This is a genomic window from Bacillus cereus group sp. BfR-BA-01330 (assembly GCF_022663885.1).
GTDB classification, from domain to species: domain Bacteria; phylum Bacillota; class Bacilli; order Bacillales; family Bacillaceae_G; genus Bacillus_A; species Bacillus_A cereus.
In genome coordinates this window covers 807,001-864,671 of sequence record NZ_JAKUGK010000001.1, presented here as the reverse complement: position 1 = coordinate 864,671, position 57,671 = coordinate 807,001, and the positions used below count along the sequence as shown (strand labels likewise).

Below are 57,671 nucleotides of genomic sequence, written 5' to 3'. Positions count from 1 at the left end.
CATACTCTTCAGGAGTTAGTACTTCTTTACTAGATTTATGGCCATTTAATTTATCAAAATACGGATGAAGCTCCATTACTACCTTTTTCAATTCCTCTTTTTTAGCTGGTGATAATTGATCATAATCTATATTACCGTTCGAATCTCCGTACGCAAGCTTTGCATTAGTTAATTTTTTCAGTTCTTTTGTAAACTCTTCATATTCCTTCGCACCCATTTCATCTTTCGCTTCTGATAATTTTGCATTAAAACGCATATACGTTTCTAATGTCATTGCTCCGGCATGTTTTTTTAAATTCTCAAAAGATCCATATATACCATCCGCCATAATAGATTGGTACGCAAAACCTGTCGTCGGGATTAAAAGAGCTGCTGCAAGTACTCCTGCGATAAGGCGTTTCTTCCTCTTACTCCCGCCGTGCTTCATTTTTATTTGCACGATTACTTTTTCTTTTAAATCCGGCGGGGCAACAATACCCTTTGCTTCTTCTTGTATAGATTCCCTAACTCTACAATCTAAACTCATTTCACATTCCCTACCTCTCCTAAAAAAATTTCTTCTACTTGCTCTTTTTGACGTAGTTTCTTTAATGCCGCATGAATTCTAGATTTCACTGTACCGATTGGAATATGTAATATTTGTGCTACTTCTTCTTGTGAATAATCGTGTAAGTATCTTAAGATAATAACTTGTTTCAATTTATACGGTAATTTATGAATGAGTTCGATTAGTTTTTGGTTTGATATTTTACTTACAACATCGTTAGAAAAATCAATTTGCACTGGCTTTCTTTGCTCTTCTGCTTTTTTTATAATTCGTAGTCGCATCCACCTCTTTCTTCTATAAGAATGAATTTGTTTAATCGCAAGCCCAATTAGCCAAGGGCGAAATGGCTTCTCGCTATCATATTTACGAAGCGATTCATATAGCTGTATGTATACTTCTTGAACGACATCATCTACATCCGTTTTATCTTCAATTAAAAAATGTGCTGTTTTATATACTTCTTGAATCGTTACATCATACAATTCGCTATACGCTTCTTTATTGCCTGATAAAGTTAATTGAATTAAATGTGCGTAATCTATTTCACCCTTCATATTCCAGCCCTCCTTTGTCTTACACTATATATTGGCAGGTAATTCATATTTCGTTCGATTTTTCCGAAAAAGTTTTTTATATAAATTAATATAATGATCCACTGAGTTCATAAGCTTCACTTATAACCACACATAACTATTATATAATTTTCCAATTTCTGATAAAGATTTAAAATAATTTATATAGTCAAATTTAGGAGGACATATAATGAAAGCTATCGTTGTAACGTCGTTCGGTGGTCCTGAAGTGATGAAATATACAGATTTTGATATACCGGCTATTTCAGAAGATCAAGTTTTAATTCGCGTAGTTGCTACTAGTGTAAATTTCGCTGATATTAAATCACGTTATGGCAAAAAAGGAAATAAAGCACTACCTTTTATTCCAGGTATAGATGCCACTGGTATTGTAGAACGTGTCGGTTCTCATGTGAAAAATATTCACCCTGGACAACGTGTCATTGCTTTTCCTCAAAATGGATCTTACGCAGAATACGTTGTTGCAAATGAAAATCTTACTTTCGTATTACCCCATGAAGTTGACTTTCAAGCTGCAGCCGCTTGTCCAATCGTATCCTTTACAAGCTATAATTTACTCGCAAATGTTGCAAGAATTCAAAAAGGTGAATCTGTACTCATTCATGCAGCTGCTGGCGGGATTGGTACTACCGCAATTCAACTTGCAAAACTATTAGGGGCTAGAACAGTTATCGGTACTATCGGAAGTGAAACGAAAAGAAAAATCGCTTTAGATGCTGGAGCTGATTATGTAATTTGTCATCAAACTGAAGATTTTGTAGAGAAAGTCAATGAGCTGACAAACGGAGAAGGAGTGAATATTATTTTGGACTCTATTTCTGGAACTGTTTCTGAAAGAAGTTTAAACTGCCTTGCTTTTTACGGTCGCCTCGTTCATTTCGGTAATGCTAGCGGTGAAATTGGTAACTTTCAAACGAAAGATTTACATGCAAGTTGCCGCTCTATACTTGGTTTTAGCTTTGGAACCACACGAAAAAAGCGTCCTGAACTGCTCCAAGAAACTGCAAATGAAGTTTTCCGTTATTTGCGTGACGGACGTTTACAAATTAAGGCTACGAAATCTTTTCCACTTCAAGATGCAGGGAAAGCACATGAATGGGTCGAAAGTAGAAAAAGTACAGGGAAAGTAATACTAACTGTTCAGTCCTCTTACTGAAATGAATACTGGAAACAGAGGTGGCATTCATGGGATCACGAATTATGCATGTTATTATCGCTAACGGTATTGCTGAGAAACTATCTATTCACGATAAGACTTCTTTCTTACTTGGAGCTGTAGCCCCTGATGCTGTTCATTCAAAAAAAGAAAAAGGAACCTCACATTTTTATGCCGGTACAACGAAGAACTATACGAGAAGAATAGATTATGATTCATTTTTTCATAAATATGAATCACATATAGATTCCCCATTTATTTTAGGCTATTATACCCATCTCATTGCCGATGATAATTGGCTAAGTGGATTTTTTCTACCTTGGCTAAAAAATAGAATAGAGAATGACGAAACTATCGCCCCCCTGTACTATAACGATTTTAAATTGTTAAATGCAAAGTTGCTTCATCATTACGATCAAGAACAACAGCTTTTCTCTCTTCTCAATCAAGAGGCTCACATTGTGGATATTGAAGAGGTTTCTAAAGAAAACGTTTTAGAATTTCGAAAGTATCTTTTTGAAGATATGTTATATCCAAAGCAACATTTGCATGAAGACTTACAAGTATTTACGTTTGACCAAATCGTTGGCTATATTGAGACAGCTATTGAAAAAGGAGTATTTTTTATTAAACAACTCTCTAATGAAAAATCCACTTCAAAAATTTAATCCCCCTCAAATATATTTGAGGGGGATTTTCACATAGCAATATTATTATTGGTTCTTCTCCATAACCGCAAAATAATTCCCTTCGCTATCAGCAAAGTTAAACACTTTACCAGAAGGCATAGTTACCATTTCTCCAACAGTAACATTTTTATTTGTTAAATCTGTATATAATTGATCAAGATTTTCTGAGAAGAACATTAAGGACGGTGTACCAAGATTCAATTCTGGGCTCATTTTAGAAATAACTTCTTTATTATGTAATATAATGCTCGTTTCTGCACCGTTAGTCGGAGCAATTTCAATCCATCTCATTCCTTGCTTGTTATCTTCCTCTGCTACTACATGAAACCCTACCTTTTCCGTCCAAAAATTTACTGCCTCATCTTGATTATTTACATATAACATAATTTGTCCTACTTTATGGATCATTACATTTCCCCCTAATGGTTTTTATATTCTATGTAGCTTTCTACAAATACTATCGTTATTCCTTTTGAGTTGGTATGTACTTCTTTGCAAAATTTATCGACTGACTCATCCCATCCAGTTCATCAAAATAATCATTTCTTTCAATCATGTTATATCCGTCGAATCCAATTTTATCTAATACTTTGAAGAATATATCGAAATCTACTTCACCATTCCCTGCTGCGACTTCAATATACTTACTTGAACTATCGCTTTTCACCTTTGTACAATCTTTAATATGAGTTTGTACTATATAATCTTTTAGTAGTAACAAACCTTCTCCCGGATTTTCATTTACATCACTTATTAAATTTGCTGGGTCAAAGTTAACAGCTAGTCCTTTCGAGTTTGCAGTTTCTAAAAATCGTTTTAATACTATTGCTTTTTCAGATCCCGTCTCAATGGCGAAGAATCCTCCAAATCTGAACGCTAAGTCCCCTATTTCATTACAAACACGTAGCATTTTATCATAGTAGGCACTTTTTTCATCATCTAGAACTTTTCCAATATGAGCTGTTATGATCTTTGCCCCAAGCCCCAAACCTCTGTCAGTAATATATTTAAACTGATCTATTGCACTCTCAGCTTCTATTCCCATAATTCCATTTTCTCCAAAACTAATTGCTAATGATGGAATCTTTATTCCATTAAAAGATAAGCTTTTCTTTAAAGCATTCCATTCTACCATTGAGATATTAGCTAAGTTAAAGTTTTTATTCATAGCATATAATTGAATATATTCTAAATCCCATTCCCTTGCTTTTTGTATTCCTTCGTTTACTTCAATATGTTTCGTATTTAAAAACATTCCTAATTTCCTATCCATATGTGTACCTTCTTTTTATTATTTCGTGTCAGTTTAATATTCGACTTTTTTTATATTATTTCCTCGTATAAACCAAATAAATAAACTACCCTTTTTTCGATACTCCCAGTAGAAGCATATATATGATAGGCACATTAAAAACACTAATACAATTCCCATTATCGCTTGTTTACAAACAAAAAAGACGTAACTACAAATAGTTACGCCTTCCCTATCATTTATCTAGGCTTTTTCTTCCCAGTAAATGCTGGTTTCTTTTTCTTTGGTGCTTTCGGTTTCGTTTCTACAAATGATCCCTTGAACATTTCTTGCTTCGTAAATACGATGCCTAGTTTTTTCGCAAATTGTAGTAATTTACGCTCTTCTTGTGGTGTTACAAGAGACACGACAGTTCCTTCTTTACCCATACGTCCAGTACGTCCTGAGCGGTGAATATATTGGTCTACTGTGTCTGGTAACTCTAAATGAATTACGTGTGTTAAATCGTCAATATCGATACCGCGTGCTGCAATATCAGTAGCAAGTAGAATTTCTAATTTCCCTCCGCGGAAAGCACGCATTGTCGCTTCACGCTCTTGTTTACTTGCTTCTGCATGAAGAGCTGCTGCTTTCATTTTACGGAATTTCAATTTCTCAGTAATTTCATCTAAACGGAATGGGTCGTTTAAGAACGCAACTGCTTTTACATCGCCCATATGCATAATTCTTCTTACGTAATCATTTTTTTCGCGTCGCTCACAAATGATATACGTATGCTCAACTAAGCTTTTTGATTCTGCACGTGTTACACGTACTAATTGTGGTTCCACTGCTAAATCACGTGCCGCATCTTCTGCCGCTTTTGTCATTGTCGCCGAGAAGAATACTAATTGACGATCGCGCATCGTTGATTTAATTACATCTTGCACTGCGCCCATCATTTTTTGCTTTACAATTTGATCAAACTCATCAAATACAATTGTTTTTACTTCATGCATTTTTAGCTTTTTCATACGAATTAATTCTAAAATACGGCCTGGTGAACCGACAATTACTCTTGGGTGTTTCTTTAATTTTTCAACTTGGCGCTTAATATCTGCACCACCAATTAAAGATGCACCTGAAATTTCAGTTCCTGCTGTAAACTTTTGAACCTCTTCATGAATTTGCATTACAAGTTCACGTGTTGGCGCTAAAACAACAACTTGTGGCTGTTTTACTTCAGGATTAATTTTATGTAAAAGGGGTAATAAGTACGCTAATGTTTTTCCTGTTCCAGTTGGAGATTCAGCTATAACGTCTTGTCCTTCTAAAATAGTTGGAATCGCTTGTTTTTGAATTTCAGTTAACTCTTTAAAACCAGCCTTCTCCCAAGCTTGTTGTAAAAATGGTTGCATATCTTTTATCATTTGTTTTTCTCCTTTATCTCTATTTTTGAAGAAAATGCTGTATTGTTCGCACCGTTTCTATCATGTGTGAAATAACAGCTATTAAATCATCAACATGGTCTTCTGTAATCGCTTTTTGAAATAGAACCTCTACCTTATTATGATATGAAATCGCTTGCTTATTATATTCGTATGAAACTTTCTGCATAATCATTCTTTCTTTTCCCCATATAGAACGCATTAATGTTTCAATTTCTTCACATTTTACTTCTGGTTGTTCTAACGGGAATGAAAATGCTAGCTTCATCTCACAACCTGGTGTAAACTGAGGCACTTCTAGTATTTCACCAGACAAGTTCTTTGCATCCACAGATAATGAAAATGTTGCTTCTACTAATGGTTCAAACGGTTCTGTTAATTGAAATGAGATATGATATATACGACTTAATGAAGCAAGATCCATCATATCTTTTCGATCTGTTACAAGAATATCTCCATGTAGATCAAAATCATACACAGCACCTTCTACGATTACTTTTAAATTGTCAAAAGCAGTTGGATCAAACATAATTTCCTCCAAAAAACAGGCGCCTTTCGATGGAAAGGCGCCACTTGATGTATATATAGTTTACAGATAAACGAGATGAATTACAACCTTTTAGAATAAACCTACTGCTTTTCCATCTTCATTTACATCCATTTGAAGTGCTGCTGGCTGTTTTGGAAGACCTGGCATTGTTAACATTGTACCTGTTAACGCAACGATAAAGCCTGCACCAATCGATGGTTTTAGCTCACGAATTGTAACGATAAAGTCAGATGGACGACCTAATTTTGTTGCATCGTCAGAAAGAGAGTATTGTGTTTTCGCCATACAAACTGGTAGATTACTCCAACCTTCTCCTTCATATTGAGCTAATTGCTTACGTGCTTTCGGAGCAAATTCAATATCTTTTGCGCCATATACTTTTTGAGCAATTGTACGAATTTTTTCTTCTAATGGTAATTCTAATTCATAAAGTGGTGCGTAGTTGTTTTCACCTTTTTCGATTTCTTTTAGTACTTTTTCAGCAAGGTCAACTCCGCCTTGGCCACCTTTCTCCCAAACTTCTGTTAAGGATACTGCATAGCCACGCTCATTACACCACTCTTGTAAGTATGTAACTTCTGCATCTGTATCTGTAATGAATTTATTAATTGCAATTACGAAAGGCACACCGAAGCTTTGAATTGTTTCAACATGCTTCTGTAAGTTTTCCATACCTTTTGCTAATGCATCTACATTTTCTTCTTTTAATTGATCTTTTGCAACGCCGCCATGCATTTTAAGCGCACGAATCGTCGCAACAATAACAACTGCTTCTGGTTTAATGCCAGCTGCACGAGCTTTAATATCTAAAAACTTCTCAGCGCCTAAATCAGCACCGAATCCAGCTTCTGTAATAACATAATCACCTAATTTTGCTGCCATTGTTGTAGCGATAACACTGTTACAACCGTGAGCGATATTCGCAAATGGTCCGCCATGAATGATAGCTGGTGTATTTTCTAACGTTTGTACTAAGTTCGGCTTTAATGCGTCTTTTAATAATAGTGTTAACGCACCTTCTACACCTAAATCTTTAACCGTTACAGGTTGATTTGCAAAGTTATAGGCAACTACGATGCGAGATAAACGTGCTTTTAAGTCTTGAATATCTGTTGCAAGGCAGAACACGGCCATAATTTCAGATGCTACTGTAATGTCAAAACCGTCTTCACGTGGTACACCTTGTACAGGTCCACCAAGACCAATTACTACGTTACGAAGGGCACGATCATTTAAGTCAACGCAGCGTTTCCAAACGATTTTACGCGTATCAATTCCAAGTGTGTTTCCTTGTTGGATATGATTATCAATAAACGCTGCTAATGCGTTATTGGCAGTTGTGATCGCATGGATATCTCCAGTAAAGTGAAGGTTAATGTCTTCCATTGGTACGACTTGTGAAAAACCGCCACCTGCTGCTCCACCTTTTAATCCCATCGTCGGTCCAAGAGATGGTTCACGAAGTGCAATTACTGTTTTCTTACCAATTTTGTTAAAAGCTTGACCTAAACCAACTGTTACTGTTGATTTACCTTCTCCAGCTGGAGTTGGGTTAATCGCTGTTACTAAAACAACTTTACCGTCTTCCTCATCTTGTAAGCGCTTAAAAATATCAAGAGATAACTTACCTTTATAATGCCCGTATGGCTCTAATTCATCTTCTAAAATATTTAAATCAGCTGCAATTTCTTGAATCTTCTTCATACTCGCTTCTTGTGCGATTTCAATATCGGATTTCACTGTTGTAGTAGTTGTCATATACCCTAGTCCCCCTTTAATTGGTTCTGATGATATTGTATCAGTTTTTTGTATTTTCTGCACTTATTTACCTCCTAAAAATTCTTTCATTTCTTCATACGTTTTTTAACATAAATACCCATAAGAATGTTAACGATTGTTGTAACTCTGTAGGTAGTTGACCTAACATCTTCTCATTTACTCCGCGCTTATATACGCCGATGCCATCTATAACTTTAAAACCTTGTTCTTTCGCTAACTGTTCAAATTCCCAAGGCATCATCGTATTACAAACAACGTCTTTTCCATACAAGCGAGGATAACTGTTCTCTCGTGGCTTTGCTGTCGGCCCTAAAATTGCAATACATGCATATCCACCTTTCTTTAACACACGCTTTATTTCATTTAACGCTCGTAATGGCTCTTCCGTCCATTCTAAAGAATTAATTGCCATAATTGATTCAAATTGCTCATTTTCAAATGGTAATGCAGAAAGATCTCCTTTTATAAAAGATAAATTCGGTCCTTCTCCGCGCTCCTTACCTTTTTGAATCATCACTTCCGATAAATCTACTCCCACTGCTTTATAGCCTGCGCTACTTAATTTATATGTACCGTACCCATCACCACAACCAACATCGAGCACTTGTGCTTCTTTCTTCACGTATTGTTCAAAAAACGGAATAATTGTACTTCTGCTACCACTGTCCCACATCTCTTGACTATTTTGATTCCAAAACTCTGCGCTACTATCCCATTTCTTTTCTGCTGATTCATGCCAATTAAATTTCGTCATACATTCCCCTACCTTCACGCTTTATCACTCATTTCATTCTACATCATTTTCCAAAATTCCTGTTTTATCTTCATAAGGAGATATACATGCTAATGAAGGAATCTTTATTCTCCAATTTTTGCTTTACTTGGGTTTAACTCATACTCATGTTCTTCTCTTTATGAAAGATACTATAGGTACACCCAATTGAAAGAGAGGGATGTACATGCGAAGAAAGAGAAATCATCATTTTAAAAGTGGTGAAAAAAACGAAGAGTATGCAGCTGAAATATCACCAGCTGGCATTCCAATTAGACATAAGCGTAAAGAAATTGCAAATGAGATAGAAGGTACAAATACCGGTGCAATGGTAGGCTATGTCGCTTTATTTCTTTCGTTATTCTCCATTGCTTTTTATCCAGTTACGCTCGGCTCCCTAGCAATTTTAGTTGGCCTATTAGCTGTCAATTTCGGAGCAAGAACACTTGGATATACAGCAATTGGTTTTGGTAGTTTTTCTGTTTTATTCACTTTATTTTATCCGCTTGCTTTGTCAGCGTTTTAAAAAAACACACCAAGTCATACTTGGTGTGTTCATTCATGATACAACATAATATGGCCGCATCCACAACAATGTTTCGCTGTAATTTCTTGAAACACTGGATAATTTTCTTCATCTCGATGCTCAATAAATACTTTTTCAAATCGATACATGTTTGGTGCATATGCCCAATCTTGTTTCGTACGTGCATATAACGTTGAGGAAAAAAAATCCTCACCGCCACAAACAATACATGTGTTCTTCATCAATACCCCTCCTATGCTTGTCTTACTTCATCTATATGAACATAAGCATAAAAAAAAGACCTTCTATTACTAGAAAGTCTTCTCTGAAACAAAAAGAAATGTACCAAACATTCCTACTCCGCTATATTCTTTTGAAACACCAGCTTCTGTTTTAAATGTTTGCTTTACAGTCATAAAGAATACACCATTTCGTGCATCTGTACTTTCAAATTGTAGTTTTTCTTTTTTACCATCTACATTTTGCGTGCATTCAAAACTACTCTCATTACAATTCAACGCATACTTATCCTGTACATACACTTTAAAATCTGATTCTTTCGGACAAGTTATAAGTAATATTGCCACGAGAATAATACTTATAATACCCACAATTGTATAATATTTCTTCATTTGTACTCCTTTCAAATGACAAGAAAACTTGACTTCATACGCCAAGTTTTCTTAGTCAACAACCCATTGCCACTCTTGTTCTTTCTTATCAAAAATGAGCCAACCTGTTTCTGTTGCTTCCTCTTTCAATTCATCGATATTATCTAATACCTCATCCGTACTTTCATACGAACCAACTACATATACCGGAATTTCAAGACCTCTTCTTGACTCAATCTTCCCTGCTAGATCTATGTAAAGACCATCTTCCATTAGTGGAATAAGTCCCATAATCAATTCTTTTGAAATCGCTGGGAAAATTTTTGATTTTTGGAAGAAAGAAAAACGTTTCTTACCGAAAGCACCGAGTTTATACGGAATGACTTTACTTAACATTCCTACAAAATCAGCAATTCTACGATAATACACTTTGTTGTACCATCCGTCATCATGTGAAAAATAAACAAATCTATTTTTCAACAGCGGAAAGAATGTTCTTGCAAGTGGTTCTTTTTTGTGAGCCAAATATAATAATTCTGCAATTTCTTTCGGCTCTAATTCATCTAAATCGCTTGCATCATCAAAATCTACCCAACAAAATTCATCAAATTCATCAATCTCTGCTTGAATTAACTTATGTATATTTTCTTCCTCAACATATTCAAATAAAGTATGATAATGAAAATCCGTCCATTCAAAGTTGTGCTTTAAAAGCAATACTTGATGAAGCGGTGAAGGGATGTTACTCGCAAACTCTTTAAACGTAATTCCTGATGTAATAAAACAATGACCTCGACGATTACCATTAATATATATCATATTCTTTACTTGGTCAGATCCTCCAGACAAAGCACCTAGCCACCTTCGTTTTATATGTTTCAATTCTATAGCATATTTTAACATGAAAAATTTTAGAAACATAGAAAAAACTTCAAAAACTATTTACAATTTCATGTGTTTTATTACATAGTGATTACAAGAAAAAACGCCTGCTCATAAGCAGGCGTTTTTAAAGGATTTCATCAGGGTTTTGAGGATGATGATTTCCCTCTTTCTTTTCTTCTTTTTGGAACATCGATTGAATTTTATCAATTGTTTGTGGAGCTAATTCAATCATTTTTTCTGCTAAATGTGTCGCATTTTGTAGATGCAGAATATTTACTCCATCTTTATTCACCACAAGAAATGCTACTGGTGTAATAGAAACACCACCCGCGCTACCGCCACCAAATGCAGGGTTACCGTTCGCTCTTTGTCCATCATTCGTTTGGAAATCAGAACCTCCTGCTCCAAAACCGAACGCTACTTTAGAAACCGTTAACACTACACCACCGTCAGCCGTTTGAACAGGCTCTCCAACAATCGTATTTACATCGACCATTTCTTTTAAATTTTCCATTGCTGCTTTCATTAACCCTTGAATTGGATGATCCACCGTTCATAACCTCCTTTGTCATATCTTTCCTAGTTTTTCCGAAAGTTTGTGAACTAAACATAAAATTTTATATTGATTTCAAAAAACTTAAGTTGTAATATTTAGAAAAATAAAAAAGAGGTCGATTCGTTATGATGCGAAAATTAACAAAGAAAGATCATGAACAAGTATTCGCTTACCTAAAAGAAGAAGCAGCCCTTAATTTGTTTATTATTGGAGATATTGAAGCTTTCGGTTATGACACAGATTTTCAAGAACTATGGGGAGTATTTAAAGAGAATGGAACATTAAAATCAATTTTGCTCCGCTTTCATGAGGCATTTATACCCTATAGTAAAGAAGAATTTGTCACCACTGATTATGAGGCACTTCTTTCCGCATATAAGCCGCTTAAACTTTCTGGCAAGTCAACTATTGTAGAAAAGTTTGAAACTGCTCCAAGTCTACAATTAGGCGTCAGAAATGAAATGTATTTTTGTGAATGTCTAAATGACAACTACTTACCTAGCACACCAATTCATGAAACAATTAAACTTGCCTCACTCGATGATATAGAACGAATTATGAAATTACGAAGTGACATTGCTGAATTTCCGACTACTAATGAATCAGAGAAAATATTAAGGCAGGCTATCGAAACAAATACAGGACGTACATATTATATTGAAAAAGACGGTGGAATCATCGCATCCGCCTCTACTTCTGCTGAAAATTCATTATCCGCTATGGTAGTTGGTGTATGTACACACCCGAATTATCGTGGAAATGGCTACGCTTCACTCATACTACAAAAAATGATTCAAGACTTTACGAAAGAAGGCCGAACACTTTGTTTATTTTATAACAATCCAGCTGCTGGACGAATTTATAAACGTCTAGGATTTAAAGACATTGGGATATGGACGATGTATCGATAATAAGGGGTACTTTATAAGCAGAAATAGTTATAACTTAACAATAAAAGCAGATTATACACAATTTCATACTGTTATTATGAAGAGAAAGAAGCTACTTGCGGAGCAATGACTCTAACTAAAACATGTTATGTATTCAAGCTAAATTTAGATAGATAAACGCCCCAATTGTTGCATCTACTCCAACAATTGGGGCGTTTATCCTCAAATTCTTCCCACTATATTTATGAAACATTTATTCCACTTATGTCGCTATTATCATTACGTGCAAATGCTCTCCTTAATATTACTGCTTCTTATTATACTGTGCTTTAAAATCAATATATTCCTGTTTCGCATCCTGATTATTACCTTGGTGACTATCAAAAGATGTATGTATTTGCGATATGTGTTCTACTAACTTGCCCTCATCATTCCTCTTCTTATAATCCACTACAATACTTACTTCCAATATCTGCTCTGAACCATATTTAGAATCTATATGCAGTACAAGCGATCCACCATCATATTCATCATATTGTATTTTCAACTTATCATTAATGATACTCTGAAACTCTAATTCAGTTAATTTGTATCCAACTGTACTAGGTTGATCAAACTTTTTTATATCATCTCCGGGCTTCATCTTTAGTTTCCCTATTCCTTTTAAACGATCAACAATTAAGTTTACGTATGAAACATCCAGATTTGAATCCGGACTTTTCACCTGTCCATTTTTATACATAATATTGGTACGATAAACACCTTCTTTTTTATTATCTTTGCTGTCTACTGCTGAAGTAACCGCTTGTGTTGTACTTCCATATAAACTTTTATCTTTCGTATTATATATCCCTTCCGAAGTTTGATAGATTGTTTTTCTATGCTCTCCATCTTCCTTTTGTTCATATGTACTATATATACCTCTTTGTTTCACATACGCATACCCATCATCATTCGCAGACATAACCTTTCTCATGTCACCTTCATCCAAAGCTTTGACAAATGGCTTATAATCTATCTTCGTCTCCCCAAAACTACATCCACTTAATAAACTTGATACTATTAACAGAACTATCATCATCCTAGCTTTCTTCTTTAACTTCATACTGACACCCCGTTGATTTCTCTAGGCATTTTTAGGTTCATTACATTCCCATTTTGATAGTAATATAGTTCACCTTTACTTACCGGTATTTATTAACTCATACAGATTATGTTGAAGATACTTTAATTTTTAATAGCATCGATTTTTATACAATCCTTAATTGTTTATATATTCCGTTCGAATTTTCAGAAAGCAAAACTTATTTTATTTCTTTGGCTTGCTTTTTTTCCTTTTCTTCATAAAGCTTTAGTCTTTTCTGACGTTCCCTTTCGTGTTCCTCCCATGAAATATAAAATGATGGAAATTTAAATCTACAATAGGCTAATAATTGGAACTCTGCTGCGCCTACGGCTACCGCGTACATGATTAGAGTTCCTCCCGCATACAATCCTAAAATATTTTGTGTATAATCATTATGCACATAAATTAAAATGAGAAGAGTTAACACATAAATTAGAGCACACTTAATTGCAGTCCTCTTTGTTTTACTAAAAAATGAAGAGGACTCTTCTCCCATATTAAATGCCCCTTTACTTGCCTGTCTAAAAGTATCAATAGTCGCTAAAATATGTAAAATGACTGCACCTAAAAATAATAACCCGACATACATTAATGTAACTTGATCAATTGAATAATTTGACGCTCCTGGAATTATCAACATTGTAAATGTTATAGTGCCTAGCTGAAACGCATATAATAGTACCACGAGTGTTTGTAGTTTCTGAAATTTAAATGGCATCTTAGGAAACAAATAAATAATTTAAAAAATTACTTGAAGACTATAAAGCACCAACTCAAGGCTAACAATTATTTTATCAAAGAGAGTCGGGTAATAACTCCAACCAAACCTTATTAACCCTCCAATAAGAAAAAACATGATTAAAGAAATAAAAAACATCGTTCCAAACATAAATCCTGTCGCCCAATCGGGACTTAAGCGATTCTTGCAAGTACTTTTAAATTCATTTAAATCTTCTTCTTTTATATTCCACATATAATTACACCATCTTTTCTAAAATCATGTAATAACTCTATTTTTGTAGACAAACTGAAAGTAAATAAATGTTTTTAGTATTTCATATTAAACTAGCCTTTTTTACTTTTTTTAACAAACACAAAATACAGCGATAGCATTAGTATTAAGCCTATTCCACAAACCAATACACCTCCATATTCTTTCTGGTATAAAAAAATAAACATAGTAACAATATAGCTCGGTATTGACAAAATAATGAGCCACTTCCCCAGAAACTCTGCTATTTTATATAGAATTAAAAAGATAAACATAATCCCCACAATAATAGGTGCTATTACACTTTCAAATAAACCTTTTTCTTTTTTTACAGCCTTAGAATCTTTATTCAAGATATTACATTCCTCCCTTTACTAGTTAATTTATGAATAATGTATTCATTCTATCTTCAATGTAAGTTTACGAGTATCATTTATAACTTTCATTTCAGTTTTTGTTTCGCTTTTGTTCTTTCTCTCTTATTCTTTTTCTATTTGCTATAAATTCTTGGTGTTCCTTTTCATGTTGTTTCCACGTAATATTAAATGATGGAAATTTAAAGCGACAATACACTAATAGGACGAATTCTGCTGATACCACAGCGAATATATATAATATTATTGTTTGTACAACATAAATTTCCATTTGGCTAAATGTATAATTAAGATTTAAAAAAATTAATATAAGTAGAACCATTACACCAATTGTCATTCCAATCGATAAATATAATTTTGCGTTAGTAAAAAATGAGACGGCTGGTCCTTCCGATTTATATCCTCCATGTTTTGCCTTTTTAAAAACATCAATTGTAGTTACAATGTGAGTACAAAGCGCCCCTAACATTATTAAACCAATATAAACTAACGCTTTATTATTACTTGGAAAATCAAACATTCCTTCAACCATCATAACAATAAATGGTAATGTTGCTAATTGAAAAGAATAAAATAAAGTCACGATGGCTTGGAGTTTCTGTAATTTAAAAGCAACCTTTGAAGACATGAAAATTATTAAAAAAATCAACTCCAAAATGTATAACTTTACCTCAGATCGTACCAAAAATATTTCAAATGGTGTTAAAGAAATCTTATCACCGTTCAGCAAAACACCTAAAAACACGATGAACATTGGTATAGAAGTATATACAAAAACTCCTACATAAAAGATTCTTATATAATCCGGACTTAATCGGTTTTTATTTGCAATTTTGAATAAACCTAAATCTTCTTCCTTTATTTTAAGCATCCATCTTTCCTCATTTCGACGCAAAACTTATTTCTTTATTTTGTTTGCTTCTTTTCCTTCTCTTCATACATCTTTAGTCTTTTCTGACGTTCTCTTTCATGTTCCTCCCACGAAATATAAAATGACGGAAACTTAAATCTACAATAGACTAATAATTGGAACTCTGCTGCGCCTATGGCTATCGCGTACATGATGAATGTAAATATAAAGTAACCAAACATTATGCTCAATGAGTAATTATTTTGTATATAAATTAAAACGAGAAGAATTAGTACATAAATTACCACACCAAACATTACATTTTTCTTTTCCTTATTAAAAAATGAAGTAGATCTTTCTCCCGTACTAAACGCACCTTTACTTGCTTGTTTAAAAGTATCAAATGTTGTTACACCATGAACAAGTATTGCTCCTAATACTAGTAAACCTACATAAATAAGCGTAATAAAATTAATAGAATAATTACTCATCCCTGGAAGAACAAACGCCGTAAGACCTATAGTACCTAACTGAAACGCATATAATAATATCACCAATGTCTGGAGCTTTTGAAATTTAAAACGTACCTTAGGGATCAGATATATAATAAAAAAGATTACTTGTAGGCTATATAACAACAATTCCATTCTGACCATTACTGTGTCAAAAAGAGTCGGATAGTAATCCCAGCCAAATCTAATTAATGCTCCAAAAATAAAAAGCATCAATAACGAACTATAAAGCATTCCACCAAACATAAACAACATAGCTCCTTCAGGGCTTAAACGATGTCTACATGTTATTTTAAATTCATCTAAATCTTCTTTTATGTTCCACATCCAATTGTCCCACCCTTAACTACATTCCCTTAAATCATGTAGATTAAAAATAAAAACCTTCTCATTTTGATGAAAAGAGAAGGTTCTATTAATCTCAGATATTGTTACATTATAATAATGATTCTTTTTAAGCTATTTCATAGTGCTCTGCTATTTTTTCACACATCTTTTTATATTCCAGCATCTACTCTGCTATTTCTTCTTTCTCTTCGTCAGTGGATTTTTTCTTATATTTAAAACCAATCACTTTCATATCTGAAAATACTTATTCTTCCATTTCCTCATCTATCGGAATACATTGGATAATAACTTTTGGTGTGTTTGAAACTTGTACAAAAATTTCAAATGTACCAACAAACATAGCAACCGTTCGGGATAATTCTTTATTACTAATATATACAATCGTTGCAAGTTCTTCTGCAAATTCAGGTATATAAACAATATATCAAGCATTTCAACAGCTATTATGCAATCATCCACCGATACTTTATCCAATATTTTCTGTTAATTAATCCCCCAGTTTTATCCCCACACTCTTACTGAAAGTACAAAGTTTTTTCTTTTGAAAATAACCACATATGTAGGCCCCTTACTACTAAAAACAACAATTAGAACTCTTAATTCAAGAATACCTTTATATTCTTCTATAAAACAAAACTAAAATTAGGGTTTTACTTTTCATATCTTTATTACTAAAAGTGTACTAATTTATTATTGTGTATCTACTGCAATTTTTATTTCAACATACTGTAACTCTTCATCACCACTAAAAATATGGTAAATAGGCGAGATTATATCAAGTTCATTATCTTCCATATACTGAAGAATCTCAGCATATGCATACTCTGTTAATGTTTCAAAATCTCCTGCATATCTTTTCATTAGCATGTTATCAACATAGTAATAACTTCGAAACTTCATTGTTTCTGATTTAGGAATACTACTCTCATATACTGGCATAAATAATTCAATAAACATATCTCCATCTGATGGTACATTTTTCAGCGCATAAAACATTGGGCCTTTGACCGTTAAATTCGCTTGCGCAATTTCTGTCAATAAATCTTCTATTACTTTTTCCATATCAGTATAGTGAAAAAAATATTCTCTCGATACAACATTTGTATAAGCAATGCTTTGTTCCTCAACTATCATCGCACTAATTCACCTACTTCAATAATAGGAGCATAAATATCCAACCACATATCACCATATACATCTAAACATACGTGATAAAAGCTACTATCTAATTTCATATGATTCTGTTCAGCAAATTCATTTAAAACACGATAAGCGTCTTCAATATCACCATCTTCATCTGAGAATCTAACACAAAGTGCTTCTTCAATAAGAATTGCATCAATATACTCATACGGTGAATCCTCTTCCATATTTACCCTTCCATTCACTGGGACACAATACATATATTCACCATATTCCGGTTCATTCTCTAATGGTGAATACGTAAAAAGAACAGGTCCTATTGGATATATATCGTTATGAACTACTTGATTTCTAAGTGCGATAGCTGGTAACAACCAATCATCTTTTTTTACTATTTGAGTGATGCTTATTAAATTTAAAAGCGATAATGCTTTATACTGAACTTTCATAATCTCTACCCCTTATACAGTGATTTATTTATTTCTTCACAAATAGATTCTTCCACGCACATAAAAAAACAGTTTATGACTATCATTTACAAATCTCATTTCAATTTTTATTTTTCTTTTGTTCTTTTTCTCTGATTCTTTTTCTATTTGCTATAAATTCTTGGCGTTCCTTTTCATGTTGTTCCCACGTAATATTAAATGATGGGAATTTGAAGCGACAATACACTAACAGGACGAATTCTGCTGATACTACAGCAAATGTATATAATATTATTGTTTGTATCACATAAATTGCCATTTCATCAAATGCATAATTAAGGTTTAAAAAAATAAATACAAGTAGAACTATTACAATGATTGTCATTCCAATCAATAAATATAATTTCGTATTAGTAAAAAACGAGACAGCCTTTCCTTCCAATTTATATCCCCCATGCTTTGCTTTTCTAAAAACATCAATCGTTGCCACAATGTGCATACAGATTGCACCTAATAGTATTAAACCAACATAAACCAGTGTTTTATTATCACATGGAAAATCAAAGATTTCTTCCACCACCATAGCCATAAATGGTAATGTTGCTAACTGAAAAGAATAAAATACAGTCACAATGGTTTGGAGTTTCTGTAATTTAAAAGCAATTTTTTTAGACATGAATAACATTAAAAAAACGAACTCCAAAATATACAATTTCACTTCAGTTTGTACAACCATCTTCTCAAAAGGAGTTAAAGAAATCTTATCACCATTCAGCAAAAAAATTAAAAACATAATAAGCATGGGTATAGAAGTATATGCAAAAACTCCTACATAAAAGATTCTTATATAATCCGGACTTAATCTGTTTCTATTTTCAATTTCAAAAAGGCCCAAATCTTCTTCCTTTATCTTTAGCATTCATTTATCCTACCTTCTAATTTTATATAAATTACCAAAATATTGATTTTAATTTTTTCAGGACCTTTTCATTTTCTTTCGTAAACTCTTTATAATTCCCAGACTTTAAATTATCGTTCATATTTACTGCCCATTTTACTAATTTCTTTGTTCCACTAACTACACTTTCTCCTCCGAGGCCATCAAATTTCTTATTCACAAACAATGAGGCTCCAATCCCCACCACTGCACCTATAGCTCCTCCTGCCAAGGTTCCAAGTGGTCCCACAGCAGTCCCAATCGCTGCTCCAGTTGCTGCCGCTCCCGCTGCATATGCTAAGTCCACACCTGTATCTAATGCAACATCTCTTACATCCTGTAGCTGAAATCCATCATCTTGTGACTGTATAATATTATCTACAACTGTCAACCCCGTTCCAATAATTGCCACACTTTTGAAGAGCGTCCCAGTACCTTTGAGTTTTTTAAATGTCTCTGGCCATTTCTTAAAATTGAATTCGTCAATGCTCTTTTGAAACTCGGTCCCAAATGAATCTGTCCATCTATTTTTAAATGCTTTTAAAAAACCTCCTTCATTCCGAGTCATCATAAAATCTTCAACCGCTTTAAATTCAGGCAATTTATAAATATCTTTTTTTGCTTGTTTTATTACATTTCTTGTTTCGTTGTTGTAATTGACTTTAAATTTATCTTTAAAAATAAATTTAAAAATAGTATCTTCATTTGCATCTGTAGCTAAAAGTTTGGAAGCCGCTACAATATCGGCATCGTTTAAAGTATTAAATATATATGCTCCTTTTCCTTTTCGAGCATTAACATCAAACTTAACACCAAATCCCAAATTTTTTTTCATGTAAACAAGGCGTAAATAACCAGAAAATAATCCGACTACTCCTTTTTTCGCTTTACCCGTATATCCCGCAATCATTTTAGCTACTCCAACTATAGATGCGAAGGTTCCTTCAGACAGAAGTTTTTCGGTTGTATCACTAGAAAAGTTCCCTTCAGTCTCTTGTATTTGTCTCATAGCACCATCTAATCCGCGTAACATGTCATCAAAATTTTGAAGATCATTTTGTTGACTATTGTAAGCCTCTAGTTTTTCTAACGTATCACTGATTTCTTTTTGACTTTTTTCAACCCCTTCAGAAATTTCTGATGATGAGGGATAATGGATCGGAACAATATCATTAATTGAACTAATAGTCTGTTGTGCTAATTCATTTGATTGATTAAAACTGTTACTATACCCATTAATTTTTTGCTTTACATTATCTAAATAACTCCCATAAATTTTCGTATCTGCATCACTATCAACAGAACTATTAAAATCTTCTATTGCTTTTTCAAATTGCATGCTTAAGCTTTCTGCTGCGACCATACAACCTGAAATAACACTTCCATGAACTCTAGATAAATGGCCTTTAATTCCATCAGCAGCAGCACCTTGAAATGAATTAATCTCACTAAAATCCGCTATCTTTCCTAATAATGATTCAAACTGTTGATTCAACTCAGTGGCACTTGCTTGAAATCTACTTTGAAGTTCTTTTACTTCTTGTAACTCTATATTTTTATCCACGTTTCTCCCTCCCTATTTTGCATGATAATTTGAATCTATCATTCTTAATTGCTTCTCAAGTTGTTCGTCTTTTTCGACTATTTTCTCCCCAGTTTGTTGTATTTTATTTAAGTCATTTTCTAATATCTGTTCGTATCGCTGCACCTTTTGAGATAACTGTTCAATTGCTTCACAATATTGAATCAGCCTAGTCAAATTCGTACGATGTAACTGCATACCATTAAATTTAGTCTTACCTAAATCACTAGCACCACTTTTCAAATCACTTACTTTCGCATCAAATACCCCTTTATTTAATTTAATTTCCCCCATTTATCATTTCCCCGCCTTCTGTACTTCTACTTGAATACTAGCGTCAACCATTGAAACACTTCTACTTAGAGAAAGAATACTAGACTCACATGTAGCGATTTCTCTTTCAAGCCGCCGTATAGCTTGATCGATGTCTTCTTGCACTCTCCCTAGTTCTCCGATAAACTTCCCTAAATTCGAAATGACTTGTTGTTCATATGTTTCTTTAAAAGTAGTTGCTCTTTGCCCTTTCCAACTACTCTCGTTTATTTCTAAAGACTTAAACTGCTCTTGATTTTGTTTAATTGCTTCAAGATTATTTACAAATTTCCCCTTAGCAGTTATTAGCCTTCGTAGTTTCATTTGTAATTCAGCCAATTGCCCTTGTTGATGACTTATACTACTTAATAAACCCGATTTTTGACTATTTAATTCCTCTATCCCCATGCAAATCCCCCCTTAAATAGTTGGCACTTTAATTCTAGTAGCAAAACGATTTTCAACAAAATACCCTTCAAATGGATTTAATTTTGTACTACTTAAATCTTTATTAGATACATCGAAGACCATTTGGCCTGATGATTTTCTAAGTAAAATAACATGAGATTGCGTTTTTATTGTTTTTGAAACTAAGTCGTATCGACTGTCAATTGAATCAACATCACAGCCAATTACGAAGTGGATGCCCATAAATGCACCATTTGTTATTAATTCTGCTAAACTATATATATCGCTATCTTCTAAATTACTTAAAATATCATTTACATCTGCAATTACGATTACAATCGGCTTAAATTTCTTAATAAATTCTGCCGGGTTCACTGTTTCACTTGATGCTTCCTGCTCCTCTTTAAACGCTGCTTCTCTCGATTTGTAAGCATTTGTAACTTGTTTAATCGTTTTCTCAATTCCTGTTTTTTCAGCTACATATAAAGCAGCGCTCTCTCTATAGTTTGAGAAATTTCGTGTTCTTGTATCAATTAAACCTAGGTCAAAGTGTCCACTGTCTGCTAACTGTTGAAGGAATTGATGAACTACATTTTCAACTTCATCTTTCTTAATTCCCCCTACAACAATATTAGACGCTTCCGTTAAATCTAATTCGAGAGGCGTAACGTTTTCTGTCTCTACACCAAATGTTAGTTTGCCTGCTTCAATAATTTTTCTTGTTTCTGGCCATGCAATAAATTCCTTGTATTCCAGAACTTCAGGTACCATAGGAATTGCTTTCGGTCTTTCTCCATCCCAGAAGGAATCCATCTCTTTTCCTTCAGCTTGTATATTTTCAATTCGAGTAAGGACATCTTCTCCATTTGTCGGTAAAGCTGTTTGGAAGATTGTTGGTTCGTCAATTTTAACTAAACCACGGCCTGCTAATTCTTCAATTTTTAACTCTGTTCTTCCTACAATAGCTCTAGATTCTGCCTCATCTATCATATATAGAGCAATTTGTAGTTTAATATTTGTATTTACTTGTACTCTCAATGCATTTTGACGTGTAGCCGTAAGCATTAAATGAATTCCTACTGCTGCCCCTTCACGTACAATTTGTGCAATAATGCGTTCAAAGTCTTCGACAAATTCAGCTTCTCTAACAGCATCATAGTTATCTAACGTAATTAATATTGTTGGTAATACTTCTTTACTAGCTCTCTCATACATTTCAAGACTCGCAACGCCATATTTACTTAGCAATTGCTTTCTATCTTTTAATAGGTCTTCTATGCGACGAAGAAATTTCTCGCATTTTTCAACTTGATCTAATGTAATGATGTCTGCCACATGCGGTAATGATTTTAATGGCATTAAACCGTTCGTTCCGAAGTCTAATAAATACACATGCAAATGCTCCGGACTATGCTGACGAGCTACATCCATAATGACTGATTGTAAGAATGTTGATTTTCCGTAGCCTGGGCTTGAGAAGACCGCTACGTGTCCGTCTTTACTAATATCTAATGTTAATGGTGTTTGTGATTGTAATTCAGGCTGATCTAGTAGACCAACTGTTGCTTGTAATGGTTTCTTTTCTTTCGTCCATGCTTCTTTGAACTGAATTGCGTGTAAGTCTTGTAAATATACGCTTTCTGGAAGTGGTGGTAGCCATGGTCTAGCTAACGCTTCAATTTCATTTACTTCTGCGTAATCGTGAATGTAGTCAATAACAGCATCCAGTTCAGATGGTACGCTTATTACTTCTTTACTGCTACCAAGTCCACTTAAGTCTTCACTTAATATTTCATATTGTCCTAGATCATTTATTGCATAGATTGTTGCATCTAAATGTTCTTTATCCTCTTTATTTTCTACATAGTCTGCTCCGCTCCAAGCTGATTGGAATAGTTCATAAATTTCATTATTCCCAACTTGTAAGTAAGCACGTCCTGGTAATGTAATTTCAGCAGCATCCGGTGTTTTTAAAATTTCATTACTATCTGACGTATTTTGAACTTTTAATGCTAGTTTGAATTTCGAGTTACTCCAAATTTGATCATCTACAACACCACTCGGTTTTTGCGTAGCTAATATTAAATGGATTCCGAGCGAACGACCGATACGCGCTGTTGAAACTAACTCTTTCATAAACTCTGGTTGTTCTGACTTCAATTCCGCGAATTCATCACTAATTAAAAATAGATGCGGCATCGGCTCACTTACTAAGCCTTCTTTATACAGTTTTTGATACTGATTAATATGGTTTACATCATTTTCACCAAATAATCGTTGTCTTTTCTGTAATTCAGCTTTAATTGATGCGAGCGCTCTCATACTTTGTGCTCCATCTAAGTTCGTAATTGTTCCTAATAAATGCGGTAAGTTTTTGAATAAATTCGCCATACCGCCACCTTTATAGTCAATTAGTAAAAAGGCTACTTCGTACGGGTGGAAATTGACTGCTAGAGATAAAATATACGATTGTATAATTTCCGATTTACCTGAACCTGTTGTACCTGCTATTAATCCGTGTGGTCCGTGTGCTTTTTCGTGTAAGTTTAAGTTTACGATATCTTCTTTACCACGTAATCCAAGTGGTACAGCTAAAGATTTATGCGCTGCATTTTTCTCCCAACGACTTGTGATATTCAGTTCTTTTACTTTTTCAACGCCGTACATTTCTAAAAATGTTACGCTTTCTGGAATACTATTTTTTAAGTTTTGCAAATGATTTAATGGTGCTAATGCCCGTGAAATATCTTCTAAATTGAACCCTTTCGGTACGTGATTTAGTTTAAATTGACGGTTAACAAGCTCTCCTTGCTCTAAGATGATGTTCCCTTGTTTTGCATCTCTTATATCTATTACCGTTTTCACATGCTCCGGTAAACTTTGCATAACATCTTGTACAAATACAAGTGATACACCTAATTGACTCGGATCATCATTAAAGAATTCCATAACAACATGGTCTAATATTAGTTTTTCATCTGTAATGAGAACGACATAGTGCGGTGCAAAGTACATTTTTTCATTAGTAGAACTTTTTTCATCTAGTTTTAATTTTCGTTCTTTCAATATTTGATACAAACTATTTAACACTTGATCACGGCTACGATCATGGTATACAAATCCACGTACATTTATATCGCGAACACTTCCATGAGGTAACCAGCGCATCCAATCCCATTTTTCTTTTTCTTCTTCCGGAAAAATAGTAATAAACTGCAAGTCATAATAACTATGGAATAAAGCCGTTTGTGCAACTAATAATTGTAATTGCTCTAACACTAAAGAGCGTTGACCAATATAACCGACTGGTCCATTCATTAAATCTGTTACAACTGGTACATCTTCCAATGATAGATAACGCTGTCTTAGTTCACGTGCTATATCAATTAATTCATCTTTCGTTTGACTAAATTCTTCTTCATTAAATTGAATTTCAAAACTCGTATTAGCTTGTCCTGTTCCAACGCTAAATGTTAAGAAATCATGATGTAACATTGTTTTTTCATAAATTCGAGGATTTACTTGAACTGCCATATTACGTATTACTTCTACATTTGGATTGTGATAATGTAATGCGTGACGCTGTTTTTCACTTTCTGCATGTAAATCCTTCGTTTTTTGTTTTATATACTCTCTATAGCTTTTATCTCGTTCAACAATGTCGACTTTATATTGCTTCAAATTTTTAATATACGATGTGACAGAAACAATGATTGTTACTAATGTCATCGCAATCGATGCGATAATAAACATTCCATATTTCATGAAAATAGCAAGTAATACAGTTACGACAATCATGACAAGTGAAGGTGCAATGATTCTTGCTAAATGCTCCGTTGGTTTTGATGGCATACTTGAAGGCTTTGCAATTGTCATTTTCTCTTCTGGTTCACGGTAAATAATACGTGGTGAACGATGATAGTCTGGATAACCACTTTGATAATTTGTTTCTGATTCTACTAAAATAGGTAACGCAGATTTCACTTTATCTTCTGAAGAAAGTACTTGAATGTCTTCACTACCAATCTCCAATAAAATACCATCAAAATATAATACGTCTCCTGATTCCAACATAACGCTATCTTTTAACTTCGTATAATTATGAAATACATCCCCGCCATACACGTTCACTTTAAAAGAATCGTACAACGTTTCGCGAGATAGCATTAAATCTACACTAGTCCCGGTAATAGAAATATCATCGTAATCGTTTTGACTCACTGTAAGAGAATGTTTCGTTTCGATATCAAACACTTTAGTTGTGCCAACAATAGATATAAAGATTTTCAAGCTCACATCTCTTGTTTTCCCAATCTCAATTTCCTTATTGAATTCTATTAATTGATCCTGTACCATCCAAGCATTTACTTCATTATTCCACTTTAACTCTACTTCTTGTTCTAAACTTGGATTCGTAATATCGTTTGTCCACTCTTTTCCAATCGACACTATTGATTGCTCATTTGGATGTAATGTGCACTTATATATTTTGTCTCCATAAGTCAATACTAATAGTTGCTCCATCCGTGTTCACTGCTCCTTTTCAACTGTCTCATCAAATGCTTACTCTTTTTTCTCTGTGTCCGACAAATTTTTATCGTTTGATGAATTGCCATATTTCTTTTTATATTCATCTAATTGTTGCTCATATGTTTTTAACTTTTGATCACGTTCTTCCCCTGATAAATCCGGATTATTTTTCAGTGATTCAATTTGTTTAACAAGGCCGTACATAATAAGCTGAGGATCATCAAGTGTCTTAGCTAAATCTAATGATTTATCAAAATTACCTTTTCCGTTATACATCCAATACAGCAAATACTTTTCATCACTTTTCAAACTAATGTTTTTCATAATCGATTTCTTTTGAGCTTCACCTAGTTTTTCAGCTGTAATGTATGCAAATGCTAACTCATATTTAGATGCAATCGGTAATGATTCAAACTCCTCTTCATTCAATTGCGTAATGACTTTGTCATAATCAGTTGCTATGAAACTTGCATTTGCTTCTAACAATTTATTTTGATAAGGAAATTTTATAAAAGTGAAATATATTAAAGGAGCAGCTAAAATAACTGTCGCCGCTATGAAGGAAAAAGCTAAGTATTTAAATGATTTATAGCTTTTTTTAGGTACTAACTGCATATTTTTTTCTGTTTTTGTTTGTTCCTTCTCAAAGCTGTCATCAAGAAACTGCAGTAATGCATCTAAGCTTTCCATTTGAGCAACGGTCTGTTCAAATATTGTTTCTTTTGCATCTTTTAGTAACCCAGCATACAAATCATCAAAGTTATGTTTTTGGGAGAATAAAGCAATAATTAGACACTTATATTGTGTTAAAAATTGCTCTTCTAATAACGGGGTTGGCGGAACAATATCTCGAATTCCTCTATGTATAATACTTGGTATTAAATTAGCATTAAAAACTATATTGTCTGGATGTAAAAAGAACGTGATTCGTTTATTTAAATATTTACGAAACTGCGCAACATTCCGAAGTAGTCTTAATTTCTCATTTCTTCCAAAACGGCTAAGATCGTCCCACTTATATAATTTTTTATCTACTTGATATAGAAACGTAAACATATCATCCGTTTCTTCTATTGTTAATGGTACAAATTCAGGTGATTCGCCCGTAATTATATCGAATTGACGGAAGTCTTTTATACGTGTTTGAGATTTGGTCATCTCCAATTTCCAATTTTCTTTTTCTATTTGAAATTGATAGTTCATTGCATCAATTTGAATTATTTTTTCCGTCATGTTTATCCTCTTCTCCTTTTCTTTATAACCCGTAATAACTTATTTTCAAATAACTAAAAGTAAAAAATATTCTTTATAAAACTTGCAAAATATCTCCATCTGTTATTTGGTGATCAATTAAACGATCATTATCTGTTAAAACAATTGACTTATTTTTCACTTTAATTACAAAATGTGAACCTTCATGATTATCAATCTTTAGCGTATCTAATAAGTTTTTTAATAAATATTTAATAGATTGATGATTCGGAATACGCAAATCATATGTATTTCCATTCCATTTACTAAAATCTACTGTCACATTGATATGTGTTTGTATTGCCATCGCTTTACCTCCAACTTTTACGAAGAACTGTATAAATACCGATGCAAATAAGTAGAATGCCGCCGCCAAATAATAATATTATTGTTATACTAATTGGCTCTTCATTCATTGTTTCATTACTCGCTACTTCATCTGCACTTTTTCTGACAATGTATTCACTGCTAAACAAACTATTTTTCGTATCTTTAACACTATTATTTTCTTTTGTTTTTGTAAAAAGAGAATCTCGCAAAGCTTCCATATCTTTTTGTTCTTTCTTTTTCTTTTTCTCAATTTCTTCTTCTATATCTTTGTTAAATAACTCAATCGATGCTTTATCTAATTCTGTTTCCTTATGTTCCTTTTTATTTTTTTCTTGGTCGCTTTCTTCAAGTCGATCCACTTTAAACTTAATCTTCCCATCATCACCAAGATAACTGTCAGCCGCGCTCCTTATCGGTAGCGCGACAAACAGTAAAAGGATAGAGAGAAATGATAACTTAGCCACTATGCTCCATTGTTTGATCATTTACTTCTTTTTCCTCCCATTTCTTATGCCATACAAATAGATTACTAACCAATCCAATAATGGCAATTACAAACAATACGACAAAAATAACTTTCCCAGTATCTTTACCACTAATAAAATCATTTAGAAAACTTTCTATATACTGAAGCGGTGAGAATTGACGTATCTTTCCGACAGAGGACATTTGATCTACTTTACTTCCAACTGCCTCAGTTAAAAATAGGTACATGCTTAAAAATACTAATAGTATAAACATACCTACCATTTTTATTTGTCGTAATAAGTAGGTTGAGACCAATACAAACGCCATCATAATAAATGTGATGAACGCAATCCATAGTAAACTTTGATCCTGACCGAACTTTAAAAGACGCCCAGAAATGATACCTATACTAATCCCTTCCACAATTGATATACCGAAAGCTACTACTGTAGTTGGTACATTCATATCAATTAATGAGAATTTCTCTTCAAAATGATCTGATTGCATTCGTTTCTTTTCTTGATTCGCAATTGCGTATGCTGTAAATAATGCAACAATGAAACAAGTTAATACAATTAAGTAAGGTGTAAAAGCATTACCTGCTACAATTACTCCATCATTTTGCTTTTGAACTGGACTAGCTAAAAAGTCATATAGCATTTCATTTTGACGATCTCCAATACGACTATTCGCTAAAATTTTCGTAAAGTTTTTGGAGAATGATTTATCATCTTCCATTTTCTTCGTAAAGTCGTTTAATAATAAATCAGCTTTTGAAACAATTGTCGTTCCGCTGTCTTGAATTTCTTTTGCTTGTCCATTGATTTGATCAAATGTTTTATATACATCGTCTGAAGTTGCTAAACTATGTTTCGAACTTTCGACCAATGACTGACTTTGCATCATTAATGATTTAATACCAGAATCTAACGATAAAACAGCTGTTTGCTCACCAGCATGATTTGTTGTTAATACTTGCTGCTCTTCAACTAGTTTTAAGCTATTCTCACGCCATTTCGCTAAACCTTTTACATACTCTCCTAAATTTTCATTCATACTAGTTGCTTGTTGCGTCGTTCCATTTAATTTCTCCGCTAGTAGCATAGAATTTTGATCCGCACTAGTAATAGATTGTTGATAAGAGTTTATTTTTTGTTTTAAACCTGACATATCTTGCTTTATTTCTGTAGTAATACTTGATGAAACAAGATTTGAAATTAAATCAATTAAGCTTTGTTTATTTAATACGTAGTACAAAGATTGATCCGTCGCAATTGCATCTAAACTTCCCTCTTCTAACTTAGGACCTACATCTTTCGTTCTTAAATCAATCCCATAATACATTTCGTAAAGGCTCATTAAACCTTGATAACTTTCGACTGTATCTACTGCTTCTTTAATTAATAAACTAGATATATTTTTTGTTAATACTTCTGCTTTTTGATGTATAACTTGATTCGTTGTACTTTCAGTAACTTTACCGTTATCTGTTCCCGTTTCGCCTCCTGGATTTCCTCCGGTCCCGTTATCTGTTCCCGTTCCGCCTCCTGGGTTTCCTCCTGTTCCGTTATCTGTTCCCGTTCCGCCTCCTGGGTTTCCTCCAGTTCCGTTATCTGTTCCCGTTCCGCCTCCTGGGTTTCCTCCGGTTCCGTTATCTGTTCCCGTTCCGCCTCCTGGGTTTCCTCCGGTTCCGTTATCTTTCCCTGTTGTGTTTTCCATTTTTTTAATAATAGGGTTTTTAGCACTGTGTACCAACGGCATTATGCCATACTGTGATTTATGAACCACATTTTCCACCTTGCTATTTTCCGTTTGTGTTCCTTTATCTTCTTTGTTAGGTTTTTCTTTTTCAGGACTAGTTTCTTTTTTATGAGTCCCACTCAATTCCCACTGCCACATTACAGGAGAGAAAACATCTATATTGATGTTTGGATCTTTTAACTTCACATGCAGATCAATCTTTATATCCCCTTCATTACGAGGAGCTATTGTAATTTCTCCTGCTTCGCTTTGAAGAAAATCACTTGTACGATCCTCACCATCAATATGTAAGAATCCTGTACTTCCATCTAGTTTAAATTCTTCTGGAATACTTATCTTCAAAGTTTGTGCAGATTCCATTTTAATTACTTTCGCAGTATCACTAAATGTAATTCCCTCTGTATAAAGTCTATCCTTTACTTCTTTAATAGCGTTTCCTAAAGATATTTTATTTACAGGATCATAATAAAAATTATTTTCTTTATTATATTTTTTTGTAAATTGAATTACATTTTGCAGTTGTAATTTCGTTGTATCTGGCAAATCACTTTGACCGATTTCTTCCATGTTTAAACTAGGTAATTTCGCAATTAAATTCTCGATTTGTTTCTTTATTCGAGCATCTGGTTGTTTCATTAATGTATTTATAAAGATTTCTTGCTTTCCATCATTCGACATAGATTGCTTTAACTTCTTAATTACCGTCTCTTGAATATCACTTTCTAACTTCCCTGCAAGTTCTGTATCATATTCAGACACTTGTTTTTTTACATCTGCTAAATATTTTTGAATCGCTGCAGCATCAGTTAAAATATTCGGTTCTTTCTCTGAAAACGTAAATTGATTTGAAATAATTTTATTAGCGGATTCCAATGCACTTAATTGCTTTAAAGCATCGCCTGTATTCATATCATTCATATATTGATTGAATTGATTTGTGAAATTATTCGCTAACAAATTGTTATCAGTTTGCATTTTTTGAAAGTTATTAAAACCATCTAAATACGTACTGTTAGATTTATTCCCTTCATCTAATGCTTGACCGAAACCTTTTAAAACATCCTGAAATCCTTTGAAACTATTAACAGAAACACCTGTATAATCCTGTACTGTTTTAAATTGATTTGTGTAATTTGCTAACGGACTATGTATATCTTTTTTATACATAGTTGTTTGAACGTTTCCTTTTTCAATTATTTTACCTATATTATCTTGTGCACCTTGTAGCTTACCGATAATACTCGCAAAATAAACGTCGATTATTTGCTTATTGAAATCTTCTAAAATAACAGAAGCTGTATTTTCTGCCTCAGCTTTCAAATCCTTATTCCCAGTTGCATTTACTTTGTAGTTTAACGTTAATTTCTCTGGAATCTCTGAATCAATCGCAACTGCCTTCCTAGAAAAATCATTTGGAATAACAATCATCATATTGTAATTATTATTTTTTAATCCATTTTCCGCTACCCCGCGACTAACTACGTACCATTCTTGTTTCGTATTTTTATTTACATTTTTAACAAATTGATCTCCAAACGCTATTTTATTGCCCTCAAATACAGTGCCCTGATCTTCATTTACCAACGCAACTGTCATTTTTGGTGTAGTATTCTCATTAGCTTTCTTAACATTTTGATTTAATGCTAAATAGGAGACCCCTGTTGATAGTACAAGAGCTAAAATAATAAACAACAAGATGCTCCATTTGAACTTTTTCACTACTTATCACTCCTGCGACTGCGAGTCTATCTAATGAAAGACTTCGTATCTTACTCTAGTTTTAAAGTAATTTAGCCATACAACGTATGGTTGCATGGCTAAATTATATATTTCTTTTTATCTGTCTTATTGTAGACCGAAATTACGAGAAAGATCTTCGTCATGTCTAGCAACAGCTTCTGCAGTTTTATTAAGCTGCATATTGATTTCTTGTAATAGCTGTGCGAAGTTTTGTACTTTTGGCTTTAATTGATTGAACTGTTGGTCAAAACCTTCGAAAGCACGACCTTCCCATTCTCCTCTTAATTCATTTTGTAAGTTTTGTAGTTGACGTAAAATGTCCTCAATTTGATTTGCACCTTGTCCATATCGAGTCGCTTTCGATTTAAGCTCCTCTGGTGACATACGAATTTGTCCTGCCATTATTAAATCCCCCTTAAAATTTAAAAATAGTAAAATTAACCAATAATCAATTCTACAAATTGATTATATCAATAATTTAAAAATTTCTAAACAAAAAAATGATATTTTTCCAAAATTTCTCTTTTACTATAATAACGATATATTGTATAATACTAATTTATTTGTTTTTTAAGCACACTCTATAAATCTACTATAAAATAAAGGCAAACCATCTATTTTATATATTTATAAGGACTTATTCACTTTAAATCCCAGCGAGAAAGTAGCCACTAAATCATTATTTCCCTCCCATTCAGACTATAATACTCACTTCAAAGTCATAATTACCTGCCTTTCAACAAACCCAAACTCTTCGTACATCTCTTTTGCAAAATTCCCAGCAAATACATTCAACCGAATTTCTGAATACTTCTCCTTTAATTCCTTAATACTAGCTTCCATCAGTTCTCGCGATAATCCTCTCCCGCGATATTCTGGGAAAACGTACAATTCATATATAAATCCAAGTTTTTCACGAGAAAAATAGTCTGTATTTTCCCCTATTAATATCCATCCCATTACTTTATTTTCTTCTTTAACAATTAAATAGTATGCTCCTTTTTCTACAATCGGCTTTGTAATCTCAATTGCTTTCTCGGTACTTAATTGACAATTCCCTCTCGTCCCCTCAAAAAGCGATTGAGCCGCATATTTTAATATTTCATTGGTATCTTCTTGATTCGCCTTAACAATCATTTTTCACAACTCCCCTTGAATAATAGGCATTACTATCGCTTGTTCAAGATTCTCCGCTTCCATAACAATTGCTGTTAATCCGTGTTCTGTACTTGTTTCATGGAGCTCTCCCTTTTTCCAAAACACAGCTTGTCCCGCCTCTACCTTTATCTTTTCTTTATTTACCCCACATACATATCCTGCTCCTTCCACAATAAGAAGCAGTTGAGATACAACTGCTTCATGATTACCGATGATTCCATTCTCGTGTAAATGCATAGCACCGATATGTATATTCCCTCGATGGTTTAATATTTTCGACATGATGAAATTAGATTGAAATACTGATAGGTGCTTTCCTACTTTTTCACTAAAATCAAAAATTTTCATTACTAGTTCTCCTTATACGTATAAAACCATCCTTACTGTCTGCATCATATGTCCTTCAAAGTCTTCTTCAAATTGCTCTAATTCAGCAAAACCTTTCGCTTCATAAAAGCGTTTTCCTTTTTCATTTGCTGCTTCTACATGTATGTACAATTTCCGTATCCCATTTAATGCTTTAATTCCTTTTTGTAATAAAGCACTTCCGATCCCTTTTCCTTGCTGATCTGGTAACAAATAAATCGCACCTAATTCCGCTTCGTTTTGTAGTCTAACAGGTGAAAAGTTCGCAAACCCTATTACTTCACCCTCTTCTTCCGCAACGAATAAATGCGTATTTTTAAGACGATATTTCATTTTTTCATCAGAATATGCCTCGTCTAAAAAACTATCTTGAATTTCTCTCGGAATAATGCCTTCATATGTATCATGCCAAGCTATTTTTGCTACTGATTGTACAGCGTGAATGTCTTCTTGCTTCATTTCTCTAATTATATATGTCATCTCGATGTCTCCATTCTCTTTAAATTATATTCTGCTAATATACTAGAAGAAACGGCAAAACCATTTTCATAATTCACCTTAATTAATTTTAATTTCTCAATTGAAGCTGTTGCAAAATTAAACTTTCCATAAATATATTCCATTACACTTAAAAACTGCTTTGTATGTAATCTATTTGCAATTGTACAATGCGGAACCCATTTTCCCGGTACGTAATATGAATTTGGGTTGTCATGAAAAGTTTTAAAATAATCATGATAAGAATAATGAAGTTTTAACAATTCATCGGTAACGGTCGGCGCTAGAAAGACCGTTCCATTAGTAGGAAAAATTCCAACAGAAGGAAAAGTTACTGCGTCTATATTTTCTTGAATGGCTACAAACTCCCCTAGTTTCTCCGTATACAAATGAACATCTAACTCATTATAATCCGCAATCGTTATATGAGGTTCTACTCCAGCTAATTGATTTGTTCCAATTACATTTGTTAATTCATTTTGCAGTTCTGTAATTTTATGAGTAAACACACGATCAAATGTAGCAATAATAGCGTACAATCTTTCTCACCCCTTCGTTACACATAGCGCTTCCCATTCTTCACGAATCATGCCCATTCGAATAGAATCATAGTATGTTCCGTTATAATAACGACACTTTCGCATTCTACCTTCTAAGCTCATTCCTATTTTCTCCGCTACTTTCATCATTCGTTCATTACCAGACCAAGTCGTGAGCCCTACTCTACCAATTTCCATCTTTTCAAATAATAAATCTCGATATAACGTTAACGCTTCTGTACCGTATCCACCATTCCAGTAAGTTGGATTATAAATAACAATTCCCATCTCTAGCCAACGCGTCGGTTTATGCTCCCAATAAAATCCGACCTTCCCTATAATTTGACCGTTATTTTCTATAATTAAATTTGACAGTGGTTCTTCTTGCAAACGAGTTTGCACCTTCTCTTTATAGGAAGAGTATTCTTGCATTGAGAACGGGAAATATGGCGCATCCCATTTCTTCCATTCTGGGCTTTCTTCTTTAAATACGATATTCCATAATGTTTTTATATCTGATTCTTCTATTGTACGAATTGTAACTTTCTTCCCCTTTAATATAACGTTTTGCATAATTCCCTCCTGCATTCCTCTTTATTTCATATATAATTATAATGTTTTTTCAGAAAAATCAAAACTAATATCATTTATTATATTGTATAATTTTGTTATTAGATACCAATTATTGATTTAGAAAGCTGGTGATTTAGTGAATAATCGATTTAGTATTGCTTTATTTCTCACTATTATTACGACAAATATTATTCTATATTTCTTCTTACCATCAAATATTGTTACGAAATGGGACTTCAATGGAACGCCTACATCAACAATGGATAAAAGCACTTTTGTAATCGTAAATATAATTATATGTTCCTTCTTATTCTTTGTATTTTTAGCTTTATCTAAAGCAGCGAATAACCAGAAATTTCTCCATTGGATCGGCAACACAATGTTACTATTCTTATTTTTTGTCGATATTGTCATCGCCCTCATTGCTCTTGGCTTTTCACTTCCTCTTGATCATTTCATATTTTTAGCATTAGGGCTTTTATTTATATTAATAGGTTATTTCAGTTCCAAAATTGATACGACTAAATCAACCGTTTCATTAGAATGGAATGATAAGTACCTTGAAAAAAGAGCTTCAAATATTAGTAGTATTTCAATGATGATAGCAGGTATTTTTTTAGCGATACTTCCTTTTATCGTTTCTGCTCCCTATAGAGGTTATGCTATACTAGCAATTCTTTTAGGAATGACGCTTATCATTCTGCCGAGTACGATTTATTTACTTATTAAAGACAGCAAGCAATATACTCCTTTAAAAAAATAGGAGGTTATATCCCTCCTATTTCAGCTTAATGTTTTATTTTCCACTTTTTCTATCTCAACTAAAATCCCTTTCTCTATCCAACCCTCTACGCCATCTTTTTTAATTAAATCATATCCTGAACAGCTACCATCAATGAGAGAAACGATATCTCCCTTCCTAACGCTTATTTGCGCACAAGAAATATCGGTTTTCACTGTATATTCACCTGACTCAAGTTGTTTTATATATTCATTTTTTACAGTGAGTAAATTATTCGTTTCCTTTTGTTTACATACGGTGTAGTCTTGCATCTTCTCGATAGGCTCTATGTAATAATACGGATATGTCACTCCGCCCTGCATTTCTGAATTCGCATTAAAATCCGCTATTACTTCATACTCTGGAAAATAGTCTACATATGTATAAGAAAACGTATCGCCCGTTTGTTTCCTCTGAATAATAAATGCATTTAATTGTCCTGCTTCTTTAATTGCATTTCCTCCATCAATTGCAATAATTTTTTTCTCCTTATCAATAACTGGATTGTTAGACGGTGCTTCTTCAGAATAGTTCACGACAGGCCAATGACCAACTATTACATACTTATTTGCTTTATGTGATTTATTAAAAAACTCTGGCATTGCTATCGCATTTTTGCGCTCTGTTTCTTTCCAATCTACTCTATCTTCTAGACCGGCATGCACAATAATATAATCTTCTGTTTCAATCGCTGTTGGCAAGTCTGTTAGCCAATATAGTTCTTGTGAAAATTCACTTAACAATGCTTCTTTCACTTCACGAATTGAAGTGCCCTCATGAACTGAAAAACCTAATTGCTCTAGCCATTCATTAAAAATCGAGTGCTTTCTCATACATAAATAATTAATAAGATCAGGATTTTCATTTAGAAGAGCATCAACTAAAACTTCACAATTCCCTTCAACAACGTGAACCTTTGAATTGTTCTTTACAAGATTCATAACGTAGTTTACTACGCCTACGCTATCTCGTCCTTTCTCGCAAAGATCTCCATTAATAATTAAATAATCTTCATCTTTAAAGTTAACTTTATGTAGTGCTTCTTTTAAAAGATTTAATTCTCCATGAATATCAGATATGACGATAACTCTAGCATCATTAGGGATTGATAGTTTCTTTATTTTTTTCAAGTATAAGCGCTCCAATCATTCTCTTTATTAAATTAAAACAATTCGACAAAATACACTATATAACCTTTTCAAATACATATACCATAACTTACAACCTATTTACGGTTTAATAATAACTTAAAAAATAAGAAGAAGCTGTTCCCAACTTTTGCGGGACAACTTCTTCTTATTTTTTATAATTCTTTATGAAAAGAATAACTCACCTTATCATACCCTTCTCTTTCATAAAAACGATGAGCATCAATTCTTGAAAATGCTGACGTGAGGACGATAGACTCACATTCGTTTTCCTTTCCCCAGTTCTCTATATACGAAAGTAATACTTTCCCATGTCTTTTTGAACGATGTGCTTCTGCTGTTACAAGGTCATATACGAAAACGTGTTTCTTATTATAAAAGTTCGTACAAATTGCTACACCTGCAAGGCTAACAACTTCATCATCCTCATTACGCAGCGAAAATAGTTTATAATTTTCTTCTTTCATATTTCGAAATAAAGAGCTTGTTTCCTCTTTTGAAAGTTTCGTTCTTAATTGCTGTAAAACAGGTAATACTTCATGTAATTGCTCTTCTGTTACTACTTCTTTAACATTCATTTTTAACTCTCCCTTTACTATTTAAATAATTTTCTAAATGTTATATCATTATTATAGAAAGTAACTGCCCTTTACTTAAGTGGCAGTTTAAGTGTTTTTTATAAGGCCAGTTTTAAAGGAGAGTTTTATATGGATTTTACTATCCCATTGCAATTACAAAGTAACACACCTATTTACTTGCAAATTTACGAATATATAAAAGCTGAAATTATACAAGGGACTATTTCTGTTGGCACACGTCTACCCTCACACAGAAATTTAGCATCACAACTTAATATTAGCCGCATTACTGTTGAATCAGCTTATCAACAGTTATTAGCTGAAGGTTATGCAGAAAGTAAACCGAAACGTGGTATTTTTGTAGCAAATTTCGATATTGACATTATCCCAAATAAAAAACGAAATGCAGCAAAGAAGACGAACAATTTGATAGAAGAAAAATTTGAATATGATTGTAGCCAAGGGCTTATTGATCAAAATGCATTTCCGATTACAAATTGGAAACGAGCATTACAAGAATCCATACTTACATACGAAAATGCACTATTTGCCAAAGAAGATCCTCAAGGTGAATTCGCTCTTCGAGAGCATATATCAACATATTTATATCATTCTCGCGGTGTACATTCTTCACCTGATCAAATTGTGATCGGCGCCGGAACACAGCCACTTCTCTGGCTACTGCTTCAACTGCTTGGCCCTACAAAAGAATACGGCATTGAAAACCCTGGATTTCACCGTATACACGCAATTATTAAAAGCTGTGATAGACAAATTCATCCCATACCATTGGATGAAAAAGGGATTGATATTTCTAGTTTATACAATACAAATTCCAATGTCGCATACGTTACACCATCACACCAATTTCCACTCGGGATTATTATGCCTTTATCTAGAAGATTAGAATTGTTAAAGTGGGCTAATGATTGCAATGGATACATTATTGAAGATGACTATGACGGAGAGTTTCGCTACGCTGGTAAGCCGATTCCTTCTTTACAAAGTCTTGATTCAAATGAACGCGTTATTTATATGGGAACTTTCTCAAAATCTTTTTTACCTTCTTTACGAATGGGATATGTTGTTTTACCACCACACCTTTTAAAGATATACCAAGAACTGCATGGAATTTTCAAACAAACAGTCGCTACAATACAACAACTTGCTTTTGCTAACTTTATACAAAATGGGAATTGGGAACGTCACCTTAATCGAAGTCGTACACTTTATAAAAGAAAACATCATGCATTAGTAAAATCCATTATGAAAGAAATGGGGGCTAATGTTCAAATTCTTGGCGAACAGTCCGGACTTCATATTGTTTTATGTGTAAATAACAGTATGAATGAAAATGAACTGATTGAATCCGCTAAAAAACAAAGCGTTAAATTATACACACTTTCTCCATATGATTTCGTGAATGATTTACGTAAGGAATCATACGTATTACTCGGCTTTGGTAGTATTCCGGAAAATAAAATTGAAACGTTGGCTATATTATTGAAAGATGCTTGGTTTCCTAGTTGCAAGGAAACTTGTTAACAGTGGGTTTAACTTGTAACATGTTAACAATTCAACAAAATAAAAAAGAAGGCTGTTCCAAAATAACTTTTTGGACAGCCTTCTTCTAGTTATTCACCTGACCTAGCTTTCCTTCCCGGACGTTTCACACCAGTCGTTTCTGTTGAATAGGAAGCTTCAATTATAGCCGTTGGATCTACAGAGAGAACGAGATCTTTCATTTTCGGATAAATGAATCGGTTTGTAATGCAATAAATGATTCTCTTATGCTCCCCTAAAAAACCACCTTCTCCATGTAGATACGTAACAGATAGTTGCAATTCTTTCATAAGTAAATCGCCTATTTCTTTATTCTTACCAGAAATAATCATAACGCTCTTACCTTGATTAATACCATCTAGTATAAAATCAATCATCTTCGTAACAATATAGAAAATTGCTAACGAGAACATCGCTTGTTCGATTGAAAATAAAATGGCAACAAAAATGAAAATAACTGCATTTACTGCAAGTAAAAATGTACTAATCGGTACATTAAAGTGTTTATTCATCCAAACTGCCAACATTTCCGAACCGTCAATTGCTCCACCCATTTTAACAACAATCCCAACACCAATTCCAAACAGTACTCCACCATAAAGTACAATTAATAACTCAGAAGTCGTAATTGCTGGAAATGGTTTTAAATAAATTAATCCGAGTGTTGTAACTACATTCGCATAAGATGTACGGATAAAAAACTTCTTTCCCATTACTTTTGCAGTAAATAATAAAATTGGGATATTAATTCCTAAGAACACACCATAAAGCGGCAATCCTGCGACTTTATTTGCCATAATAGCAATAGCCGTTACCCCGCCATCTACTAATCCATTAGGTGCTAAAATAAGCTCTAATGAACCTGCTACTATAATTGAGCCAATTGTTAATAATACGTATTCAAATACTTTCTTCATTCATTACCCCCAAAACTTATATATTTTCTTAGTATTATTTTAACGTAATTTTACTACTAATTCAAAGGTATCGATTTATATACAGAAAAGTTTCACCTTTATCGCTATTTTTATGTAATACATGTAACGCGTAATACTAAAAACACACTTACAAATTAAAAGTAAGTGTGTTTTTAACATCTATTTAATCTTTACGTACGGCTTCATTTTTAATTTGAATATTTCCTCAACTGCCCTTTGATATCCACCAGCATTTCTAAGCGACTCTCCCACTTTACGACTATTTTCCTTAAACGTCACATCATCCATTACTTTCTTTACAGTCTCACGTAACAATTCAGAAGTTAACTCGTTACGATTAAGTGTTATGCCTGCCCCTACTTCAGTCAATCGTTTTGCAACGAATGGCTGATCTCCTGTTACCGGAATTACAACTAATGGAACACCGTAATATAACGCTTCACTCGAACTATTCATACCACCATGTGTCACGAATACATCAGCATGCTGTAAAACTTCTAATTGCGGGATATAATTATACAACTTAAAGTTTTTCGGGATATTTTCAAATTGACTTATATTTATCTTCTTACCAACGACTAATACGACTGTCGCATCAACATCTTTAAACGCTTCAAAACATTTTTCATACAAAGCAGGTTGTTCATTAAAAACTGTTCCCATAGAAATGAAAATCATTTTTTCATTTTTTAAATCTTCGGTAGGAAAACTCCCCACTTCTTTTCGAGTAGCAATTGATGGACCTACAAATTTATACGATTCATCAAATACCTCTGAACGTGGCTGATATTCTTTTGAAGTATATACAATCGTAATATCACCAGGATGGTTCATAATATCATACATACTATTACATTTCATTCCATACTGCTTATTCCATCTTTCCATTCCCGCTAAACAAGATTGATATAATGGATCCATTTCATCTACTTGTCTCGATTCTTGCTCATCATGAAAATTAATGTACTGATTAACAGCAAACGTTGTACAGGATGAAACGCTTGGTAATTGTAAAATATTCGCTATAATACGTCCTACTGGAAAATGATTATCATATATTAAATAATCATATTTTTCCTCTTTTGTTTCTTCTACAATTTGAGTAACAATACGCTCTGATGCTTCAATCATATGAGATAGCATCGTCAAAGGGCTCCCACCTTCATTTACTCGTTCCATAATATTAATTTGAGAGAGAAAATTCTCAAACACTCGGAATTCCGCACCTGTTGCTTCAACCTTCTTTCTATAATCTTCAATACAATAAGAAACAACTGTTTCCCCTCGCTGAATTAACTCACTTACAACAGCTAAAGTCGGATTAATATGACCTTCCCCAGGAAAATTTATTACGAGTACATTTGCCATAACATTCTCTCCTATCCAATTAATATAATAAAATTAACAATTAATTATATTAATTAATTTAAGTCTATTATAAATGAATGCATTCTACTTCTTCATGCTTTTCTCTTCATTTTATTATTGAGAAATATTTTCTATAGTCTACATTATTGTGATTCACAATCTTATAAATGAATGCTTACTTTTACTCTTCATAGATTTAAAGATACGAGTCTTACATTCAAGTATTACCACTATTATTTTTAGACAATTCATACAAAAATAGAGAAATATAATATTTTTAATGAGTTTTCACTATAAATGTAAGTATGCTGTCTATCTTTTTATCTTTATCCTCATAACACATCATCTGTTATATAATAAATTTATGGAATTTACAAAAAAAGGAGTCTTTTCATGTTACAACAACTATTCAATTCACCTATTCTATCCGTTCAAGCCTTGCACCCAGGTTATGAAGATCATGCAAGTGATGTTTTTCTCGTTCAAACAGAAGATACAGAAGTTATCGTTCGTGCTTCTAAAATGAATGAAGAACCAAATAATGATTTTTGGTGGGGATGTAAAAATCTATTTGGAATTGATCCAAGGAACGTCCATCATTTAGAAACTGTACATACATTGCTGCAAGAACATACGAATCTTCCTATCCCAACAATATTAGAAAAACATGTTTTAAATAGCCGTGAATTTGTGGTGGTCGAAAAGTTAGTAGGTAACACAGTTCAATCTTTTATCGAGCAACCAGATTCTATTTTATTCAGCCTAGGAAAAGGACTTGCAGAAATACATAAGTTTAAAGCCGATTTCATAGGAAATCCGTCAGGCACGTTCCAAATTCCACTAGATGAATTCCAATCACATATTTTAAACGTGAGTAAAGAGCTTGTGAATATGTTTTATTCCGATGATGAAAGCATACAAAATGCATTCCCTACTTTTGAATCACAACTTTCTTCCCTGTCCGTACCAAAGGAATCTACACTCGTCTTAATTGATATGGATTCTACTCAATTTTTATCTGACGGTACAACTATTACGGGTTTAGTAGATACTGAAGCTTACGCGGTTGCTCCGCGAGAGCTTGATTTTATCGGACTAGAATATGTACTTACCGAAAAAGAAGTACATGCCTTTAAAAGTGGTTACGAAACAATTATGTCTATTCCTCACTTAGAAGAATATAGACAGCCTTATCGTTATTTATACCGACTGTTATCTGTGCAAGGTAATGTGGAATTAAAGAAATGGTTAAGTCACCCATCCTATTTTTAAATACGAATGAGAGGGAGTATACAATGGATATTCAGAAAAAGCGTTCTGTAACAGAAAGTGAAATACAGCAAATGAAGGATTTAGCTTATATTTGCGGACAACAAGATAACCTTGATTACTCTTCAGATTTACATATCAACTTTTTAAAAAATCGAAATGAAGATTATATAAACGTTTTTCTTCTTTATAACGGTACTCAATTAATTGGCGCTTTAAATATGTATGATTTCGAAAGACCAACAAAGCTTGAACTAATAGGCTTTGTACATCCTCATTTTAGAAAACAACATTTCGGAACTATCCTTTTACAAACTGCAATGAAAGAAATACAAAATAGAGAGACAGATGAAGCTCTTCTTATTATTAATGGGGATTCTATTTCTGGGAATGAATTTGTAAAACATATGAAGTTACCATATTTATATAGTGAATATAGTATGGAGTTCAAAACAAACGAAATTCAAAAAACAACAGATAATAATATACAGCTTACTCTTGCACCTTCAGAATCACTTCTTGACCTTATTAAAATCTCTAGTAAAGCTTTTGGTGATTCAGTAGAAAATACGGCTACATGGTTACAAAAAATGATGAATTCATCTTCCCATCAAGTTTACAGTGCCCTTATTGCTGAAAAAGTGATAGGAACAATTACAGTTTCTAAACAAGAGCAATCTACTACACTATCAGGATTCGCCGTTCATCCTTCTTATCAAGGTAAAGGATACGGAAAAGATATTCTTTGTAATACAGTACATACCCTTATTACAGAAGGAGTTTCAACAATTGAATTAGACGTCGAAACGAAAAATATCCACGCTTTAAAACTATATACACAATGTGGTTTTGAAATTAAAACGAGGCATGACTATTATAATTTAATGAATTTTTAGGTGAATACATATGTTAAAAAAACAATTTATTCTAATTATGATATTTTAGCAAACATCTATAATAAACATTGGAGACATTTTGTTTAATACTCCTACCCAGCCTCGTTTTACAAGATGCTCTTCCCTACTCTCGTATATTAGATCTTTGTTGCGGGACTGGTCATCTCTGCCGGTGATAGTTTAATTTAGATGAACTAAAAAGTGTGTTTCACAAAGTTTACTCCGTATTACATAACGAGGGTATATTCGCATTTGATATGAATAAAAAAAACTGAATCGAAATGATTCAGTTTTTTCTTAATATATTTACAACTGCAGTTGTTTCGTCATTTTCTTTATAGACACGCGGAATTCTTCTATCTAGCATACATGTAACTTCATAGTTTATTGTACCTAACATATCCGCTATTTCTTCTACTGCGATATTTTCTTCACCTTGTTTACCGTAGAATACTACTTCGTCTCCTACTTGTACTGGCATCGCTTTTGAAACATCCAACATTAACTGATCCATACAAACACGGCCAATAACAGGTACTCGAACCCCATTAATTAACGCATAGCCTTTATTAGATAATTGACGATTATAACCATCAGCATAACCAATTGGTACAGTCGCAATCCATTCTTCACCAGTTGTTACATACGTATTCCCATAACTTACACCACGATTCTTCTTCGCATGTTTAATATGAGCTACTTTTGATTTTAACGACAACGCAGGCTGTAAAGAAACGACTGAATGATCCACTTCTTTTGACGGATACATACCGTACACACCTATTCCAACGCGTACCATATTTTGAAATGTGTTACTTAATTCCATTGACCCCGCACTATTTGAACTATGAATATATGGTATTTGAATTCCTAATTCTTTCGCTGTATTAACAGCTTTTTCAAATAAACTTGTTTGCATATTCGTATATGATTTATCGATTTCATCTGCCGTAGAGTAATGCGTAAATATCCCTACTACCTCTACATACTCCATACGGTTTAATTCTTCTAAAAATGGTTTAACTTCTTCTTCTTGTAAACCGATACGACTCATTCCTGTATCAATTTTCACTTGAATTTGTACTTTCTTTTGAAGACGGTTTGCAATTTCATTTATACCATGTAAATCTTCTACTCTATAAACAGTCATCATAACGTCATATTGAATTACATCTTCTACAGCCGCTACTGGTGTGTATCCTAAAATTAAAATCGGCACAGTAATTCCTGCTTCTCTTAATTCTATTGCTTCATCTACAAATGCAACTGCAAGTTGATGTATCCCAGCTTCAATTGCAGCTTTGGCAACTTCAACTGCCCCATGGCCATACCCATTCGCTTTTACAGCAGCCATCATCTTAATTTCTTCATCATTTACATGTTTTTTAAATTCTTTTACATTATGTTTTACAGCATTTAAGTCAATTTCTACAATTGTATCTCTTCCATATTTCAAACTCATTGGTCTAACTCCTAACTCAATAATTGCATTCCATTCTATTTCACGTTTCATATGACCTTTTACAATATAATACTTTTCATTATGCTAGTCAAACTACTAGAATTTTCGGAATTTTGAGTATGATATAATATCCTCAAGAAACTATTATATACGGAGACGAGGAGAATTACAATGTTTGTTCAATCTGCATTGCATCAACTAAAAGTTGCTATTGATACTTCTATTGATATGCTTAACCAATATAGTGAAAACGATTTAAAAATACAACCGATTCACTCAAAACGATCATTATTTGAAATGTGTGCACATCTTTCTCTTATTTGTCATGCTGATTTACTCATTTTAAATGGTATTCCAGAAAAAGAATTACATACCTTTTATATAGAACGTACCCCCGTAACAGTTGCTCACATGCAACAAACGATGATTGAAGGTTACAACCTTCTCTCTAAAACATTTCTTTCCTACTCCCAAATAGAATTAGCAGAAGTTATGACTGCCTATTGGGGTATTTCTTATTCGCGCTTTGAATGGTTACTTGAAATCGTTGCACACTTTTATCATCATCGTGGACAAATTCATATTTTATTATGCGAGCATATGAACGATCCTCGCATTCCTTTATTTGAGTGATTTTCCACTCATTCATTAATTATAAATAGAGAAGCTACAAAACCAATAAAAAGTATCATTCCTAATTTCCCCTCCTAATTGACCTACAAGAGAAACTAAAGACGGAACGGATATAGCAATACCTATTACAAAACAGACACTCATCATTACAAGTAGAGATAGATACGAAACAAAGCCTATTGAACTTAGACTAAAAATAGCAATCAACAATCCTCCTTGAAGAACTTTCCTTACTTCAAACCTCTTTGTTAAACGACCTGCAAGTGGTGAGAGCAACATACCAAACAGCCCTGCTAAGCGAAAATAAAGGATTTGTTCTGCAGTTAAATTGTAAGTAGGAGAGCTCAAATAATTCCCTAAAACAGTATACATATTAACAAAAGCCATTAATAAAACAGGATTTTTCACACTGACTAACTATTAGTTTTAAATAATGCGCAACTTCTTTAAGGCATAAGAAATTCCGCCTTCACTCGCCTTCGTTGTAACGAAATCAGCCCTTCTCTTCAACTCCTCTCCACCATTTCCCATCGCAACTCCTAATCCTACATACTGCAACATCTCAATATCATTTCCACCATCGCCAAAAGCAATGGCTTCTAATTTACTAATGTTTAAATGTTCCAATACTTTTTGAATTGCAGTTAGCTTCGATACTTTACTATCTTCCAATACATTTATAACGTAACCATGAAAACGCTCAAACGTAAGTGCTGGATATCTTTCAATGAATTTTTGAGCTTCTGTATCATCAGCATACAGACATATGCAATACATCTCATCTGATAAGTTTCTAACTTTGTCAGGATACTGCTCTAAATTTAAGGTTTCATTTAACGCTCGCATGACACGTTCATCTTTGGAAGCAATATTATTCATTGCAAATTCTTCTGTAAAGTAAGAAACACTGTGACCATGTAATTCAGCAAAATTTGAAATATCATGAACGATTTCGCTTGAAAGTACTGATTTATGTATAACTTCTTTCCCACATTTTATATGTGCACCATTTGCTGAAATAAACGTATTTATACCTAGTTCCTTAAATTGTGAGCATAAACTATATGGTCTTCCAGTTGTAACAACTACGTGAATTCCTTTATCTATTAATCTTTGTACCGCTTCTTTTGTACTTTCGTGCATGCTTCTATCAATCTCACTTAATAACGTACCGTCAACATCGAAAAATACAACTTTGTACATAAGTCTTTACATCCCGTCCAAATGATTCGTATCATTAATGAAATGCACCGTTTTTTGTTCACCCTCAATTTCAATTAAACTTATTCCCGTATCTCCCATTTTGAAATAGTAGTCCATTGAAATTGGCATTTTGAAAAATGCACGTAATAGACTATTAATTACGCCCCCATGGGCAACAATTGCAATTCGGTCATATGTATTCTCTGTCAAGATTTTAGAAAAGATTCCTTCTATTCTCATTCGAAACTCAATAAACGATTCCCCGTTTTCAAAACGATCATGAAGAAACTTTGGCTCTGGATATTTCTTTGCTTCTTCAAATGATAAGCCTGCTTGCACTCCATTATTAAACTCCATTAATTCCTCTTCTAATTGAATTGGACAACCAATTGCTTCTGCTAATGTTTCACCCGTTTCACGAGCGCGTTTTAATGTGCTTGCCCAAATGAAATCTGGTGCAAAATCTTTCTTCACTTTCTGTACAAGTCTTTGTACTTGTTGTCTCCCTTTGTCAGTTAACTCAAAATCAGCTCGACCTTCATGCACATGTAAAATATCAGCTTCTGATTCTCCGTGGCGTATTAGTAGTATTTGCATGTTTCTCTCTCCCTTTATTTAACATTCATAAAATTCCATTATATCACATTTTAAGATTCCAAAATAAAAAAGGAACGGTCTCCCGTCCCTCATCCATTCACTTTTTCCGCATCATTCCAATAATATTTACTAAACGCTTCTGTTAACACATCAATTGTGTTATATAATTCATCTAACGTATTATCAACACCACCAACTTCAATTAACATCGCATTTTTCGATAAATCTTGGTTATAAACGCCATTTCCATCTTTTTTATACTTTGGAAAAATCCCTCTACTTAATCCGTAATAGTTTTCATCTAAATAACTATTGATCGCTCTTGCAATTTTTTCATTTTCAGCACGGCCTTCATTTTCCATCCCAATTATAAAATATAATCTTGCATACGATTTTCCGTTAATTACTTTTGTTGTTACTTTCTTACGCTGATCGTCACGGTGTATATCAATCGGAAACGCAATTTTATTATTTTGTGCTAATGCTTCTTTTACATATTCATGAGACGCTTTATATGACTGATACCATACCCACTTTTTACTCGCTAATAAATCACCCATATTCGTTTTATCATGAACTACCGGAATTCCTTGTCCTTCAAGTTGCTCTTTCATACGTTTTCCTAGTAAAGACACATTTACATCTGGGCTAGATGGATCAGTTGCCCCTGGTAATAATGGAAAGAAGGATTCCCAGCTATGTGTATGATAAATATATACTGCACTTTCACCTTTTTTCGCTCCGTTCTTTTTCTGAACCGGATTATTCTTTTCCGCTTCTGTAACTTTATCTTTTGCTATTTCCCGTTCTTTCGTTACTTCTTCAATCGGTACACTAGATTCATTTGGGATATTTGTCAAGTTTGTCCCTTCCCCAGCTACGATAATATTAGAATAATACTTTGACATACCAGGTACTTCTTTACCGACGAATGTTCTTAAATCTTTAATTTTCAAATCTGTCGCGATAGAGAACATTAAATTCCCAACTGACTCTCTTTTATTCTTCTTAAAATAATCAAATCCGTAATAGCGATTCTCACTTTCTATCATTTGAACAAAACCTTGCATCGATACTTTTCCAAACCATTGATTTGCATAATTCGATTTCATTGTATGTAAAAATGACGTCAAAATCGACGCTATCATAATTACTATTAGCGCATATAAAAGGAGTAACGAAATCAGCTTCTTCCCATGTATTCGAGTTGCATACTTTTTCACTGCATCACCTTCTTTATACATGGATATGTACAAGCTTTTCAGAATATACGCACAAAAAAAAAGAGAAATGGTATACCATTTCTCTTCCTCACTTTTATTGTTCTTTTCCTGTATCATTTGAAGGTAGTTTCTTCGCTTGTTTTTCTTTAAATATTTCTCCAATTGCCCCAAGAGTACCAAGTGTTTCAATTGCATTAGACGGAATAAAGACTTTATTTGCTGGTCCTTTTGCAACTTCAGCTAATGATTCAAATGATTTGTAAGCAAGTATACGCTCATCCAAATTCGCTTCACGAAGCAATTCAATACGATTTTGTTCTGCTTTTGCAATTTCTTCAATTGCTCGTGCTTCCCCTTGTGCTTCTAATTCTTTTGCTTCTTTTATACCTTCAGCTTCGCGAATACGCGCTTCTTTATCCCCTTCAGCCATCAAGATTTTACTTTGCTTTTCCCCTTCAGCGCGAAGGACTTTATCTTGTTTTGCTGCTTCAGCTTCTAAAATAATCGCACGTTTATTACGCTCAGCCTTCATTTGTTTTTCCATTGATGCTTGCACATCTTTTGGCGGGTTAATATCAACAACTTCGACACGTTCAATACGTACGCCCCATTTTTCTGTTGCTTCATCAAGCGCTAAGCGGATTTCTGTTGAAATTTTTTCACGACCAGATAACGTTTCATCCAGTTCCATTTTACCGATGATTTGACGCATCGTTGCTGAAGTAATATTACGAACACCATATTCATAGTTTGAAATACCATATGTCGCAAGTTCTGGTTCAACAATTTGATAGAAAATAATTGTATCAATCTCTACTTGAACATTATCTTTCGTAATTACCTTTTGCGGTGGTACATTCGTTTGTTGAATGCGTAAGTCATGATATACACGAACACGATCTACAATTGGTATTAAAATATTTAACCCTGGGTGCATTATACGTTGAAACTTACCAAATCTTTCAACAACCCCAACTTTTTGCTGAGGAATAATTTTAATTGTTAATGCGATAAATGTAACTACAATTAGTGCGAATATAATCGTTAACGTTAATGCTACCATATTTATTCACTCTCCTTTTTCACTTGTAATATAGTACTATGCCTCTTTATAACAACGACTTTTTCTCCAGCATCAATTGAAGAATCTGCAATAGCTGTCCAAGTATCTCCATCCACCTTCACAATACCATTCGCTTCATTTGTAATCGCTTGCATAACAATCCCTCTTTTACCAACAAGCATATCTACTGTATCAGTAAAACCTTTTGCTTCTCGAAAGTTTTTTGAAATTCTTTTCGTAAAGAATGTCAAAGTTAAACTTACAATTGCACCAACAGTAACTTGTAACAGTAGTGCATCAGGAGCAAACAAAGCAATAAGACCTCCGACAACAGCTCCAATTCCAAGCCAAAGCATGTAAAATGTAATCGACAACATTTCCGCGATAAATAAAATACCAGCTATTATAAACCAAATTACCCAAGCAGCCATATGCAACCCTCACTTTCTTTCTCATTTTCTATATGTATATGAAGAAAAGAATGGTTTATCCGCCCTTTCTTACACTTGGGCGTTTGCTACAAGCTATTGTACATATTCACTGTTACAATGATCATTAATATAATACTATATCAATATATTCTTCATTATACATGAAAATCCCTTTCAAAAAGTGACAAAAAATTAAATTCTTTAAAAATTTTAATTTTTAAATTACAATTATTACAATTATTAAATACTATTTTTTATAGAGGTGATATTCTTATTGAGAAACCTGTCACTAATCTACTATTTAGGTTCCAAAATATGCATTACTCTCGCTGACATCGTATATGTAATGATTATTACAACTCATATTTATATAGCAACTAAATCAGCTACTATTACTGCTCTTTTTCCATTATTACAAGTTATCACAAATCTAATTGCTAACATCTCTGCACCACTTATAATAAATCGTTTTCCATCTTATACGCTGTTATATACGCTCCAATGGTTGAAAACAGTCTTTTTACTATTATTAATGATTTTGTTCCCGGTCTTATCCACAAACATTATAGCTCTATTAACTTTTATTTTTGTCATTTCATTATGTAGCGGGTGGAGTGCTCCATTATTATACGGTATTCTTCCGCGCCTTACACCGAAAGAAAAATTAGTAAAAGTAAATAGTATCTTTTCCTTTTCAACACAAATTGTGCAAGCCGTTGCTTATTCATTTACGAGTATTGTCGTTCTTCTCATTGGCGCTACTTCTACACTCATGATTAATAACATTTTAATGATTTTCGGATGCATTGCATTACATTTTTCATTAAGTTCCATACATACTGAAAGAATAGCAGATTCTCCCTCTTCCAAAAGTACTGTTTTATTGGAAGGTTGGAAACTCCTATTTCAAAATCCTTCTCTCCGTACCGTTACATATATGGACTTAATCGAAACTTTCGCAGGGACAATATGGATTGGTGCTATTACGATGGCATACGTTACGACTATCCTTCATAAGGGCGAAGAATGGTGGGGATATATTAATACAAGTTATTATGTTGGCACGTTAATCGGTGGTCTATTAGCCTGGAAAATGAGTTCCTATATTCAAAACAATTTAATACGATCTATGTCGATTGGCTCTCTTATATTTAGCATTCTTACATTTTTATATGGTATGACAAGCAGCGGATTTATTGCGCTTTTTCTATGTGTTCTAATGGGACCCTGTTATCAAATTAGAGATATTTCCCAAACGACTGTTTTACAATCAAGTGTCGCCCCTTCTTTATTATCAAAAATGTATACAGCACATGGCGCACTTCTTTCAACAGCCTCTGGACTATCTATGCTTATCATTGGCATTATTACTGATATGTTCGGTGTTCGTACAATTTATATCATCGCTTCTATTCTTATTTTATGTTCCGCTTGTTTATCTTTTAGTTTATTAAAATATCATAAGACAGAGCAGAACGATATTTCAATTTAATCACTAAAACAAAGAGGATAGGGATTCCTGTCCTCTTTGTTTATTCTATTCATGATAAGTTGGGGATTTTTCTATGCTTTGTCGCTTGTTCAAAAGCATAAGCTAATTTAATTAATATCCCTTCACTAAAGGCAGTGCTTGCAATGGTAATTCCAAAAGGCCTCCCGCTTTCCATATACCCTGCTGGTATTGCTATAGACGGATAACCCGCTTTCGCACATATAGTAGAACCTATATAGGAAGGAAACAGTATCGCATCAAGATTATATTTTTCCAATGCAAAATCAATGCCTTGTTCTTGAGAAAAATATATATCTTCTAATCTCGCATTTAAATATTCTGGATTTCGTAACGTATTAGGAAAATCTTTTCTTCCCTCTAACTTAGTTTGTCCATATTTTAAAGCTCCTTCTGCTATGTTTTTATTAAACTCCATTAACTCCGAAATAGAATGTACCGGGATAGTAGAAGGTAATTTAGTAAGATAGTTATCTAAACTATGCTTCAGCTCATAAAGCGGAACTCCCCAGCTCCATTCTCTATGAAAAGAAGGAATATCAATATTTTCTACTACTGTCGCTCCTTCATTACGTAATACTTGGATCGTTTCCTTAAACAAGATTTCATCATACTCACCATTTTCGTAATAATCTTTTGGTGCATCGTTAAACACACCAATCTTCGCTCCATTTAAACCATTTGCATCAAGGTAAGATGTATAATCCCGATATGCCCTACCGTCACTTTTGTGAGTAACTACATCTTTCTCATCCACTCCAGTTAAACTCCCTAGCAAAATAGTAGCATCGGTTACCGTTCTAGCAAATGGTCCAGCTGTATCTTGCGAATAAGTAAATGGAATAATTCCTCTACGACTAATTAAACCGACAGTCGGTTTAATACCTACTACAGAATTTTGAACAGCGGGGCTCAAAATAGAAGCATCGGTTTCTGTCCCAACAGATACTACTGTAAAGTTAGCAGCAACTGCTATTGCAGATCCTGTACTAGATCCGCCAACAAACATATGATCCTTGCCCGTTCCATATGGATTGATTGTTTGACCACCTCTTGCACTATATCCAGCCCACATTTCAAAAGACATTGCATTTGCTAATTCTGTCATATTCGTTTTTCCTATTATCACTGCCCCTGCTTCTCGCAGTTTAGTAACGAGAAATGCATCTTCACTGCTTATATTTTGTTCTAGAGCTATTGTACCTGCACTTGTATGCATGAAGTCATTCGTTTCAATATTATCCTTAAGCAAAACAGGTATTCCATGCAATGGTCCCCTTACGCCGTTTGTCTTTCTTTCATAATCTAACGCTTCTGCAATAAAAATAGCATCTGGATTGATTTCTAAAATTGAATTGATTTTCGGCCCGTCTTGATCATACTTTGCGATTCTATAGAGATAATACATCACTAGCTCTTTTGAAGTTAGCTTTCCAGATTCCATTTCATTTTGAATATCTTGAATTGTTAATTCCTTTTTTAAGATTGAATTAAACTGAATTTCCATTTATATTCTCCCTTATATGAACTTTTTTAACATATACCCCTTACTTTTTCAATTTTTCATCTCAACACATCCTAAATTAATATCCCTTTAAAGAAATTCAATACTCTTATTTAAACACCTTTAATTTTCCGAAAAATAAAAAAAGTCTGAAACGGATTAACCTTCGCTTCAGACTCTTACATTACTGTGCGTATACTTCATCTAATAAATGTAAAAACTCACCTTGTTTCCCAGCTAATTCAGGGCATTTTGCAATATCAACCCATTCATAGCAAAATACTAATCCTTTATCTTCCTCACCAGCACTTACAATATGTTCCCAAGTATCCTTTACATCTGTTAGTAAAGTTACATGGAAAAAGTGGCGTTTTTCATACTCCTGTTTTTCTTTCATATGTATAATGTAATCTGCTAAAAACCGCTCTATGCATAAATGACGCAATCCGGATTCTTCCTGTACTTCACGCAATATAGCAGCTTCTAACGTTTCACCTTCATCAACCGTTCCCCCTGGCACTTGAATACCAGCTTCATGTATATCACGATGTTTAAAAACAAGTAATTGCATAACCCCCTCTTGTTCTCTTGTAATATATGCATGTACTTTTTTCTTATATAACATCGTCATTGTACATCTCTCCCCTCAATTGTTCACTCTGTTACTTCTTCAAGTGTCAGTTGATTATCATACAAATATGTAGCTTGTGGATTTCCCACATACCTTACGTGCCATGGTTCATACCGATAGCCCGTAATCGTTTCTTTCGCTTTTGTGTATCGAACCACAAAACCAAATTTATGGGCATTTTCAGAAAGCCACTGACCTTCTTTCGTTTCCCCAAAAACTGTCTCTAACTGAAATTTAGCAGATTGAGACGTAATATCCATAGCTAGTCCAGTTTGATGCTCACTTGTGCCAGGAACCGCGCTAGACATTGCTGTTTTTGCTTCCCCGTCTTGTTTTTTATACATCGTATTTAATGCTTTTTGTCGATCAAAAGATCTAAATCCAGAAACTGCAAAAAGAAAAATACGCTCGTTGTCAGCCTGCTGGAACATATCCTCAAGCGCCCTCGCTGCCTCTTTTCTCATCTTTTTCTTTTCTTGATCACCTTCACTAGAGTAGCGCACTTTCGGAATAACTAAATCTGGCGGTCTATACCCATCTGGTAAACGCCTACTTTTATTTACAAGTACAAGCATTGAATTCGGATTATTAATTACCGCAATATCTCCATCCATATTAGCAATCGTTTCTTTCGCTTTCGGAAATATGCTATTTACACTTACTTCCCGCGCCTGCTTATCCTTATACATTTTATAATTGATTCCTGCTACTCCAATAATTATTATTGCAGCTACAATACCAAGTAGTGCCCATCTTTTTTTCATATAACGACCTCTTATTTTAATAATTTGGCCATTTCATACTCATCGATGCCCTTTCCATCGATAATAAGAGCAGCTTTTTTGACACCTTCTTTCTCAAATCCAGCTTTTTTATATAGTGCCTGAGCTCTTGTATTGTGGGCCATTACTGTTAATTCTAAACGCCATACATCATGTAATTTTGCCCACTTCTCAACCTCTTTAAACAATCTCGTCCCAATACCTCGCCCGTTATACTCTTGCAAAATACCAATTACAATGGTTGCCACATGCCTCTTTCTTTGAATGTTATTTCCATTCACTAATATAAAACCTACTATCCTCTCATCTTCAACTGCTACAAATATTGTTGCATATTCATTTTCTATAAAGCGATGGATCATTTTTTCTTGTTGCTCAGCTGTAGTTTTTCTTTCTCCTGGTTCATATAACATAAACTTCGTTTCTTCATCTAATTGCTTACTTAATTGCAAAAATGATGATGCATCTTCTATTTCGATCTCCCTAATCACTTCAATCACCCTACCAGTTTCATAATAAAAAGTTTTCCTTATAAAAAGATTTTCTCTACTTTCCTGAAAATCCCTTTGTAAATCTCCTGCTATAAATTGACAAATTTCGATATTACTATAACAACGACAAATTATGTCTATTCTGTGACGTCTCATCATTACAAAGAAAAAACGCAAGCATTACACTTACGTTTTTTCAAAAATACTGTGAATTCCTCCTCATCAGGTGAGGTCTCTCACCAATTTAAATTTCACTTTATCCATTCACTTTTTCTGCCTGCCAAAAATATTCACCAAATGCTTTAGCAAGTGCATCAATTGATCGATTCAATTCTTCCTCTGTATTATCTACACCACCAACTTCTATTAATATCGCTTGTCCTGATAGGTCTTGATTATAGATTCCATTTCCTGTCTGGAACCCTTTTTGAATGACCCCACGGCTCACTCCTGGATATTTCTTATTAATCGCCTCATGTAAAGCTGTCGCTAATTGTAAGTTTTTTTCATAGTTTTTATTTCCTTTCCCTACTACAAATGCAAGCTTTGCATATGATTTATCTCCAATTGTTTTTGTCGTTACATTCTTTCGGGCACTATCACGATGCAAATCAAAAAAGTATTGAAGATCTTTATTTCCAGCCATAGCTTGCTGCACAATTTCTCGTGACATTTTATACGAACTATTACTGTTTAAACCTTTACTTATTAACTTTTGACCAACATCACTCTTATCGTTAGTAGCTCCAATCCCTTCACCTTCTAGTTGTTCACGGAAACGATCTCCTAATATAGAAATATTCGACACAGAACTCGTTGCTTTATTCGGATTCGGGTCATTCGTTAAGTTAAGTAAAGGTAAATAAGATTCCCAGCTATGTGTATGATAAATAAACGCAACTTGTCTCTTTCCAGTCGTTTGGGACGGCTGTTTTTTCTCTTTATTCGTATCTTGTTTAGGTGCTTGTCCAGTTCCACTAGTCCGTTCCTTCACTACTTCTTCAAGAGGAACACTCGACTCTATCGGTAAGTTAGAATAATTTGTACCCTCACCCGCAATAACAATTTCTGTATCGTACTTACCAAATCCCGGGAGCTCTTTCCCGACAAAACTGCGTACATCATTAAAGCGAATATTTGTAGCCATAGAAAAGAGAAAAGAAGAAATTGAAAAATCTTGATTCAAATTTCGATACTCCTGTGTAAAATAATGATTCTCTTTTCCAAGTACATACATGTAACCATTCATCGATAACTCATTTAACCAATTATATAAATACGTTGACTTTGTCTCTTTCATAGAGGTTACCATCAGACTAATAAGAAAAAAAGTCGCTAGCACTGTAGTAATAACAAATAAAACTAACTTACGCATATTTGTAAACTTCATAAAAAAAAAGCCCCGATTCATACTATCACCTCTCTATTTCAAGTTATGTACAAGCCCTAGAGAATAGACCGTTAAAATTTCGGCTATATTGTTAATGAGGTGAAATGAATTGAAGCTATTAATAGGAATATTACCAATCGCTCTATCATTCATTTTTTATTTGTCCGCTAAGCAACCAAAAATCTCTATTGTGCTACATATTTCTGCGTACTTGGCACTATATGTACTTGGTACAATTATTTCCATTAATATATACGATGTTTTAATACAAGATTTAGTTTTCATGACGAGCATTCATGGAATTTTACTGAATCCATTTTTCCTTATTGCAGGAGCGTATATAGGAACATACACTTTGTACCTACTTTTTTCTCACATTATTATGAAAATAAAAAATGGAGCGTAATGAAATGCAACCACCATTTATCTGTCATACATGCAAAAAAAAAATTGTGAGAAAGAAAGACCTTATTACAGCCACATGGTACTTCCGCTTTTATTTATTTCACAGTGATTGTTTTAAACGACAGCAAGTGTTTATCTCACGATTTCTCCCTGTGAATACACTTTTCAATTTCTTTCTTATTATATATGGACTTATTTTTGGCAGTATTCTTATGATTACAGAACCATCTATTATTTGGCTGACTTTCTTTTTTCCTATTTTTTATCGGTTTCTTTCTTATTATTATGTTGAACGTTTTTTCTCTACATAACGCGCAGACTGACCTCTCGGAATACTTAAACATTCCCACTCATTTTCTTTTAACATCTTCCCAATGTAAATAATCTGACCAATATGCAATGCATAATGAGAAATTTGCCTTTCAATTGCTTGCATGACAGTATGTGCTTCACCGCGAATGTATACCGTCTTCAATAAGTGTTCCGGCGTTAAAGTATTCATCGTATTAAAAACATATTTCCATCCTTCTTGCCAAGCTATAAGGGTTTCTTCTTTTGAATGATAGCATCCTTCAAATTCACCATCTCGATTACGATCTGTTTTTTCACCATCAGACGTTAAAAAATCCGTCCATCTAGAACGCATATTACCGTACAGATGCTTAATAATAATCGCTATACTATTTGTTTCTTCATGAGAAGACCATTGTATTTGTTCATATGATAATTGAGAAAGTGCCCGTTCCCCTTGTTTCTTTGTTGCTTTAAAGTTCGAAATCGCACATTGCAAATATTCTCGTCCGATATCCATATTAGCCCCTACCTTCACCCTAGCTAATTTTTGTTCCATTTGGCAATTCCATATTAGGCTGAAGTAACACAACATCATCAGCTTCAGGAACACCACCAAGCACAAGCACTTCTGATTTGAATCCAGCTACACGCTTTGGTGGAAAGTTTACAACAGCAACGATTTGTTGACCGATTAAATCTTCTGGAATATACCTTTTCGTAATTTGAGCACTTGACTGCTTTATCCCGATTTCTCCAAAATCTATTGCTAGTTTAATCGCTGGTACTCTCGCTTCTTTAAATTCCTCTGCATGTATTACAGTTCCAATTCTCAAATCCAAATTTAAAAAATCTTCAAAATTAGCCATTTATCATTCCCCCCAATTATTACTTAGACAAAATACAAAAATCCCCTTCAAAAAAAGAAAGGTGCCTAAGCACCTTTCTTTTGTAATTCACTTGATTCATTTGATTTATAGAAGAAGAAACCAAGAATCCCGCCAATACATGATGGAATTAACCATCCGATTCCTTCGTTATATAACGGTAACATTT

Annotated in this window: 64 protein-coding genes and 2 pseudogenes (2 of these 66 only partly in view); 13 read left to right on the top strand and 53 right to left on the bottom strand. The window is 33.7% G+C overall.

The features are described from left to right. Positions 1 to 526, bottom strand: the 5' portion of a protein-coding gene (locus MR112_RS04455) for a DUF3600 domain-containing protein (RefSeq protein ID WP_078186667.1). Its footprint begins 155 nt before the window's first position; only the first 526 of its 681 coding nucleotides appear in the window; it begins with the start codon at positions 524 to 526; its stop codon lies off the left edge, out of view. After that, entirely contained in the window at positions 523 to 1,101 is a 579-nt protein-coding gene (locus MR112_RS04450; protein ID WP_000675556.1) for a sigma-70 family RNA polymerase sigma factor, read from the bottom strand. The genes MR112_RS04455 and MR112_RS04450 overlap by 4 nt, the downstream gene beginning before the upstream one ends. A 208-nt stretch (positions 1,102 to 1,309) precedes the next feature. Here MR112_RS04450 and MR112_RS04445 point away from each other — a divergent pair, with 208 nt between their 5' ends. Next, positions 1,310 to 2,296: a quinone oxidoreductase family protein gene (locus tag MR112_RS04445; protein WP_242244811.1), complete on the top strand. Its 987-nt coding sequence runs from the start codon at positions 1,310 to 1,312 to the stop codon at positions 2,294 to 2,296. Between the two features lie 29 nt (positions 2,297 to 2,325). Then, positions 2,326 to 2,964: a zinc dependent phospholipase C family protein gene (locus tag MR112_RS04440; protein WP_061457098.1), complete on the top strand. Its 639-nt coding sequence runs from the start codon at positions 2,326 to 2,328 to the stop codon at positions 2,962 to 2,964. A gap of 45 nt (positions 2,965 to 3,009) precedes the next feature. Here MR112_RS04440 and MR112_RS04435 read toward each other — a convergent pair whose 3' ends face one another. The 6 genes from MR112_RS04435 to MR112_RS04410 all read right to left on the bottom strand — a co-directional run bounded on the left by MR112_RS04435 (position 3,010) and on the right by MR112_RS04410 (position 8,747). Then, positions 3,010 to 3,393: a VOC family protein gene (locus MR112_RS04435; protein WP_000581478.1), complete on the bottom strand. Its 384-nt coding sequence runs from the start codon at positions 3,391 to 3,393 to the stop codon at positions 3,010 to 3,012. A gap of 55 nt (positions 3,394 to 3,448) precedes the next feature. Beyond that, entirely contained in the window at positions 3,449 to 4,258 is an 810-nt protein-coding gene (locus MR112_RS04430; protein ID WP_242244810.1) for a sugar phosphate isomerase/epimerase family protein, read from the bottom strand. 218 nt (positions 4,259 to 4,476) lie between these two features. Further along, the gene (locus tag MR112_RS04425) at positions 4,477 to 5,646 is read right to left on the bottom strand and encodes a DEAD/DEAH box helicase (protein ID WP_000588613.1); all 1,170 of its coding nucleotides are present in this window, start codon (positions 5,644 to 5,646) and stop codon (positions 4,477 to 4,479) included. Between the two features lie 19 nt (positions 5,647 to 5,665). Further along, positions 5,666 to 6,193, bottom strand: coding sequence for a hypothetical protein (locus tag MR112_RS04420; protein ID WP_000460219.1), 528 nt, complete (start codon positions 6,191 to 6,193; stop codon positions 5,666 to 5,668). A gap of 90 nt (positions 6,194 to 6,283) precedes the next feature. Next, the gene (locus MR112_RS04415) at positions 6,284 to 7,972 is read right to left on the bottom strand and encodes a formate--tetrahydrofolate ligase (protein ID WP_013141915.1); all 1,689 of its coding nucleotides are present in this window, start codon (positions 7,970 to 7,972) and stop codon (positions 6,284 to 6,286) included. A 94-nt stretch (positions 7,973 to 8,066) separates the two neighbouring features. Further along, on the bottom strand, positions 8,067 to 8,747 hold the full coding sequence (locus tag MR112_RS04410; RefSeq protein WP_242244809.1) for a class I SAM-dependent methyltransferase: 681 nt from the start codon (positions 8,745 to 8,747) through the stop codon (positions 8,067 to 8,069). A 205-nt stretch (positions 8,748 to 8,952) separates the two neighbouring features. On the opposite strand from MR112_RS04410, the gene MR112_RS04405 reads away from it, so the two are divergent. Then, a complete protein-coding gene (locus MR112_RS04405; RefSeq protein ID WP_001253200.1) occupies positions 8,953 to 9,291 on the top strand; it encodes a hypothetical protein in 339 nt (112 codons plus the stop codon). Positions 9,292 to 9,320: 29 nt separating this feature from the next. Here MR112_RS04405 and MR112_RS04400 read toward each other — a convergent pair whose 3' ends face one another. From MR112_RS04400 to ytfJ, 4 genes are all read right to left on the bottom strand, one after another. Then, positions 9,321 to 9,533, bottom strand: coding sequence for a hypothetical protein (locus MR112_RS04400; protein ID WP_048538774.1), 213 nt, complete (start codon positions 9,531 to 9,533; stop codon positions 9,321 to 9,323). A gap of 69 nt (positions 9,534 to 9,602) precedes the next feature. Then, positions 9,603 to 9,923 carry a hypothetical protein gene (locus MR112_RS04395; protein ID WP_000761174.1) on the bottom strand — a complete coding sequence of 107 codons (321 nt, stop codon included), beginning with the start codon at positions 9,921 to 9,923 and terminating at the stop codon, positions 9,603 to 9,605. Positions 9,924 to 9,974: 51 nt separating this feature from the next. Beyond that, positions 9,975 to 10,751, bottom strand: coding sequence for an oxalate:formate antiporter (locus MR112_RS04390; protein WP_000014087.1), 777 nt, complete (start codon positions 10,749 to 10,751; stop codon positions 9,975 to 9,977). A gap of 160 nt (positions 10,752 to 10,911) precedes the next feature. Next, positions 10,912 to 11,337, bottom strand: a complete 426-nt coding sequence (ytfJ, locus tag MR112_RS04385) for a GerW family sporulation protein (protein ID WP_000349991.1) — start codon at positions 11,335 to 11,337, stop codon at positions 10,912 to 10,914. Between the two features lie 131 nt (positions 11,338 to 11,468). Here ytfJ and MR112_RS04380 point away from each other — a divergent pair, with 131 nt between their 5' ends. Then, positions 11,469 to 12,254: a GNAT family N-acetyltransferase gene (locus MR112_RS04380; protein WP_242244808.1), complete on the top strand. Its 786-nt coding sequence runs from the start codon at positions 11,469 to 11,471 to the stop codon at positions 12,252 to 12,254. 283 nt (positions 12,255 to 12,537) lie between these two features. On the opposite strand, the gene MR112_RS04375 is transcribed toward MR112_RS04380, so the two are convergent. The 22 genes and pseudogenes from MR112_RS04375 to MR112_RS04270 all read right to left on the bottom strand — a co-directional run bounded on the left by MR112_RS04375 (position 12,538) and on the right by MR112_RS04270 (position 34,458). Next, complete coding sequence (locus MR112_RS04375) at positions 12,538 to 13,338, bottom strand: DUF3952 domain-containing protein (protein WP_242244807.1); 801 nt, start codon at positions 13,336 to 13,338, stop codon at positions 12,538 to 12,540. Between the two features lie 199 nt (positions 13,339 to 13,537). Further along, positions 13,538 to 14,332 (bottom strand): annotated as a pseudogene (locus MR112_RS04370) (hypothetical protein). Positions 14,333 to 14,424: 92 nt separating this feature from the next. Then, on the bottom strand, positions 14,425 to 14,703 hold the full coding sequence (locus MR112_RS04365) for a hypothetical protein (RefSeq protein ID WP_001990239.1): 279 nt from the start codon (positions 14,701 to 14,703) through the stop codon (positions 14,425 to 14,427). Between the two features lie 94 nt (positions 14,704 to 14,797). After that, positions 14,798 to 15,595, bottom strand: coding sequence for a hypothetical protein (locus MR112_RS04360; protein WP_242244806.1), 798 nt, complete (start codon positions 15,593 to 15,595; stop codon positions 14,798 to 14,800). A gap of 35 nt (positions 15,596 to 15,630) precedes the next feature. After that, a complete protein-coding gene (locus MR112_RS04355) occupies positions 15,631 to 16,413 on the bottom strand; it encodes a hypothetical protein (RefSeq protein WP_242244805.1) in 783 nt (260 codons plus the stop codon). 711 nt (positions 16,414 to 17,124) lie between these two features. Beyond that, positions 17,125 to 17,568, bottom strand: coding sequence for a DUF5085 family protein (locus MR112_RS04350; protein WP_074542815.1), 444 nt, complete (start codon positions 17,566 to 17,568; stop codon positions 17,125 to 17,127). Continuing rightward, on the bottom strand, positions 17,565 to 18,026 hold the full coding sequence (locus tag MR112_RS04345; RefSeq protein WP_061667204.1) for a DUF5085 family protein: 462 nt from the start codon (positions 18,024 to 18,026) through the stop codon (positions 17,565 to 17,567). Before MR112_RS04345 ends, MR112_RS04350 begins: the two co-directional genes overlap by 4 nt. Before the next feature lie 100 nt (positions 18,027 to 18,126). Next, the gene (locus MR112_RS04340; protein ID WP_030025438.1) at positions 18,127 to 18,924 is read right to left on the bottom strand and encodes a hypothetical protein; all 798 of its coding nucleotides are present in this window, start codon (positions 18,922 to 18,924) and stop codon (positions 18,127 to 18,129) included. A gap of 31 nt (positions 18,925 to 18,955) precedes the next feature. Then, the gene (locus MR112_RS04335; protein ID WP_242244804.1) at positions 18,956 to 20,506 is read right to left on the bottom strand and encodes a T7SS effector LXG polymorphic toxin; all 1,551 of its coding nucleotides are present in this window, start codon (positions 20,504 to 20,506) and stop codon (positions 18,956 to 18,958) included. A 12-nt stretch (positions 20,507 to 20,518) separates the two neighbouring features. Further along, entirely contained in the window at positions 20,519 to 20,818 is a 300-nt protein-coding gene (locus MR112_RS04330) for a TIGR04197 family type VII secretion effector (protein ID WP_044307211.1), read from the bottom strand. 3 nt (positions 20,819 to 20,821) lie between these two features. Continuing rightward, a complete protein-coding gene (locus tag MR112_RS04325; protein ID WP_000510565.1) occupies positions 20,822 to 21,244 on the bottom strand; it encodes a YwqH-like family protein in 423 nt (140 codons plus the stop codon). Positions 21,245 to 21,256: 12 nt separating this feature from the next. Further along, entirely contained in the window at positions 21,257 to 25,768 is a 4,512-nt protein-coding gene (gene essC, locus MR112_RS04320; RefSeq protein WP_242244803.1) for a type VII secretion protein EssC, read from the bottom strand. Between the two features lie 39 nt (positions 25,769 to 25,807). Further along, positions 25,808 to 27,007 carry a type VII secretion protein EssB gene (essB, locus tag MR112_RS04315; protein ID WP_242244802.1) on the bottom strand — a complete coding sequence of 400 codons (1,200 nt, stop codon included), beginning with the start codon at positions 27,005 to 27,007 and terminating at the stop codon, positions 25,808 to 25,810. A 73-nt stretch (positions 27,008 to 27,080) separates the two neighbouring features. Continuing rightward, on the bottom strand, positions 27,081 to 27,332 hold the full coding sequence (locus MR112_RS04310) for an EsaB/YukD family protein (RefSeq protein WP_001007571.1): 252 nt from the start codon (positions 27,330 to 27,332) through the stop codon (positions 27,081 to 27,083). A gap of 4 nt (positions 27,333 to 27,336) precedes the next feature. Continuing rightward, positions 27,337 to 27,840: a type VII secretion protein EssA gene (gene essA, locus MR112_RS04305; protein ID WP_000595658.1), complete on the bottom strand. Its 504-nt coding sequence runs from the start codon at positions 27,838 to 27,840 to the stop codon at positions 27,337 to 27,339. After that, positions 27,812 to 31,303: a type VII secretion protein EsaA gene (esaA, locus tag MR112_RS04300; protein ID WP_242244801.1), complete on the bottom strand. Its 3,492-nt coding sequence runs from the start codon at positions 31,301 to 31,303 to the stop codon at positions 27,812 to 27,814. Before esaA ends, essA begins: the two co-directional genes overlap by 29 nt. A 126-nt stretch (positions 31,304 to 31,429) precedes the next feature. Next, entirely contained in the window at positions 31,430 to 31,726 is a 297-nt protein-coding gene (locus MR112_RS04295; protein WP_000918601.1) for a WXG100 family type VII secretion target, read from the bottom strand. A 306-nt stretch (positions 31,727 to 32,032) separates the two neighbouring features. Beyond that, positions 32,033 to 32,461, bottom strand: a complete 429-nt coding sequence (locus MR112_RS04290; RefSeq protein WP_000635647.1) for a GNAT family N-acetyltransferase — start codon at positions 32,459 to 32,461, stop codon at positions 32,033 to 32,035. A gap of 3 nt (positions 32,462 to 32,464) precedes the next feature. Continuing rightward, positions 32,465 to 32,830 carry a cupin gene (locus MR112_RS04285; protein WP_000688077.1) on the bottom strand — a complete coding sequence of 122 codons (366 nt, stop codon included), beginning with the start codon at positions 32,828 to 32,830 and terminating at the stop codon, positions 32,465 to 32,467. Between the two features lie 12 nt (positions 32,831 to 32,842). Beyond that, positions 32,843 to 33,328, bottom strand: coding sequence for a GNAT family N-acetyltransferase (locus MR112_RS04280; RefSeq protein ID WP_000221048.1), 486 nt, complete (start codon positions 33,326 to 33,328; stop codon positions 32,843 to 32,845). Next, positions 33,325 to 33,885 (bottom strand): 2'-5' RNA ligase family protein, encoded by a 561-nt coding sequence (locus MR112_RS04275; protein WP_000270858.1) that lies wholly within the window; start codon positions 33,883 to 33,885, stop codon positions 33,325 to 33,327. The genes MR112_RS04280 and MR112_RS04275 overlap by 4 nt, the downstream gene beginning before the upstream one ends. Positions 33,886 to 33,891: 6 nt before the next feature. Next, complete coding sequence (locus MR112_RS04270) at positions 33,892 to 34,458, bottom strand: GNAT family N-acetyltransferase (RefSeq protein WP_001181783.1); 567 nt, start codon at positions 34,456 to 34,458, stop codon at positions 33,892 to 33,894. A gap of 136 nt (positions 34,459 to 34,594) precedes the next feature. Here MR112_RS04270 and MR112_RS04265 point away from each other — a divergent pair, with 136 nt between their 5' ends. Beyond that, positions 34,595 to 35,221: a DUF1648 domain-containing protein gene (locus tag MR112_RS04265; protein WP_002182685.1), complete on the top strand. Its 627-nt coding sequence runs from the start codon at positions 34,595 to 34,597 to the stop codon at positions 35,219 to 35,221. Positions 35,222 to 35,241: 20 nt separating this feature from the next. Here the strand turns inward: MR112_RS04265 and MR112_RS04260 are convergent, their stop codons facing one another. Next, complete coding sequence (locus tag MR112_RS04260) at positions 35,242 to 36,369, bottom strand: metallophosphoesterase (RefSeq protein ID WP_000721377.1); 1,128 nt, start codon at positions 36,367 to 36,369, stop codon at positions 35,242 to 35,244. Positions 36,370 to 36,542: 173 nt separating this feature from the next. Next, a complete protein-coding gene (locus MR112_RS04255; protein WP_001101116.1) occupies positions 36,543 to 36,965 on the bottom strand; it encodes a GNAT family N-acetyltransferase in 423 nt (140 codons plus the stop codon). A 129-nt stretch (positions 36,966 to 37,094) separates the two neighbouring features. Here MR112_RS04255 and pdxR point away from each other — a divergent pair, with 129 nt between their 5' ends. Next, positions 37,095 to 38,510, top strand: coding sequence for a MocR-like pyridoxine biosynthesis transcription factor PdxR (pdxR, locus tag MR112_RS04250; RefSeq protein ID WP_242244800.1), 1,416 nt, complete (start codon positions 37,095 to 37,097; stop codon positions 38,508 to 38,510). Between the two features lie 89 nt (positions 38,511 to 38,599). On the opposite strand, the gene MR112_RS04245 is transcribed toward pdxR, so the two are convergent. Together MR112_RS04245 and MR112_RS04240 are read right to left on the bottom strand one after the other, a co-directional pair. After that, positions 38,600 to 39,445: a YitT family protein gene (locus MR112_RS04245; RefSeq protein WP_000755126.1), complete on the bottom strand. Its 846-nt coding sequence runs from the start codon at positions 39,443 to 39,445 to the stop codon at positions 38,600 to 38,602. 180 nt (positions 39,446 to 39,625) lie between these two features. Beyond that, on the bottom strand, positions 39,626 to 40,834 hold the full coding sequence (locus MR112_RS04240; RefSeq protein ID WP_000024491.1) for a macrolide family glycosyltransferase: 1,209 nt from the start codon (positions 40,832 to 40,834) through the stop codon (positions 39,626 to 39,628). Positions 40,835 to 41,227: 393 nt separating this feature from the next. Between MR112_RS04240 and MR112_RS04235 the strand changes: the two genes are divergently transcribed. The 3 genes and pseudogenes from MR112_RS04235 to MR112_RS04225 form a co-directional block, all read left to right on the top strand. After that, positions 41,228 to 42,106, top strand: a complete 879-nt coding sequence (locus MR112_RS04235) for a nitrate reductase (RefSeq protein WP_242244799.1) — start codon at positions 41,228 to 41,230, stop codon at positions 42,104 to 42,106. 23 nt (positions 42,107 to 42,129) lie between these two features. Further along, positions 42,130 to 42,999, top strand: a complete 870-nt coding sequence (locus tag MR112_RS04230) for a GNAT family N-acetyltransferase (RefSeq protein WP_242244798.1) — start codon at positions 42,130 to 42,132, stop codon at positions 42,997 to 42,999. Then, positions 43,000 to 43,262, top strand: a pseudogene (locus MR112_RS04225) (class I SAM-dependent methyltransferase); the annotation flags it as partial. A 23-nt stretch (positions 43,263 to 43,285) separates the two neighbouring features. On the opposite strand, the gene alr reads toward MR112_RS04225, so the two are convergent. Then, on the bottom strand, positions 43,286 to 44,461 hold the full coding sequence (gene alr / locus MR112_RS04220) for an alanine racemase (protein WP_002182683.1): 1,176 nt from the start codon (positions 44,459 to 44,461) through the stop codon (positions 43,286 to 43,288). A gap of 171 nt (positions 44,462 to 44,632) precedes the next feature. Here alr and MR112_RS04215 point away from each other — a divergent pair, with 171 nt between their 5' ends. Next, positions 44,633 to 45,094, top strand: a complete 462-nt coding sequence (locus MR112_RS04215) for a DinB family protein (protein ID WP_000497991.1) — start codon at positions 44,633 to 44,635, stop codon at positions 45,092 to 45,094. Positions 45,095 to 45,109: 15 nt separating this feature from the next. Here the strand turns inward: MR112_RS04215 and MR112_RS04210 are convergent, their stop codons facing one another. The 6 genes from MR112_RS04210 to MR112_RS04185 form a co-directional block, all read right to left on the bottom strand. Next, positions 45,110 to 45,481 carry an MFS transporter gene (locus tag MR112_RS04210; protein ID WP_011110050.1) on the bottom strand — a complete coding sequence of 124 codons (372 nt, stop codon included), beginning with the start codon at positions 45,479 to 45,481 and terminating at the stop codon, positions 45,110 to 45,112. Positions 45,482 to 45,520: 39 nt separating this feature from the next. Then, a complete protein-coding gene (locus MR112_RS04205) occupies positions 45,521 to 46,297 on the bottom strand; it encodes a Cof-type HAD-IIB family hydrolase (RefSeq protein ID WP_000278973.1) in 777 nt (258 codons plus the stop codon). 6 nt (positions 46,298 to 46,303) lie between these two features. After that, a complete protein-coding gene (locus tag MR112_RS04200) occupies positions 46,304 to 46,894 on the bottom strand; it encodes a histidine phosphatase family protein (RefSeq protein ID WP_001166435.1) in 591 nt (196 codons plus the stop codon). An 89-nt stretch (positions 46,895 to 46,983) separates the two neighbouring features. Further along, a complete protein-coding gene (spoIIP, locus tag MR112_RS04195) occupies positions 46,984 to 48,234 on the bottom strand; it encodes a stage II sporulation protein P (RefSeq protein ID WP_370658485.1) in 1,251 nt (416 codons plus the stop codon). Next, on the bottom strand, positions 48,212 to 49,180 hold the full coding sequence (locus MR112_RS04190) for an SPFH domain-containing protein (protein WP_000226252.1): 969 nt from the start codon (positions 49,178 to 49,180) through the stop codon (positions 48,212 to 48,214). The genes spoIIP (MR112_RS04195) and MR112_RS04190 overlap by 23 nt, the downstream gene beginning before the upstream one ends. A 2-nt stretch (positions 49,181 to 49,182) precedes the next feature. Then, entirely contained in the window at positions 49,183 to 49,611 is a 429-nt protein-coding gene (locus MR112_RS04185) for an NfeD family protein (protein WP_000741976.1), read from the bottom strand. Between the two features lie 274 nt (positions 49,612 to 49,885). Between MR112_RS04185 and MR112_RS04180 the strand changes: the two genes are divergently transcribed. After that, entirely contained in the window at positions 49,886 to 51,103 is a 1,218-nt protein-coding gene (locus MR112_RS04180) for an MFS transporter (RefSeq protein WP_242244797.1), read from the top strand. A gap of 49 nt (positions 51,104 to 51,152) precedes the next feature. Here the strand turns inward: MR112_RS04180 and MR112_RS04175 are convergent, their stop codons facing one another. The 5 genes from MR112_RS04175 to spoIIP (MR112_RS04155) all read right to left on the bottom strand — a co-directional run bounded on the left by MR112_RS04175 (position 51,153) and on the right by spoIIP (MR112_RS04155) (position 55,940). Further along, positions 51,153 to 52,628: an amidase family protein gene (locus MR112_RS04175; protein ID WP_242244796.1), complete on the bottom strand. Its 1,476-nt coding sequence runs from the start codon at positions 52,626 to 52,628 to the stop codon at positions 51,153 to 51,155. 181 nt (positions 52,629 to 52,809) lie between these two features. Next, the gene (locus MR112_RS04170) at positions 52,810 to 53,256 is read right to left on the bottom strand and encodes an NUDIX hydrolase (protein WP_000178293.1); all 447 of its coding nucleotides are present in this window, start codon (positions 53,254 to 53,256) and stop codon (positions 52,810 to 52,812) included. A gap of 23 nt (positions 53,257 to 53,279) precedes the next feature. Beyond that, a complete protein-coding gene (locus tag MR112_RS04165) occupies positions 53,280 to 54,020 on the bottom strand; it encodes a M15 family metallopeptidase (protein ID WP_000747647.1) in 741 nt (246 codons plus the stop codon). Positions 54,021 to 54,031: 11 nt separating this feature from the next. Beyond that, a complete protein-coding gene (locus MR112_RS04160; RefSeq protein WP_000617576.1) occupies positions 54,032 to 54,529 on the bottom strand; it encodes a GNAT family N-acetyltransferase in 498 nt (165 codons plus the stop codon). A 256-nt stretch (positions 54,530 to 54,785) separates the two neighbouring features. Then, complete coding sequence (gene spoIIP / locus MR112_RS04155; protein ID WP_001079278.1) at positions 54,786 to 55,940, bottom strand: stage II sporulation protein P; 1,155 nt, start codon at positions 55,938 to 55,940, stop codon at positions 54,786 to 54,788. 88 nt (positions 55,941 to 56,028) lie between these two features. Between spoIIP (MR112_RS04155) and MR112_RS04150 the strand changes: the two genes are divergently transcribed. Together MR112_RS04150 and MR112_RS04145 are read left to right on the top strand one after the other, a co-directional pair. Then, the gene (locus MR112_RS04150) at positions 56,029 to 56,325 is read left to right on the top strand and encodes a hypothetical protein (protein ID WP_088322216.1); all 297 of its coding nucleotides are present in this window, start codon (positions 56,029 to 56,031) and stop codon (positions 56,323 to 56,325) included. 4 nt (positions 56,326 to 56,329) lie between these two features. Beyond that, positions 56,330 to 56,635, top strand: coding sequence for a hypothetical protein (locus MR112_RS04145; protein WP_002178927.1), 306 nt, complete (start codon positions 56,330 to 56,332; stop codon positions 56,633 to 56,635). Here the strand turns inward: MR112_RS04145 and MR112_RS04140 are convergent. From MR112_RS04140 to brnQ4, 3 genes are all read right to left on the bottom strand, one after another. After that, positions 56,608 to 57,174, bottom strand: a complete 567-nt coding sequence (locus tag MR112_RS04140) for a DUF1572 domain-containing protein (protein ID WP_242244795.1) — start codon at positions 57,172 to 57,174, stop codon at positions 56,608 to 56,610. The two genes, MR112_RS04145 and MR112_RS04140, sit on opposite strands and share 28 nt — an antisense overlap. Next, the gene (gene csaA / locus MR112_RS04135) at positions 57,155 to 57,484 is read right to left on the bottom strand and encodes a chaperone CsaA (protein WP_001263013.1); all 330 of its coding nucleotides are present in this window, start codon (positions 57,482 to 57,484) and stop codon (positions 57,155 to 57,157) included. Before csaA ends, MR112_RS04140 begins: the two co-directional genes overlap by 20 nt. A gap of 65 nt (positions 57,485 to 57,549) precedes the next feature. Next, positions 57,550 to 57,671: the end of a branched-chain amino acid transport system II carrier protein BrnQ4 gene (gene brnQ4 / locus MR112_RS04130; protein WP_011110049.1), read on the bottom strand. The gene runs 1,216 nt beyond the window's last position; only the last 122 of its 1,338 coding nucleotides appear in the window; the start codon falls outside the window, past its right edge — the gene reads right to left on this strand; it ends in the stop codon at positions 57,550 to 57,552.

What these genes read in the sequence shown, in the direction of transcription:
- MR112_RS04440 (WP_061457098.1), top strand. Translation starts at nt 2,326, where the DNA reads ATGGGATCACGAATTATGCATGTTATTATCGCTAACGGTATTGCTGAG.
- MR112_RS04185 (WP_000741976.1), bottom strand. Translation starts at nt 49,611, where the DNA reads ATGGCTGCTTGGGTAATTTGGTTTATAATAGCTGGTATTTTATTTATC.
- MR112_RS04175 (WP_242244796.1), bottom strand. Translation starts at nt 52,628, where the DNA reads ATGGAAATTCAGTTTAATTCAATCTTAAAAAAGGAATTAACAATTCAA.
- MR112_RS04410 (WP_242244809.1), bottom strand. Translation starts at nt 8,747, where the DNA reads ATGACGAAATTTAATTGGCATGAATCAGCAGAAAAGAAATGGGATAGT.
- MR112_RS04190 (WP_000226252.1), bottom strand. Translation starts at nt 49,180, where the DNA reads ATGGTAGCATTAACGTTAACGATTATATTCGCACTAATTGTAGTTACA.
- MR112_RS04445 (WP_242244811.1), top strand. Translation starts at nt 1,310, where the DNA reads ATGAAAGCTATCGTTGTAACGTCGTTCGGTGGTCCTGAAGTGATGAAA.
- pdxR (WP_242244800.1), top strand. Translation starts at nt 37,095, where the DNA reads ATGGATTTTACTATCCCATTGCAATTACAAAGTAACACACCTATTTAC.
- MR112_RS04395 (WP_000761174.1), bottom strand. Translation starts at nt 9,923, where the DNA reads ATGAAGAAATATTATACAATTGTGGGTATTATAAGTATTATTCTCGTG.
- MR112_RS04355 (WP_242244805.1), bottom strand. Translation starts at nt 16,413, where the DNA reads ATGTGGAACATAAAAGAAGATTTAGATGAATTTAAAATAACATGTAGA.
- MR112_RS04325 (WP_000510565.1), bottom strand. Translation starts at nt 21,244, where the DNA reads ATGGGGATAGAGGAATTAAATAGTCAAAAATCGGGTTTATTAAGTAGT.
- MR112_RS04205 (WP_000278973.1), bottom strand. Translation starts at nt 46,297, where the DNA reads ATGTACAAAGTTGTATTTTTCGATGTTGACGGTACGTTATTAAGTGAG.
- alr (WP_002182683.1), bottom strand. Translation starts at nt 44,461, where the DNA reads ATGAGTTTGAAATATGGAAGAGATACAATTGTAGAAATTGACTTAAAT.
- MR112_RS04425 (WP_000588613.1), bottom strand. Translation starts at nt 5,646, where the DNA reads ATGATAAAAGATATGCAACCATTTTTACAACAAGCTTGGGAGAAGGCT.
- spoIIP (WP_001079278.1), bottom strand. Translation starts at nt 55,940, where the DNA reads ATGAATCGGGGCTTTTTTTTTATGAAGTTTACAAATATGCGTAAGTTA.
- MR112_RS04145 (WP_002178927.1), top strand. Translation starts at nt 56,330, where the DNA reads ATGCAACCACCATTTATCTGTCATACATGCAAAAAAAAAATTGTGAGA.
- MR112_RS04290 (WP_000635647.1), bottom strand. Translation starts at nt 32,461, where the DNA reads ATGATTGTTAAGGCGAATCAAGAAGATACCAATGAAATATTAAAATAT.
- MR112_RS04285 (WP_000688077.1), bottom strand. Translation starts at nt 32,830, where the DNA reads ATGAAAATTTTTGATTTTAGTGAAAAAGTAGGAAAGCACCTATCAGTA.
- essC (WP_242244803.1), bottom strand. Translation starts at nt 25,768, where the DNA reads ATGGAGCAACTATTAGTATTGACTTATGGAGACAAAATATATAAGTGC.
- MR112_RS04235 (WP_242244799.1), top strand. Translation starts at nt 41,228, where the DNA reads ATGTTACAACAACTATTCAATTCACCTATTCTATCCGTTCAAGCCTTG.
- MR112_RS04415 (WP_013141915.1), bottom strand. Translation starts at nt 7,972, where the DNA reads ATGACAACTACTACAACAGTGAAATCCGATATTGAAATCGCACAAGAA.
- MR112_RS04430 (WP_242244810.1), bottom strand. Translation starts at nt 4,258, where the DNA reads ATGGATAGGAAATTAGGAATGTTTTTAAATACGAAACATATTGAAGTA.
- MR112_RS04420 (WP_000460219.1), bottom strand. Translation starts at nt 6,193, where the DNA reads ATGTTTGATCCAACTGCTTTTGACAATTTAAAAGTAATCGTAGAAGGT.
- MR112_RS04380 (WP_242244808.1), top strand. Translation starts at nt 11,469, where the DNA reads ATGATGCGAAAATTAACAAAGAAAGATCATGAACAAGTATTCGCTTAC.
- MR112_RS04245 (WP_000755126.1), bottom strand. Translation starts at nt 39,445, where the DNA reads ATGAAGAAAGTATTTGAATACGTATTATTAACAATTGGCTCAATTATA.
- MR112_RS04230 (WP_242244798.1), top strand. Translation starts at nt 42,130, where the DNA reads ATGGATATTCAGAAAAAGCGTTCTGTAACAGAAAGTGAAATACAGCAA.
- MR112_RS04165 (WP_000747647.1), bottom strand. Translation starts at nt 54,020, where the DNA reads ATGAAAAAAAGATGGGCACTACTTGGTATTGTAGCTGCAATAATAATT.
- MR112_RS04310 (WP_001007571.1), bottom strand. Translation starts at nt 27,332, where the DNA reads ATGGCAATACAAACACATATCAATGTGACAGTAGATTTTAGTAAATGG.
- MR112_RS04200 (WP_001166435.1), bottom strand. Translation starts at nt 46,894, where the DNA reads ATGCAAATACTACTAATACGCCACGGAGAATCAGAAGCTGATATTTTA.
- MR112_RS04345 (WP_061667204.1), bottom strand. Translation starts at nt 18,026, where the DNA reads ATGAAAGTTCAGTATAAAGCATTATCGCTTTTAAATTTAATAAGCATC.
- MR112_RS04270 (WP_001181783.1), bottom strand. Translation starts at nt 34,458, where the DNA reads ATGCAAAACGTTATATTAAAGGGGAAGAAAGTTACAATTCGTACAATA.
- csaA (WP_001263013.1), bottom strand. Translation starts at nt 57,484, where the DNA reads ATGGCTAATTTTGAAGATTTTTTAAATTTGGATTTGAGAATTGGAACT.
- MR112_RS04350 (WP_074542815.1), bottom strand. Translation starts at nt 17,568, where the DNA reads ATGATAGTTGAGGAACAAAGCATTGCTTATACAAATGTTGTATCGAGA.
- MR112_RS04240 (WP_000024491.1), bottom strand. Translation starts at nt 40,834, where the DNA reads ATGGCAAATGTACTCGTAATAAATTTTCCTGGGGAAGGTCATATTAAT.
- MR112_RS04170 (WP_000178293.1), bottom strand. Translation starts at nt 53,256, where the DNA reads ATGACGATGTTATATAAGAAAAAAGTACATGCATATATTACAAGAGAA.
- MR112_RS04400 (WP_048538774.1), bottom strand. Translation starts at nt 9,533, where the DNA reads ATGAAGAACACATGTATTGTTTGTGGCGGTGAGGATTTTTTTTCCTCA.
- essB (WP_242244802.1), bottom strand. Translation starts at nt 27,007, where the DNA reads ATGACGGAAAAAATAATTCAAATTGATGCAATGAACTATCAATTTCAA.
- MR112_RS04360 (WP_242244806.1), bottom strand. Translation starts at nt 15,595, where the DNA reads ATGCTTAAAATAAAGGAAGAAGATTTAGGTTTATTCAAAATTGCAAAT.
- MR112_RS04280 (WP_000221048.1), bottom strand. Translation starts at nt 33,328, where the DNA reads ATGACATATATAATTAGAGAAATGAAGCAAGAAGACATTCACGCTGTA.
- MR112_RS04340 (WP_030025438.1), bottom strand. Translation starts at nt 18,924, where the DNA reads ATGCTAAAGATAAAGGAAGAAGATTTGGGCCTTTTTGAAATTGAAAAT.
- MR112_RS04405 (WP_001253200.1), top strand. Translation starts at nt 8,953, where the DNA reads ATGCGAAGAAAGAGAAATCATCATTTTAAAAGTGGTGAAAAAAACGAA.
- MR112_RS04255 (WP_001101116.1), bottom strand. Translation starts at nt 36,965, where the DNA reads ATGAATGTTAAAGAAGTAGTAACAGAAGAGCAATTACATGAAGTATTA.
- essA (WP_000595658.1), bottom strand. Translation starts at nt 27,840, where the DNA reads ATGATCAAACAATGGAGCATAGTGGCTAAGTTATCATTTCTCTCTATC.
- MR112_RS04215 (WP_000497991.1), top strand. Translation starts at nt 44,633, where the DNA reads ATGTTTGTTCAATCTGCATTGCATCAACTAAAAGTTGCTATTGATACT.
- spoIIP (WP_370658485.1), bottom strand. Translation starts at nt 48,234, where the DNA reads ATGATACAGGAAAAGAACAATAAAAGTGAGGAAGAGAAATGGTATACC.
- MR112_RS04210 (WP_011110050.1), bottom strand. Translation starts at nt 45,481, where the DNA reads ATGGCTTTTGTTAATATGTATACTGTTTTAGGGAATTATTTGAGCTCT.
- MR112_RS04140 (WP_242244795.1), bottom strand. Translation starts at nt 57,174, where the DNA reads ATGGAACAAAAATTAGCTAGGGTGAAGGTAGGGGCTAATATGGATATC.
- MR112_RS04330 (WP_044307211.1), bottom strand. Translation starts at nt 20,818, where the DNA reads ATGGGGGAAATTAAATTAAATAAAGGGGTATTTGATGCGAAAGTAAGT.
- MR112_RS04295 (WP_000918601.1), bottom strand. Translation starts at nt 31,726, where the DNA reads ATGGCAGGACAAATTCGTATGTCACCAGAGGAGCTTAAATCGAAAGCG.
- MR112_RS04435 (WP_000581478.1), bottom strand. Translation starts at nt 3,393, where the DNA reads ATGATCCATAAAGTAGGACAAATTATGTTATATGTAAATAATCAAGAT.
- MR112_RS04375 (WP_242244807.1), bottom strand. Translation starts at nt 13,338, where the DNA reads ATGAAGTTAAAGAAGAAAGCTAGGATGATGATAGTTCTGTTAATAGTA.
- MR112_RS04450 (WP_000675556.1), bottom strand. Translation starts at nt 1,101, where the DNA reads ATGAAGGGTGAAATAGATTACGCACATTTAATTCAATTAACTTTATCA.